The 57,671-nt window shown below is 49.4% G+C and carries 49 protein-coding genes, 2 pseudogenes and 1 CRISPR repeat array (1 of these 52 running past the window's edge); of the genes and pseudogenes, 26 read left to right on the top strand and 25 right to left on the bottom strand.

All coding sequences use genetic code 11. The features are described from left to right. From msbA to ACTHSA_RS06725, 11 genes and pseudogenes are all read left to right on the top strand, one after another. Positions 1-77, top strand: partial view of a lipid A export permease/ATP-binding protein MsbA gene (msbA, locus tag ACTHSA_RS06775; protein WP_004519977.1) — the 3' portion only. It extends 1,690 nt beyond the left edge of the window; only the last 77 of its 1,767 coding nucleotides appear in the window; its start codon lies off the left edge, out of view; it ends in the stop codon at positions 75-77. 85 nt (positions 78-162) lie between these two features. Then, positions 163-939, top strand: a complete 777-nt coding sequence (locus ACTHSA_RS06770) for a ferredoxin--NADP reductase (protein WP_003746329.1) — start codon at positions 163-165, stop codon at positions 937-939. 72 nt (positions 940-1,011) lie between these two features. Continuing rightward, a pseudogene (locus tag ACTHSA_RS06765) lies at positions 1,012-1,650 on the top strand (uroporphyrinogen-III synthase); the annotation flags it as partial. 213 nt (positions 1,651-1,863) lie between these two features. Further along, positions 1,864-3,135, top strand: a complete 1,272-nt coding sequence (locus ACTHSA_RS06760; RefSeq protein ID WP_224783372.1) for a uroporphyrinogen-III C-methyltransferase — start codon at positions 1,864-1,866, stop codon at positions 3,133-3,135. Continuing rightward, on the top strand, positions 3,132-4,355 hold the full coding sequence (locus tag ACTHSA_RS06755; RefSeq protein WP_070695663.1) for a heme biosynthesis protein HemY: 1,224 nt from the start codon (positions 3,132-3,134) through the stop codon (positions 4,353-4,355). The genes ACTHSA_RS06760 and ACTHSA_RS06755 overlap by 4 nt, the downstream gene beginning before the upstream one ends. A 135-nt stretch (positions 4,356-4,490) precedes the next feature. Then, positions 4,491-5,552 (top strand): uroporphyrinogen decarboxylase, encoded by a 1,062-nt coding sequence (gene hemE / locus ACTHSA_RS06750; protein WP_070504695.1) that lies wholly within the window; start codon positions 4,491-4,493, stop codon positions 5,550-5,552. 144 nt (positions 5,553-5,696) lie between these two features. Beyond that, complete coding sequence (cls, locus tag ACTHSA_RS06745) at positions 5,697-7,190, top strand: cardiolipin synthase (protein ID WP_070504698.1); 1,494 nt, start codon at positions 5,697-5,699, stop codon at positions 7,188-7,190. 311 nt (positions 7,191-7,501) lie between these two features. Beyond that, positions 7,502-9,598, top strand: a complete 2,097-nt coding sequence (locus tag ACTHSA_RS06740) for a TonB-dependent receptor plug domain-containing protein (RefSeq protein WP_049344199.1) — start codon at positions 7,502-7,504, stop codon at positions 9,596-9,598. Positions 9,599-10,043: 445 nt separating this feature from the next. Beyond that, positions 10,044-10,238, top strand: a complete 195-nt coding sequence (locus ACTHSA_RS06735) for a YgaP family membrane protein (protein WP_003746314.1) — start codon at positions 10,044-10,046, stop codon at positions 10,236-10,238. 12 nt (positions 10,239-10,250) lie between these two features. Continuing rightward, complete coding sequence (locus ACTHSA_RS06730; RefSeq protein ID WP_049336809.1) at positions 10,251-10,772, top strand: rhodanese-like domain-containing protein; 522 nt, start codon at positions 10,251-10,253, stop codon at positions 10,770-10,772. A gap of 79 nt (positions 10,773-10,851) precedes the next feature. Further along, on the top strand, positions 10,852-11,154 hold the full coding sequence (locus ACTHSA_RS06725; RefSeq protein ID WP_049336810.1) for an ArsR/SmtB family transcription factor: 303 nt from the start codon (positions 10,852-10,854) through the stop codon (positions 11,152-11,154). Between the two features lie 208 nt (positions 11,155-11,362). Here the strand turns inward: ACTHSA_RS06725 and ACTHSA_RS06720 are convergent, their stop codons facing one another. The 3 genes from ACTHSA_RS06720 to ACTHSA_RS06710 form a co-directional block, all read right to left on the bottom strand. Then, complete coding sequence (locus ACTHSA_RS06720; protein ID WP_049336811.1) at positions 11,363-11,827, bottom strand: hypothetical protein; 465 nt, start codon at positions 11,825-11,827, stop codon at positions 11,363-11,365. A gap of 269 nt (positions 11,828-12,096) precedes the next feature. After that, entirely contained in the window at positions 12,097-15,501 is a 3,405-nt protein-coding gene (mfd, locus tag ACTHSA_RS06715; protein WP_440378843.1) for a transcription-repair coupling factor, read from the bottom strand. Positions 15,502-15,632: 131 nt separating this feature from the next. Beyond that, a complete protein-coding gene (locus tag ACTHSA_RS06710; RefSeq protein ID WP_440378842.1) occupies positions 15,633-16,325 on the bottom strand; it encodes a VIT1/CCC1 transporter family protein in 693 nt (230 codons plus the stop codon). A gap of 297 nt (positions 16,326-16,622) precedes the next feature. Here ACTHSA_RS06710 and ACTHSA_RS06705 point away from each other — a divergent pair, with 297 nt between their 5' ends. The 4 genes from ACTHSA_RS06705 (at position 16,623) to ACTHSA_RS06690 (ending at position 19,556) form a co-directional block, all read left to right on the top strand. Then, a complete protein-coding gene (locus tag ACTHSA_RS06705; protein WP_049336812.1) occupies positions 16,623-16,769 on the top strand; it encodes a hypothetical protein in 147 nt (48 codons plus the stop codon). Positions 16,770-16,960: 191 nt separating this feature from the next. Beyond that, entirely contained in the window at positions 16,961-17,161 is a 201-nt protein-coding gene (locus tag ACTHSA_RS06700; protein WP_004519993.1) for a hypothetical protein, read from the top strand. Positions 17,162-17,250: 89 nt separating this feature from the next. Continuing rightward, on the top strand, positions 17,251-18,648 hold the full coding sequence (gene aspA, locus ACTHSA_RS06695; RefSeq protein WP_049336813.1) for an aspartate ammonia-lyase: 1,398 nt from the start codon (positions 17,251-17,253) through the stop codon (positions 18,646-18,648). Between the two features lie 245 nt (positions 18,649-18,893). Next, the gene (locus ACTHSA_RS06690; protein WP_070588404.1) at positions 18,894-19,556 is read left to right on the top strand and encodes an NAD(P)H-dependent oxidoreductase; all 663 of its coding nucleotides are present in this window, start codon (positions 18,894-18,896) and stop codon (positions 19,554-19,556) included. Between the two features lie 177 nt (positions 19,557-19,733). On the opposite strand, the gene ACTHSA_RS06685 is transcribed toward ACTHSA_RS06690, so the two are convergent. Both ACTHSA_RS06685 and ACTHSA_RS06680 read right to left on the bottom strand, forming a co-directional pair. Further along, the gene (locus ACTHSA_RS06685; RefSeq protein WP_049336815.1) at positions 19,734-22,079 is read right to left on the bottom strand and encodes a FepA family TonB-dependent siderophore receptor; all 2,346 of its coding nucleotides are present in this window, start codon (positions 22,077-22,079) and stop codon (positions 19,734-19,736) included. 232 nt (positions 22,080-22,311) lie between these two features. Continuing rightward, entirely contained in the window at positions 22,312-22,530 is a 219-nt protein-coding gene (locus ACTHSA_RS06680; protein ID WP_003746288.1) for a YdcH family protein, read from the bottom strand. Positions 22,531-22,751: 221 nt separating this feature from the next. Here ACTHSA_RS06680 and ACTHSA_RS06675 point away from each other — a divergent pair, with 221 nt between their 5' ends. Together ACTHSA_RS06675 and glyA are read left to right on the top strand one after the other, a co-directional pair. Next, the gene (locus tag ACTHSA_RS06675; RefSeq protein WP_039862199.1) at positions 22,752-23,126 is read left to right on the top strand and encodes a hypothetical protein; all 375 of its coding nucleotides are present in this window, start codon (positions 22,752-22,754) and stop codon (positions 23,124-23,126) included. Between the two features lie 133 nt (positions 23,127-23,259). Beyond that, positions 23,260-24,510, top strand: coding sequence for a serine hydroxymethyltransferase (gene glyA / locus ACTHSA_RS06670; RefSeq protein WP_004520001.1), 1,251 nt, complete (start codon positions 23,260-23,262; stop codon positions 24,508-24,510). A 70-nt stretch (positions 24,511-24,580) separates the two neighbouring features. On the opposite strand, the gene ACTHSA_RS06665 is transcribed toward glyA, so the two are convergent. Together ACTHSA_RS06665 and yddG are read right to left on the bottom strand one after the other, a co-directional pair. Then, positions 24,581-25,891, bottom strand: coding sequence for a sulfate adenylyltransferase subunit 1 (locus tag ACTHSA_RS06665; protein ID WP_049336816.1), 1,311 nt, complete (start codon positions 25,889-25,891; stop codon positions 24,581-24,583). Between the two features lie 129 nt (positions 25,892-26,020). Then, on the bottom strand, positions 26,021-26,935 hold the full coding sequence (gene yddG, locus ACTHSA_RS06660) for an aromatic amino acid DMT transporter YddG (protein ID WP_039862220.1): 915 nt from the start codon (positions 26,933-26,935) through the stop codon (positions 26,021-26,023). A 182-nt stretch (positions 26,936-27,117) separates the two neighbouring features. Between yddG and ACTHSA_RS06655 the strand changes: the two genes are divergently transcribed. The 6 genes from ACTHSA_RS06655 to ACTHSA_RS06630 all read left to right on the top strand — a co-directional run bounded on the left by ACTHSA_RS06655 (position 27,118) and on the right by ACTHSA_RS06630 (position 32,379). Further along, a complete protein-coding gene (locus ACTHSA_RS06655; RefSeq protein WP_070588400.1) occupies positions 27,118-27,543 on the top strand; it encodes a MarR family winged helix-turn-helix transcriptional regulator in 426 nt (141 codons plus the stop codon). Positions 27,544-27,558: 15 nt separating this feature from the next. Further along, positions 27,559-28,428 (top strand): ABC transporter six-transmembrane domain-containing protein, encoded by an 870-nt coding sequence (locus ACTHSA_RS06650; RefSeq protein WP_070588398.1) that lies wholly within the window; start codon positions 27,559-27,561, stop codon positions 28,426-28,428. Between the two features lie 27 nt (positions 28,429-28,455). Next, positions 28,456-28,779, top strand: coding sequence for a DMT family transporter (locus ACTHSA_RS06645; protein ID WP_004520006.1), 324 nt, complete (start codon positions 28,456-28,458; stop codon positions 28,777-28,779). Between the two features lie 190 nt (positions 28,780-28,969). Continuing rightward, a complete protein-coding gene (locus ACTHSA_RS06640) occupies positions 28,970-30,760 on the top strand; it encodes an assimilatory sulfite reductase (NADPH) flavoprotein subunit (RefSeq protein WP_049344187.1) in 1,791 nt (596 codons plus the stop codon). Between the two features lie 449 nt (positions 30,761-31,209). After that, complete coding sequence (locus tag ACTHSA_RS06635; protein WP_003685697.1) at positions 31,210-31,716, top strand: hypothetical protein; 507 nt, start codon at positions 31,210-31,212, stop codon at positions 31,714-31,716. A gap of 90 nt (positions 31,717-31,806) precedes the next feature. Beyond that, positions 31,807-32,379, top strand: a complete 573-nt coding sequence (locus ACTHSA_RS06630; RefSeq protein WP_004520009.1) for a hypothetical protein — start codon at positions 31,807-31,809, stop codon at positions 32,377-32,379. Positions 32,380-32,506: 127 nt separating this feature from the next. On the opposite strand, the gene cysI is transcribed toward ACTHSA_RS06630, so the two are convergent. Continuing rightward, complete coding sequence (gene cysI / locus ACTHSA_RS06625) at positions 32,507-34,264, bottom strand: assimilatory sulfite reductase (NADPH) hemoprotein subunit (protein ID WP_070695666.1); 1,758 nt, start codon at positions 34,262-34,264, stop codon at positions 32,507-32,509. Positions 34,265-34,560: 296 nt separating this feature from the next. Between cysI and ACTHSA_RS06620 the strand changes: the two genes are divergently transcribed. Continuing rightward, positions 34,561-35,187 (top strand): hypothetical protein, encoded by a 627-nt coding sequence (locus ACTHSA_RS06620; RefSeq protein ID WP_004520011.1) that lies wholly within the window; start codon positions 34,561-34,563, stop codon positions 35,185-35,187. 202 nt (positions 35,188-35,389) lie between these two features. Here ACTHSA_RS06620 and ACTHSA_RS06615 read toward each other — a convergent pair whose 3' ends face one another. The 3 genes from ACTHSA_RS06615 to ACTHSA_RS06605 form a co-directional block, all read right to left on the bottom strand. Continuing rightward, positions 35,390-35,923, bottom strand: coding sequence for an inorganic diphosphatase (locus ACTHSA_RS06615; RefSeq protein WP_004520013.1), 534 nt, complete (start codon positions 35,921-35,923; stop codon positions 35,390-35,392). A gap of 84 nt (positions 35,924-36,007) precedes the next feature. After that, positions 36,008-36,472, bottom strand: a complete 465-nt coding sequence (gene nudB / locus ACTHSA_RS06610) for a dihydroneopterin triphosphate diphosphatase (protein ID WP_004520014.1) — start codon at positions 36,470-36,472, stop codon at positions 36,008-36,010. 137 nt (positions 36,473-36,609) lie between these two features. After that, on the bottom strand, positions 36,610-37,263 hold the full coding sequence (locus ACTHSA_RS06605; protein WP_004520016.1) for a metallophosphoesterase: 654 nt from the start codon (positions 37,261-37,263) through the stop codon (positions 36,610-36,612). Positions 37,264-37,349: 86 nt separating this feature from the next. Here ACTHSA_RS06605 and ACTHSA_RS06600 point away from each other — a divergent pair, with 86 nt between their 5' ends. Next, complete coding sequence (locus ACTHSA_RS06600; protein WP_440378841.1) at positions 37,350-37,793, top strand: RpiB/LacA/LacB family sugar-phosphate isomerase; 444 nt, start codon at positions 37,350-37,352, stop codon at positions 37,791-37,793. Between the two features lie 32 nt (positions 37,794-37,825). Here ACTHSA_RS06600 and ACTHSA_RS06595 read toward each other — a convergent pair whose 3' ends face one another. Both ACTHSA_RS06595 and ACTHSA_RS06590 read right to left on the bottom strand, forming a co-directional pair. Further along, a complete protein-coding gene (locus ACTHSA_RS06595; RefSeq protein ID WP_440378840.1) occupies positions 37,826-39,304 on the bottom strand; it encodes an RNA ligase in 1,479 nt (492 codons plus the stop codon). An 89-nt stretch (positions 39,305-39,393) separates the two neighbouring features. Next, positions 39,394-40,968 carry a vWA domain-containing protein gene (locus ACTHSA_RS06590; protein ID WP_440378839.1) on the bottom strand — a complete coding sequence of 525 codons (1,575 nt, stop codon included), beginning with the start codon at positions 40,966-40,968 and terminating at the stop codon, positions 39,394-39,396. Positions 40,969-42,083: 1,115 nt separating this feature from the next. Between ACTHSA_RS06590 and rtcR the strand changes: the two genes are divergently transcribed. Then, complete coding sequence (gene rtcR / locus ACTHSA_RS06585) at positions 42,084-43,712, top strand: RNA repair transcriptional activator RtcR (protein ID WP_004520021.1); 1,629 nt, start codon at positions 42,084-42,086, stop codon at positions 43,710-43,712. A gap of 152 nt (positions 43,713-43,864) precedes the next feature. Here rtcR and fghA read toward each other — a convergent pair whose 3' ends face one another. From fghA to ACTHSA_RS06525, 12 genes and pseudogenes are all read right to left on the bottom strand, one after another. Further along, positions 43,865-44,692 (bottom strand): S-formylglutathione hydrolase, encoded by an 828-nt coding sequence (gene fghA, locus ACTHSA_RS06580; protein ID WP_049336824.1) that lies wholly within the window; start codon positions 44,690-44,692, stop codon positions 43,865-43,867. An 8-nt stretch (positions 44,693-44,700) separates the two neighbouring features. After that, a complete protein-coding gene (locus tag ACTHSA_RS06575; protein WP_004520025.1) occupies positions 44,701-45,837 on the bottom strand; it encodes an S-(hydroxymethyl)glutathione dehydrogenase/class III alcohol dehydrogenase in 1,137 nt (378 codons plus the stop codon). 93 nt (positions 45,838-45,930) lie between these two features. Further along, positions 45,931-46,179, bottom strand: a pseudogene (locus tag ACTHSA_RS06570) (CRISPR-associated helicase/endonuclease Cas3); the annotation flags it as partial. A gap of 260 nt (positions 46,180-46,439) precedes the next feature. Beyond that, positions 46,440-49,752: direct repeats of the CRISPR family, unit length 31 nt; unit sequence GTTTCAACACACAGCCGCCCGAAGGCGGCTG. Positions 49,753-49,941: 189 nt separating this feature from the next. Next, positions 49,942-50,235: a CRISPR-associated endonuclease Cas2 gene (gene cas2, locus ACTHSA_RS06565; protein ID WP_049349119.1), complete on the bottom strand. Its 294-nt coding sequence runs from the start codon at positions 50,233-50,235 to the stop codon at positions 49,942-49,944. A gap of 74 nt (positions 50,236-50,309) precedes the next feature. Continuing rightward, positions 50,310-51,323, bottom strand: coding sequence for a type I-C CRISPR-associated endonuclease Cas1c (gene cas1c, locus ACTHSA_RS06560; RefSeq protein WP_070625731.1), 1,014 nt, complete (start codon positions 51,321-51,323; stop codon positions 50,310-50,312). Between the two features lie 60 nt (positions 51,324-51,383). Further along, entirely contained in the window at positions 51,384-52,007 is a 624-nt protein-coding gene (locus ACTHSA_RS06555; RefSeq protein WP_070625733.1) for a hypothetical protein, read from the bottom strand. 151 nt (positions 52,008-52,158) lie between these two features. Then, positions 52,159-52,518 (bottom strand): hypothetical protein, encoded by a 360-nt coding sequence (locus ACTHSA_RS06550; protein ID WP_070625737.1) that lies wholly within the window; start codon positions 52,516-52,518, stop codon positions 52,159-52,161. A gap of 116 nt (positions 52,519-52,634) precedes the next feature. Continuing rightward, complete coding sequence (gene cas4, locus ACTHSA_RS06545; protein WP_070625740.1) at positions 52,635-53,285, bottom strand: CRISPR-associated protein Cas4; 651 nt, start codon at positions 53,283-53,285, stop codon at positions 52,635-52,637. 15 nt (positions 53,286-53,300) lie between these two features. After that, positions 53,301-54,167, bottom strand: coding sequence for a type I-C CRISPR-associated protein Cas7/Csd2 (gene cas7c, locus ACTHSA_RS06540; RefSeq protein ID WP_070625742.1), 867 nt, complete (start codon positions 54,165-54,167; stop codon positions 53,301-53,303). A gap of 11 nt (positions 54,168-54,178) precedes the next feature. After that, the gene (gene cas8c / locus ACTHSA_RS06535; RefSeq protein WP_150540506.1) at positions 54,179-55,963 is read right to left on the bottom strand and encodes a type I-C CRISPR-associated protein Cas8c/Csd1; all 1,785 of its coding nucleotides are present in this window, start codon (positions 55,961-55,963) and stop codon (positions 54,179-54,181) included. Continuing rightward, entirely contained in the window at positions 55,960-56,637 is a 678-nt protein-coding gene (gene cas5c / locus ACTHSA_RS06530; RefSeq protein ID WP_070625746.1) for a type I-C CRISPR-associated protein Cas5c, read from the bottom strand. The genes cas8c and cas5c overlap by 4 nt, the downstream gene beginning before the upstream one ends. Positions 56,638-56,797: 160 nt before the next feature. Continuing rightward, positions 56,798-57,671: hypothetical protein (locus ACTHSA_RS06525; RefSeq protein ID WP_440378838.1), on the bottom strand; the 874-nt coding region annotated here is incomplete at its 5' end.

Raw genomic sequence — 57,671 nt, 5'->3', positions numbered from 1 at the left:
AATTGATCAACGCAGGCGGACGCTATTCCGACCTGCACAGCCTCAGCGAAAAATCAGCCAAACCGGCAAGTAAGTAGCTGAACAGCATATTCCATTCTTTTTATTAACCTTGGCCGCCCCGACCTATCCTTTTCAGACGGCCTTATCCGACAGGAAATATCAATGGCAGCATTCAACACCCAGAAAGTCTTGTCCGTACACCACTGGACCGACGCTTACTTCACTTTCACCTGCACCCGTGACGAATCTTTGCGCTTTGAAAACGGCCAGTTCGTCATGGTCGGCCTGATGGTTGACGGCAAACCGCTGATGCGCGCATACAGCGTGGCTTCTGCCAACTGGGAAGAGCATCTGGAATTTTTCAGCATTAAAGTACAAGACGGCCCATTGACCAGCCGCCTGCAACACCTTAAAGTCGGTGATGATGTCCTCATCAGTAAAAAACCGACCGGTACATTGGTTGCCGGCGACCTGAATCCGGGCAAACACCTCTACCTCTTGAGCACCGGTACCGGCATCGCACCTTTCTTGAGCATTACCAAAGACCCTGAAATTTACGAGCAATTCGAAAAAATCATCTTGGTTCACGGCGTACGCTACAAAAAAGACTTGGCATACTACGACCGCTTTACCAAAGAATTACCCGAACACGAATACCTGGGCGACTTGGTTAAAGAAAAATTGATTTACTATCCGATTGTTTCACGCGAAGACTATGTACACCATGGCCGTCTGACCGATTTAATGCGCAGCGGCAAACTCTTCGAAGACATCGGCCTGCCTAAAATCAATCCGCAAGACGACCGCGCCATGTTGTGCGGCAGCCCTGCTATGTTGAAAGACACCTGCAACGTCTTGGACGAATTCGGCCTGACCGTTTCTCCGAAAACCGGTGTCCGCGGCGACTACCTGATTGAGCGCGCATTCGTCGATCAATAACGTATCCCCGGCAGCAGGCCGTCTGAAACCCTTCTTTCAGACGGCCTAAACCTTAATAATTTATCCCACATTATGCCTACTCTACTCATCATCCGTCCGTCCAACCGTCCACAGCAAGATATCCAAACCTGCCATGCAGCTGGTTGGCAGGCTCAAGTATTGAGTCCGATCGAAATAGAGGCAGACCGTTCGGCACTAAACAAACTTCCCGAACAATTTAAGCAAGCCGATGTCGTGTTTTGGGTCAGCCCCACCGCTATTGAAACCGCAGCGCCGCATCTGAACTTTTCAGACGGCCCTAAAGCACACATTACCGTCGGCCAAACCAGCCAACATACTTTGGCGCAATTCTCCCCCTATCCCGTATTCTCTCCCGAAGACGGCAACGACAGCGAAGCCGTCTTGAGAATGCCTATTTGGAAAAACCTGCCACCCAACGCCCGAGTTCTAATCATTCGAGGCCATGGAGGCCGTGATTTTTTAGCAGATAAACTGACCGAACTGGGTTTCCAAATCGACATCGCCGAAATCTATTTCAGACGGCCACACGCCATCGATTGGCAGAACTTTAAAACCGAAGACATCGCCGCCGCCTACGTCACATCCGGCGAGCTCGCGCGCGAATTTTTCCATCAGATTCCGCCGCAATTTTCCCGATTCTTCGAATCCTTGCTATACTTCACCCACCATCCGCGTATTGCCGATGCGCTTCGCATCGTCGGCGCCAAACATGTAGAAACCGTCACTTCTTTATCCGCTGCACTTTTATCCATGCCACAAAGGAGCCAAGCAGTGAACCCAGTCGAAGACAATAAAGATACCCAACAAGTTGCCAATACGGCAGCTCCGGCGCCTGAACGTTCTGAAAACACCAGGCCTTCTGAACAAATCAAACCTACCCAACCTCAGCGAGTGGAGGCGAGCATGACCGAGTCCAACAATCTCCCACAAAACAACGCCCCTGTTATCATCAAACAATCTGGCGGCAAAGCCTTGGCTGCAGGTGCAACCGTCTTGGCACTGCTTAGCTTGGGCGCGAGCGGATTCCTGTTTGTACAGGGTCAAAATGTTTTAAAAAACCAAGAGCTCGAATTCAACCAAAAAATCGACAAAGCCGCATTGGGCGAATCTGAAAACGCCAGCCTTTTAAAAGACAACCTCAACCGCCAAACCGCTATTCAGGCCGAGTTAGACCGCCTGAACAACGGTCAAAAAAACAATAGCGATCAAATCCTGCAAACGCAGAAAGCTTATCAAGAGTTACTCAAAGGTCGTATCAACTGGTTGGTCGACGAAGCCGAATCCATGTTGAACACTGCTTCGCAACAATTGATGCTGTCAGGCAACCTTCAAGGCGCGGTCAGCGTATTGGAACACATCGACAGCCGCTTAAGCCGTTTTGAACAGCCTGAGCTTATCCCCATCAAGCAAGCCATCAGCAATGATTTGGCCGCGCTGAAAAACCGTCCTTATGTCGATATTTCCGCCACTGCCTTGCGTATCGACCGTTTGGAAACCGGTATTTCAGGCCTGCCTTTGGTTTTGGACGGCGTATTGAAACCAGGTGCCGCGCCTGTCGAAGCCGCCAATTCAGGAACTTGGTGGGAAAACACATGGGAAAAATCCCTCAATGCCCTCAAAGGCTTGGTTGAAGTCCGTCATCTGGACAGCAACGACGCCATGTTGATTTCACCCGATCAAACCTACTTCATCCGTGAAAACCTGCGCCTGCGCCTTTTGGATGCGCGCATTGCCCTGTTGCAACACAACGGCGAAGTGTATCAAAGCGATTTGAACAACGTTGAAGCAACTGTAAAACAATACTTCGACAGCAAATCCCCTGCTACCCAGTCATGGTTGAAAGAGTTGGCCGAACTCAAAGCCCTTGATGTCCGCATGATCTCAGACGACAGCTTGAAAGCCAGCTTGAGCGCCGTTCGCGCTTATCAAGAAGGTTCGCGTACACAAATGACGACCGAAGAAGCTGCACAAACCCAAGCTACCGAGAAAACCGCTTCCGCTCCGGCTGCAGCTACCGAACAAGCCACAACTGCTGCACCCACTGCCGCTTCTGCACCTCAATCTCTGGAAGCACCTGCTTTGCCGTCTGAAAACAAAAAAGAACCGGCCGCCGAAGCTGCCAAACCACAAAACCAAACCAAGCCTGCTGCCAAAATTAAAGGAGAGCAAGCATGAAAACCGTCGTTTGGATTGTCATTCTGTTTGCAGCCGCCGTTGGTTTAGCGTTGGCTTCCGGCATTTATACAGGTAACGTGTATGTCGTGGTTGAGCAAACCATGCTACGTATCAATCTGCATGCCTTTGTTTTAGGCCTGCTATTGAGCGTATTCGTTTTGTATTTCCTGGTTAAATTCGTGTTCGGCCTCTTGAACCTTCCGGCGCGTATGCAACGCTTCGGCATTGCCCGCAAAGGCCGTCAGGCTTCTGCCTCTTTGAACAGCGCAGGTCTGGCATATTTTGAAGGTCGTTTTGAAAAAGCCGAACAAGAAGCTGCCAAAGTCTTGCAAAACAAAGAAGCCGGCGACAACCGCACCCTGGCTTTGATGTTGGGCGCGCACGCAGCCGACCAAATGGAAAACTTCGAATTGCGCGACCGCTACCTACACGAAATCGAACACCTGCCACAAAAACAACAGCTTTCCCGTCATCTTTTGCTGGCCGAATCTGCACTGAGCCGCCGCGATTATCCGACTGCCGCACAAAACCTTGAAGCCGCAGCAAAAATCAACGGCAACTTGAGCCGCTTGGTGCGTCTGCAATTACGTTATGCCTTTGATCACGGCGATGCTTCAGATGTCTTGGCAAAAGCGGAAAAACTGGTCAAAGCCGGCGCCATCAACGATTACGAAGCCGAACAGTATCAAAACTGGGCATATCGCCGCCTCTTGAGCGAAGTAACCGATGCAGGCCGTCTGAAAGCCTGTTTGAAACAGATTCCCGAAAGTGTGAAGTCTGGCGAATTGTGCGTCGCGATTGCCGAAAAATACGAGCGTTTGGGTTTGTATGCCGATGCAGTCAAATGGGTTAAAACCCATTATCTGCAAACCCGCCAGCCCGAGCTTTTGGAGGCATTTGTCGAATCCGTGCGTTTCCTAAGCGAGCGCGAGCAACAAAAAGCCATCGACTTAGCAGACTCTTGGTTACAGGAACAACCCGACAATGCACTGCTGTTGATGTATCTTGGCCAACTGGCCTACGGCCGAAAACTTTGGGGCAAAGCCCAGGGCTACCTCGAAGCCAGTATCGCCCTGCAACCCAGCGTATCCGCACATTTGGTCTTGGCTCGCGTGTTTGATGAAACCGATCAACCGCAAAAAGCGCAAGAACAACGCAATCTAGTTTTGGAAAGCGTGGCCGAAGAAGAACATCCGGCAGCCCTTCCTCAACCAAATTGATGTGCTGATTTCGCATTAAGCGACAATATGAAATCTACAACAAAACCAACCATTTAATCATTTCAGACAGCCTCTATACATATCTAAGGCCGTCTGAACTTTGTCCAACATACCAAATCAGAAAGCCTATTTATCATGACTGCTCTGAAAAACGACACTTTCCTCCGCGCCCTGCTCAAACAACCTGTCGAATACACTCCCATCTGGATGATGCGCCAAGCTGGACGCTATCTGCCTGAATACAAAGCCACACGCGCACGCGCAGGCAGCTTTCTCGATTTGTGCAAAAACACCGAGCTGGCAACCGAAGTTACCATCCAGCCTTTAGAACGTTTTGATCTGGACGCAGCAATTCTGTTTTCCGATATTCTGACCGTTCCCGATGCCATGGGTTTGGGCCTGTATTTTGCCGAAGGCGAAGGCCCGAAATTTGAACGCGCCTTGCAACACGAAGCCGACATTGCAAAACTGCAAGTTCCCGACATGGAAAAACTGCAATACGTCTTTGATGCCGTAACTTCCATCCGTAAAGCACTGGACGGCCGAGTTCCGCTCATCGGCTTCTCCGGCAGCCCGTTCACACTCGCCTGCTACATGGTTGAAGGCGGCAGCAGCAAAGAATTCCGCACCATTAAAACCATGATGTATTCGCGTCCTGATTTGCTGCATAAAATCCTCGACACCAATGCCCAAGCCGTTACCGCTTATCTCAACGCCCAAATCGATGCCGGCGCACAAGCCGTACAAATTTTCGACACTTGGGGCGGCGTGTTGAGCGATGCAGCGTTTAAAGAGTTTAGCCTGAAATACATCCGACAAATCGTTGCCGGACTCAAACGCGAAAGCGAAGGTCGCCGCGTGCCTGTTATCGTATTTGCCAAAGGCGGCGGCTTATGGCTGGAAAGCATGGCAGAAATCGGTGCAGATGCATTGGGCTTGGACTGGACATACAACATCGGCGAAGCACGCCGTCGCGTCGGCGAACAAGTTGCCCTGCAAGGCAACTTCGACCCGTTTGCCCTCTTCGGCACACCGGAATCTATCCGCACCGAAGTCGCACGCATCCTTGCCGACTACGGCAACGGCAGCGGCCATGTATTTAACCTCGGACACGGCATCAATCAACACGCCGACCCGGAACACGCCAAAATTTTGGTCGATACCGTACACGAACTGTCCCGTCAGTATCACCGTTAATGGAAACAACGCAAAGGCCGTCTGAAAACAAAAACACAATTATCGTGTAAATTTGTTTTCAGACGGTTTTTCTATATACTTAATATCTGAAGCTTATCAGCTGACACCTTCAAACTTAAAACACATCCACTCCCGCTACCGAATATGAATTTTTTAAAAGACATCACCTGGACCGAAATTTTCATCTTCGCCCACACCTGCGCCGCACTCGTCTGCATGCTGCGCGTGTTGTATAAACAAAAAAACATCGGCTCAACCTTCGCCTGGCTGATTATCCTATTCCTTTTCCCCGTATTCGGAACCATCGCCTACATCCTTATCGGCGAGCCTCGTCTCGGCACAGCCCGCGCCAAACGTACCGGCGAAATGAACCGCTTCTACCGCAACTTTGCCGCCACCCATCTAGCCGATATCTATCTCGACATTGCCGACCAAGTCAAATCACGTTACCACGGCATCAGTAAAGTTGCCGAAAAAGGAACGGGGCTGGGCGCAACCAAAGGCAACGCCATGAGCCTGCTCTCGACCACCGATGCAATCATCGACAGCATGCTTGCCGACATACGCGCCGCAGCCCATTCCTGCCTGTTGGCCTTTTACATTATCGAACCCAAAGGCCGCATCGAAGAAATTCTAAATGAAATCCTTGCCGCCAAAGCCAGAGGCGTAGACTGCTCCATATTGGCCGATGCCGTCGGCAGCAGGAGCTTTCTTGAAAGCGATTGGGTAGAGATACTGCGCCAAGCAGGCGTTGAAGTACATACCTCATTGCCTGTCGGCATTTGGCGTACGTTATTCACGCGCACCGACCTGCGCAACCACCGTAAAATCCTCGTTATCGACAGCAAAATCGGTTACACCGGCAGCTTCAACCTCGTCGATCCGCGCTACTTCAAACAAAACTCAGGCGTCGGCGAATGGATAGATGCCATGATGCGTTGCACAGGGCCTATGGTACTGGAGCTGTCAGCCGTCTTCTTCGCCGACCTTGCCGTCGAAACCGATAAAAACCTCCAAAACGTACAAACATACCTCAACCAAGCAAAAAACCTGCTGCCCCAAATCCTTCCCGAAAAAATGCAGCAAGGCAATATTGTTGCCCAAATCATTCCCTCCGCCCCCGAGCAAAGCAGCTTCGTCATCTACGAAACCATCATCAGCGCCATCTATGCCGCTACCAAACAAATCACAATTACCACCCCCTACTTCGTCCCTGACGAGCCGCTTCTCATGGCATTAACCGTCGCCGCCAAACGCGGCGTCAAAGTAACCCTGATACTGCCCGCCAAAGTCGATTCACTGATGGTACGCTACGCCTCACGCGCCTACTACCCTATGCTGCTGGAAGCCGGCGTCAAAATCGCCATGTTTGAAGGTGGTCTTCTACATGCCAAAACCATGACTATTGACGAAGACTACTCCCTCTTCGGTACGGTCAACATGGACATGCGCAGTTTCTTCCTCAACCTAGAAATCAGCCTCGCCATCTACGATCGCGACACCACCAAACAAATCTGCAACCTCCAACGTGACTACCTCAAAAACAGCAGCTACATTGCCATCAAATCATGGCAACAACGCTCCAAACTCCGCGGCCTCGTAGAAAATGCCGTCCGCCTGATGAGTCCTTTGCTGTAAAAAAGAAGTAGTGAGGCCGTCTGAAAGCACTGTTCAGACGGCCTTTTAAAACACCTATACACAATATTGATCATCGATAAATATTCAACTCATCCCTTTTCTTCAGTTTCAAAAAAGTAAGCCTCACTATATTTTCTCTTAAAATAGTTTTACAAAATTTAACCATAAATAAACCGATTGATATTTATAAAAATATTCAAACTACAAATCAAAATGAGACTAATATGTTCTTTTACATTTATTTGTAGTTTGATAATCATTATTAAAATAATTAGAATAAGCGGTCAATTTTTTATTCCTTGGGAAAAATCATGAATAAAACCTCTTTTCCTGTATTCCGCCTTAGTCTCATTACACTCGCACTATCAACAGGCTTCGCCCATGCCGAAAATACGCACCCCGCAGAAACTGCCGAACTGAATGAAATTAAGGTTACCGGTACCGCCGTACCGACCCGCGTTACCCGCAACCAGCTTGACCGCGAGACTTCGACCGATTTGAAACAAGTCATGAAAGACCAAATCGGTATGGATGTCGGCGGTGGCAACGGCGTGGCGCAGTTTTACAGCATCCGCGGCGTCGGCGAGGACAAAATTAATCTGGAAGTGGACGGCACCAGCCAATCCACCAAAATTTTCCACCACCAAAGCCGCTTCCAGCTTGACCCTGCTTTGGTGAAAAGCATCAACGTCGAAAAAGGCACGGGCGCGGCGAGCGCGGGCTTGGGCGCGGTCGGCGGTACCATCCGCGTGACGACGGTTGACGCGAAAGACCTGCTGACCGACGGCAAACCTTTCGGTTTCAAACTCGGCGCGGGCTTGAGCAGCAATAAAGGCTCAACCGGCAACGCGGCGGTTTACGGCTATCAAAACGGCTTCGATGCCCTGTTTGCAGGCAACTTCCTCAACAACCGCGACTACAAAGACGGCAACGGCAATGTCAACCACGGCAGTCGTCTGAAACAGCACAGCTACCTCGCCAAAATCGGCTACGACTTCAACGACGACCACGGCATCCGCCTGACCTACCGTCAGGAATACCAAAAAGGCAACCGCACCGATAAAGCCGAGTTCCAAAACGTTGACAGCTACGTCGGCGTGGACGGCACTTATCAAAAAGAGCAGACCTACAATCTGGAATACCGTGGCCGCAACGTCGGCTTCATCGACAAAATCGACGCCAATGTCTTCCAAATCAACACCGACGACACCAAACCGCCTAAAGGCGCTCCTTCTCCAAAAGCCCAAGCTTCCGGCACGGCGCAAGGCGGCGTTCCCATTGGCCAGCTTGAGTTAAGCAAAATCAAAGCAACCGGCGCGAATCTGAACCTCGCCAGCTCTTTCGGCGACGGACACATGGTGAAATACGGCGTCAACTACCGCCACGAAACCTCCGAGCCGTCCGACAAAGGCGCGTGGCTGAAGATTCTCGGCCTGTATGACCGCGACAAAGAGAAGAAATCCGAATACGGCGTGTACGCGGAAGGTATCTGGAACCTGCACCCCGTTACCCTGACCACCGGCCTGCGTTACGACCATTTCAAATACAACGCCGCCAGCAGACAAAGCGCGTCCCACGGCCAGCTCAACCCCAGCATCGGCGCGATTTGGGACATCAACGACAACTTCTCGCTCTTGGCAAACCTCAATCAGGCAAGCCGCGCGCCCCGCCTGAACGAAGCCCTGTTGGCTAACGAACGCGCAGGCGCCGCCGCCGATTTGGACAGCAACCTCAAAGCCGAAACCGCCCGCCGTGCCGAACTCGGCTTCAAATGGCGCAACGATAACTTCAACGTCAGCGGCAGCGTGTTCCACCAACGCATCAAAGACCTCATCGTCTACCGTTGGGCAAAAATCAACAACAACACCGCCTCCATCACCGAACGCGGCAAGATTTACAACGGCGGCACGCTCAAAACCTACGGCTACGAACTTGACGCATCCTACCGCTGGGGCGGTCTGACCGCGCGCGCCGGCGTGTCCTACGTCAAACCCCGTCTGAACGGCGAAATGTACTACGGCGAAAGCCCGATTCAAGCGGAAGACCACGAAAGCTCGTTCACCTTCTGGAACACCGGCCGCCAATGGCTGACCGGTCTGTCTTATCAGTTTGAAAACCCCAAACTCGAAATCGGCTGGCGCGGCCGCTACGCCCAAAGCGTGAAATACACCGACGTCGCCCGCGGACAAGGCACGATACACGGCAAGAAATCAGGCTACGGCGTACACGACATCTACGCCAACTGGCAGCCGCTGAAAAAAGACAACCTGAACGTCAACTTCGCCGTCAACAACATCGGCAACAAGCAATACCGTTCGCACAGCCAACGCTTCCCTGACGGCAACGGACGCATGCCCTTCTACGAACGCGGCCGCGAGTTTGCCTTGGGCGTGAACTATCGTTTCTGATGATACGAACGACGTTATAAAGAAACCAAAGGCCGTCTGAAATTCAGTTTTCAGACGGCCTTTTATAATTCGTAGACAATTTGATTTTAAAGTATCTCCTCTCCCTTTCTAGTTACACAACGGATTATCCAGTCTTCAAATCTTCTCCATTGGGCTTCTTTTCCAAATCGGTCATGATTTGATTCCTTCTGAAAACTGACTACCAATTCTTCCAATATAAATAAAATATTATATAGATCATCTCCAGTGCCGTCTGAAAATATAAGGCTGTATTTTTACATTTAACCATGACGTTGGAGTTTAAAAATACAATCCAAATATTCATTACACTTTTACTGTAAACCATTTGACAAAGTCATCTTTAAAGCTATAATATTTCTCATATATGATTTTTGTTATATATATTTATTGATAGACAATTCATTCTGAAACAAGGAGCAATAAAATGAAACGAAACTTGGGTACTTTGGATCGCGTAATCCGTATTGTTATCGGCGTAGCGCTGATTGCTGCAGCCGCTACCGGACAAATTGGCTGGTGGGGTTGGCTGGGCATCGTCCCTCTGGGCACAGCACTGATTGGCAACTGCGCACTGTACAGCTTATTGGGCATCAACACCTGCCGCATCAACAAAAAATAACGAAGACAAAACATGAGTACGGTCGGACAACTCCCGCGAATCACGCCTTCCGAAGCTACGGCAAAAATCCGTGAGGACGCGTTGGCAGTCGATATCCGAAGCCAAGCCGAATATCGGGGCGGGCATATTGGCGGTGCATTATCCCTTCCGCCTGAACAGCAGCGAGACAAACTGCCCGATGATACAGCCCCATGCCTGATTTTTTATTGCCTGAGCGGCAAACGTACAACACGGGCAGAAACAATATTGTCAGTGCTTGGCCAAGGTCGAGAATGCTATATTCTAGAAGGCGGCTTACAGGCATGGAAGGCTGCAGGGCTTCCTACTGTTGCCGACCGTGCCGCACCGGACATCATGCGGCAGGTGCAAACCATTGCGGGCAGTTTGATTCTGTTGGGCGTGCTGGCAGGTTGGCTGGTATCGCCTTGGTTTTATCTGATAGACGTAATGGTCGGTGCAGGCCTGTTAACGGCGGGGTTAACCGGATTCTGCGGCATGGCACGCCTGCTGGCCAAAATGCCATGGAATCATTAAGCAAAGGCCGTCTGAAAGTTGCTGCTAAGACTATTATGACTGATAATTCGACCTCCTCATTTGCCGACAAGCGTGAAAAATGACCACTGCCGACAATCAACCACCCTACGAAGAAGCCACCGCTTTTCTCAAACTACTGGCCAATCCCAACCGCCTCGCCGTATTGTGCAAACTACATGAAAGGCCGCACAATGTAACCGAGTTGGCTGAATCATCCGGACTGCCACAAGCGGCAATGTCCAGCCAATTAGCCCTACTGCGTGAAGCCGGTTTGGTATCGTTTGAAGTGAACCATCGGGAACGGCAATATTACATTGCCGACCCGAGGGTAACCAAGATGATACAGTTGCTGTATTCCTTTTTCTGCGCAGAAAAATCTTGAAATATTGCCGGAATAGGAAGGCCGTCTGAAAATTTTTCAGACGGCCTTTATTGTATTTATTTTCAGATGACCTTTTTATACTGCTTCTATATTTACACTTAAAGCTCGCGTGCGTACCGCACACACCCTGCCTACAGGTTTAATGCAGGCTATGGCTTGCTATCGTGTGCCACTTGAAATAAACAACGTAAATATGAGCGTGTGTTGTTTAATGTGGATTGTTAGGGACTAATCTGATTCCTGCTGCTTCCAATCTAATTTCAGGCCTTCCTGTCATAAAATCCCAATCTTTTGGCATGGTGGATTTGAGTTTTAAATTGAAGTCCATAAACTTTGCTTCTTCTTTCGTAATATGTGCCACCTTCCAATTTTTCTGTAATGCATGCGCCAATTCTTCTTGTGTATATTTTTGCTCCTTAATTAACTCTTCAAGCTTTTCAACTATATACGCACAAGGGACAACGTGCTCAATACGACCCTGAACCCCATCTAATAATTTTTCTGATTTCCCTAAAGAAATAAAATACTCTTGTGGGTGTAATAAAGAATCGAATATTCGGCTATGGTAACCTATTCGTACTCCTGTACTCTTTTCGTGTTCAACTAAATTTGTAATATGACGAACCAGCAATAAACAAGTTTGAAAAATTAGCTTATTTTTTTCATCTAGCATTTTATTGTCTCCAAATAATTGTTTGTCTGAATAAATTTAATCTAAATGTTAGATTGTAACCCGATATTATCGTTGAAATAACAATAAATTGCGATGACGGAGCGTTTAAGCAAGTCATAGCCTACATGAAGTCTATTTATAGTGAACGTTTGGGACGCACGCGGTTAAAAGATTTGACAAGATTAATTGCTTTTATATTCCATATCGTCTTTATAAAGGGTCGTCTGAAAGCTGAAAAATCATTTCAGACGACCTTTTTTCACTAGCCTCTACTTTGCTATCGCCCTGTCTTTCAAAGTCTTCAATACGTTCTTCACCGTATTAATCCGCACTTCGATATTTTCCATCTCTGCGGTAAATCGCAGCTTATCGGCTCCGGCAAGGCGGTATTTTTTATCTTTTTGAATCAGCAGGATGATTTCGGTTGGATCGACATTGTTATTTTTACCAAAGGTTACCGTTACCGCTTCGCTGGTCGCATCAATGGCATCAATGCCTAATTCTTTTGCCGCAAGCCGTAAGTGGTGGCTTTCGATGAGGGTTTTGACGGGTTGTTCGGGCAGGCCGAAGCGGTCGACGAGTTCTTCGTGTATGGCGTTGATTTGCTGCACGGTTTCGCAGACGGCAAGGCGTTTGTAGAGGACGAGCCGTTCGTGGATGTCGGGGCAGTAGCTTTCGGGCAGCAGGGCGGGGCTGTGCAGTTTGATTTCGGTGGTGATGCCCAGCGGCGCGTCGAGGTCGGGCTGGCGGCCTTTTTTGAGGTCGCGCACGGCTTGTTTGAGCATTTCGGTATAGAGTGTGAAGCCGACCTGTATCATTTCGCCGGACTGCCCTTCGCCGAGGATTTCGCCGGCGCCGCGGATTTCCAAATCCTGCATGGCGAGGGTGAAACCTGCGCCGAGTTCGTCTGCCGCCGCGATGGCGTCGAGGCGTTTTTCTGCGTCTTTGGTGATGTATTCGGGCGTGAGCAGGTAGGCGTAGGCTTGGTGATGGCTGCGGCCGACGCGCCCGCGAAGCTGATGCAGTTGCGCCAGCCCGAATTTATCGGCGCGGTTGATGATGATGGTGTTGGCGTTGGGGATGTCGATACCGGTTTCGATGATGGTGGAACAGAGTAACACGTTGAATCTTTGCTGCAAAAAGTCGCGCATGACTTGCTCCAGCTCGCGCTCGCGCAGTTGTCCGTGCGCCACGCCGATGCGGGCTTCGGGTAGCAGGGTTTCCAGCCGCTCGCGCATGTTTTCGATGGTATCCACTTCGTTGTGCAGGAAAAACACTTGTCCTCCGCGTTTGAGTTCGCGCAACACGGCTTCGCGCACGCTGCCTTCGCTGAAGGGTTTGACAAAGGTTTTGACGGCGAGGCGGCGGCTGGGTGCGGTGGTAATCAGCGAGAAGTCGCGCAGACCTTCGAGCGCCATGCTGAGGGTGCGCGGAATTGGCGTGGCGGTCATGGTGAGGATATCGACATTGGCGCGCAGGCGTTTGAGCTGCTCTTTTTGGCGCACGCCGAAGCGGTGTTCTTCATCGATAATCACTAAACCTAAATTTTTGAATTTGATGTCGTCCTGCACCAATTTGTGCGTGCCGATAACGATATCGACCGTACCGTCCGCCATGCCTTCCAGCGCGGCTTTGGTGGCTTTGCTGTTGTTGAAACGCGAAAGGCTGGCGACTTTCACGGGGAAATCGGCGAAGCGGTCGGCGAAGTTTTGCGCGTGCTGCTCGACCAGAAGCGTGGTCGGGGCAAGTACGGCGACCTGTTTGCCGCCCATTACCGCCACAAACGCGGCGCGCAGGGCGACCTCGGTTTTGCCGAAGCCGACATCGCCGCACACGAGGCGATCCATAGGTTTCGCCTGCGTCAAATCTTTAATCACGGCGGCAATGGCGGCGGCCTGGTCTTCGGTTTCTTCATAGCCGAAACCGTCGGCAAACGCCTGATAGTCCATCTCGTTGATTTCAAACTTGTATCCCGATTGGGCAGCGCGTTGGGCGTAGAGATTGAGCAACTCGGCGGCGGTATCGCGCGCTTTTTCGGCAGCTTTGCGTTTTGCTTTGTTCCACGCGCCGCTGCCGAGCTTGTGCAAAGTAACGTTTTCATGCGCCTGACCGGAGTAGCGGCTGATTAAATGCAGCTGCGAAACAGGCACATAAAGCTGCGCTTCGCCCGCGTATTCGAGCAACATCATTTCGTTGGTTTCATCGCCCAAGTCCATTGTGACCAAGCCCATATAGCGCCCGATGCCGTGTTCTTCGTGTACAACAGGATCGCCGATATTGATTTCGGCAAGGTCGCGCAACAGGCCGTCTGAAACGGCGGCGTGTTTCTTACGATGATGTTTGCGTGAGCGGGCAACATATTGATAAAGATCGGATTCGGTAATGACCGCGATGTTTTGATCTTCTAATTTAAACCCGTAAGCCAACGGCGCCACTGTAATCATCAGCGGCTCATGTGCCGACAAAAAGCCCTGCCAGTCGGATACACTTTTGACTTTTAAGCCGTTTTGCTGCAAGAAACCGAGCATGGTTTCGCGCCGTCCCAGACTTTCGGCACACAGCAAAATCCGTCCTTCAAAGGCCGTCTGAAAATCCTTCAATGCCTGCAACGGCTCGTCGGATTGGCGGTTGACGGCAAGGTCGGGCAGGGTGTGTTCCTTGCCGGAAACATCGGGCAGCACTTGTCCGTAGTTTTTCAGATGGCCTGCAAAGACATCAGAAGAGAGATACAAATGCTGTGGAAGCAAAGGCGGATATGTTTCATCGCCCTGTGCCATGGCGTAACGCGATTTGACGTCGCTCCAAAAACGGTTTGCCTCGGCATGAACATCGCCCAAAGAGACAAACAGCGCATCTTCGCCGATATAGTCAAACAGCGTTTCCAGCTCGTTTTCAAAAAACAGCGGCAGATAATATTCCACGCCCGCGCCGAAGTGGCCGTTGCTGACGGCTTTGTACACAGCGGCATCGTTCGGATTGCCATCGACTTCCTCACGAAAGCGGCTGCGGAAAATCTTTTGCGCCTCGCTGTCGGTGGGAAACTCGTGCGCCGGTAGCAGGCGGATTTCGGAAACGGGGGAAATGGTGCGTTGCGTTTCAGTATCGAAGGTTTTAATGCTGTCGATTTCATCGTCAAACAAATCGATGCGGTACGGTATTTCGCTGCCCATCGGGAACAAATCGACTATACCGCCGCGCACGGCAAACTCGCCTGCCGCGACAACATGGGAAACATGGTTATAACCTGCATCCACCAAATCACTTTTCAGACGGCCTATATCCAAAGTCTGCCCTGTTTTCAGCCAAAACGTACGCCCTGCCAGAAACGGCACGGGTGGCAGCTTCTGCATCGCCGTGGCAACCGGTACGAACAACACATCCGCAGTGCCGCTTTTAATCTGCCACAATGCTGACAAGCGCTCCGACACCAAATCCTGATGCGGTGAAAAACGCTCGTAAGGCAGCGTTTCCCAGTCCGGCAGGAATACCGCCGTATCGTGCGGACGGAAAAACAGCCAGGCCGTCTGAAGGCGTAGCGCCTGTTCCGCATCTTGGGTCAAGACAACCTTGAGCTGCTTATGCGGCAGATAACGCGCCAAAGCCAAGGGCAGCGAGCCTTGAGACAGATTGAGCCAACGGGATTTTTCACGAGGTTTGGGAATCGGATAGGTCATGACAAAACAGTTTGTAAGTAAGTAAATACAAGCACCATAGGCCGTCTGAAAAATTTTCAGACGGCCTTTAGCGATCAAATAGATTTTCAATTTTACTGGATACAGGTTTAAAAGAATATAAGCCCTTACATTCAGACGGCCACGCCGGCCAGTTTTCCAATAAATCCGGTTATCACCAATGCCGCAACGCCCCATAGGCACACGCGCAAAACGGCGGGAACAACAGGCGCGCCACCGAGTTTGGCGGAGACATAGCCTAGTCCTGCCAGTCCGCACAAAGTGGAAACTGCCAAGGCCGGAACAATGGCGCTAGAAGCTGTCAATGCGACCAGTAACGGCAAAATCGCGCCGGCACAAAATGAAGCGGCAGAAGCCAGCGCAGCCTGCATGGGACGGGCGGAAGAAGCTTCGGTAACGCCGATTTCGTCACGCGCGTGGGCGGCGAGCGCATCGTGTTCCATCAAGGCTTTGGCCACCTCTGCGGCAAGCGCATCGGACAAACCGCGGAGGCGGTAAATTTCCGTCAGCTCTTCCAACTCCGCATCAGGATTATTTGCCAACTCAAAACGCTCTTTGTGTAAATCGGCTTTTTCCGTATCCGATTGGCTGGACACAGAAACGTACTCCCCCGCCGCCATTGATACTGCGCCCCCGATAAGCGCCGAAACGCCCGTCAACAGCAGGGTTTGGAAATCAGGCGCGGCAGCGGCTACGCCCGTCAACAGCGAGGCAGTGGAAATCAGGCCGTCATTGGCACCCAATACGCTTGCCCGAAGCCAGTTGTTGCGGTCGCTGAAATGGCGTTCGCTGTGGTGTGAATACATATATGCTCCGATAAATTGGCTGTTTCCAGATGATGATAACATTGTATTGTTTTTTGAAATCAATGTCAGTTTATCCCTTCAAATCAAGCATTCTTAAATCTTTCTGCTGCCATTTCAAACCATAAAACCAACACTCCTCTTTGGATTTTTTCAGACGGCCTTAACGCTTTTACAAGCAAATTTATTGTTCCAAGTCATGGCATTATCACAAGGCAGTTTTGTGCTGCTTGGTTTATTCGTTTAAAGATGCTATCTTTATGAATCTTTCCACTCCTCAATCCATTGAAAGGATGTATCATGGCCGAAGAAAACAAAATCAAAGTAAACGATTTGCCTGAAGATAAAAAAGAGCAAACCGAAGAAACCGAGCTGCCCGTTATCAACAACGAAGAAAAACGCGGCGGTCATGGCGAAGGCGGTTGCTGCGGCGCATGCGGCGGCTAATCTTCCCGACAAAGCCCCCAAGGCCGTCTGAAAAGTCTTACTTTTCAGACGGCCTTTTCCTTTCTAAACAATTACAGGTAAATCAATGAAAGGATGCGGGAGAAGAATTTAAACCCAACCGCGTTTGTGCTACATTCACATCTTTACAAACCACAACAATCTGCACACGCAGACACACAAGGAAGAAAAAAATGTTTTGGTATATCGTCAGCTTTTTCGCCATTATCGTTTCCCTGCTCGCCCTCTGGGTCAACGCCAGCGCGTTCGGTATGCAGGATGACGGAACGCCACAATCCGAATATGAAAAAATGTTGGGCCTGGGTGCGAAGCTGAAAGACAAAGATACGGTTGCCAAGGAACGCGAAGCAGCGCGCCTTCACCCTGACGATTAAGCCTTACCGACTGGACAATCTTGCCAAACTGGGCTAATGTTCCAAACGCATAACGCACACCAACACAACTATACGAGAAGGTAAGAGAAATGACTGTACGAATCGAACACGATTTATTGGGCGACCGCGAGATCCCTGCTGAAGTATATTGGGGCATCCATACTTTGCGCGCCATTGAAAACTTTAAAATTTCCACGCAAAAAATTTCCGACGTACCGCAATTTGTCCGCAGCATGGTCATGGTTAAAAAAGCCACCGCGCAAGCCAACGGCGCATTGGGTGCCATCAAGCCGGAAATCGCGGCCGCCATCGAAAAAGCCTGCGATGAAGTATTGGTCAAAGGCCGCTGCCTCGACCAATTCCCGTCCGACGTTTATCAAGGCGGCGCCGGTACTTCGGTCAACATGAATACCAACGAAGTCATTGCCAACCTCGCATTAGAAGTCTTGGGTCACGAAAAAGGCCACTACGACATCGTCAATCCGATGGACCATGTTAACGCCAGCCAATCCACCAACGACGCCTACCCTACCGGCTTCCGCCTTGCCGTGTATTACAGCATCGGCGAATTGCTCGACAAACTGGCCATCTTGAAAAACTCTTTTGCCGCAAAAGCCGAAGAGTTTAAAGATGTTTTGAAAATGGGCCGCACCCAGCTTCAAGATGCCGTGCCGATGACTGCCGGACAAGAGTTTCAATCTTTCCAAGTGTTGTTGGAAGAAGAAATCCTCAACCTCGACCGTACCCGCTCCCTACTGCTTGAAGTCAACCTCGGCGCCACAGCCATCGGTACCGGCGTGAATACGCCTAAAGGCTATGCGGCTTTGGTTGTTGAGAAACTCTCCGAAGTCAGCGGCCTGCCTTGCAAACTGACTGAAAACCTGATCGAAGCGACCTCCGACTGCGGCGCATATGTGATGGTACACGGCGCATTGAAACGCACAGCCGTCAAACTGTCTAAAATCTGTAACGACTTGCGCCTGCTCTCTTCCGGTCCGCGCGCTGGTTTGAAAGAAATCAACCTGCCTGAATTGCAGGCCGGTTCTTCCATTATGCCTGCCAAAGTCAATCCCGTGATTCCCGAAGTCGTCAACCAAGTCTGCTTCAAAGTCATCGGCAACGACACCACCATCACTTTCGCAGCCGAAGCAGGTCAGTTGCAGCTGAACGTTATGGAGCCGGTCATCGCCCAATGTATGTTTGAAACTATTTCCCTCTTGGGCAATGCCGCGGTCAACCTGTCCGACAAATGCGTCAAAGGCATTACGGTCAACCGCGAAATCTGCGAACACTACGTCTTCAACTCCATCGGTTTGGTCACTTATCTGAACCCATACATCGGCCACCGCAATGGCGACTTGGTCGGAAAAATCTGCGCCCAAACCGGCAAAGGCGTGCGCGAAGTCGTACTGGAGCGCGGCCTGTTGAGCGAAGAAGAGCTCAACCGCATCCTCTCTCCAGAAAACCTGATTAATCCTCATCTGTAATTAGGATTTGAAATCAAAGGCCGTCTGAAACTTTAACGTTTAAAGTTTCAGACGGCCTTTTCGTATTGATATTGATATTTATCGAATTTTTTTTGCGAAATTCAGAATTAAAAGATAGCCTGACCGTCAGGTTTGATTTAACATGGTGTTGCCCCAGCCTGTTTCCTCCTTAAGGTTATGCCGGTAATGATGCCTCAAAAGGAACCGGATATTGGAATAACATCTTCATTTATTAGGAAAACCAGATGAATCAAATTACACGCGAACAAATGCTGCAAGTATTCGAAAATCGCTGCTCCACCCGTTATTACGATCCCAACAAAAAAATCAGCCAAGAAGATTTTGCAGCGATTCTAGAATTTGCCCGCCTCTCCCCAAGCTCCGTCGGCTCCGAGCCATGGAAATTCTTGGTGATTCAAAACAAAGCCCTGTGTGAGAAAATCAAGCCTTTCAGCTGGGGGATGCAATCGCAACTGGATGACTGCAGCCATCTGGTGATTATCCTTGCCAAGAAAAATGCCCGTTACGATACCCCGTTCTTCCGCAGTGTTGCCGAACGCAGGGGCCTGCAAGGAGAGCAACTGGAAAAAGCATTGGCAAGATACAAAAGCTTCCAAGAAACCGACATTAAAATTGCCGACGACCAACGCGCACTCTTTGACTGGAGCGGCAAGCAGACCTATATTGCTTTGGCCAATATGCTTACAGGTGCAGCGGCCATCGGCATCGATTCCTGCCCAATCGAAGGCTTCAACTACGACAAAATGAACGAAGTATTGGCAGCAGAAGGCCTGTTTGATGCCAACGAATGGGGCGTATCCGTAGCGGCAACATTCGGCTATCGCGCCAAAGAAATCACTAAAAAATCACGCAAGCCGATTGATGAAATGGTGACTTGGGTCGAATAAGTAGTTTGTATTCTCAGGGCGGCAAAACCGCCCTTTTACTTTTCCAAAAAGAGAAGCAAATTCCGTAACAACAAATACTTCTAAATTTAAAATCAGAAGGCCGTCTGAAACCATGTGTCAGAAATCCTAGATTTCATTTCACACCGTTTCAGACGGCCTGATTTAATACGCTTCTACTTAAAACGATACTTTCAAACTGCCGTAGAAGGCACGGCCATGCTCGTTGTAGGTCTGCGCGCCGTTGCCGGTGCGGTACAGTTTTTTGTCGAACAGATTGCTGATGCCGCCGCGCACGGCCACGCGTTTGTTCCAGTTGTAACCGGCGTTGATGCCCCAGATGCTGTATCCGCCCAAAACGGTTTGGTTGCGGGCTGAAGCCAGGGTTTCTCCGCTGCCGCCGCTGCCGCTTTGTTCGATGTTGTTGATGGCGACCGAACGCGGTTTGGTGCGGCCGTATTGGGTGAAGGTCAGGTTGGCGTCAAAGCGTTCGTTCGGCGTCCAGGCCAGCGTGCTGTTGATAGTGAACTTCGGAATCAGCGACAGGGGGTTGCCTTTGTAGTCTTCCGATTTCTGCATGTAGGTGAAGTTGTTGCTCCATTTCAGCGTGTTGTGCAGGGGGATGACGAGGTTGCCCTCCAGGCCGGAAACAGTCGCCCTCGGTGAGTTGTCCCATTGGTAGAGGATGCCTGAGCTGGTGCTGCTGCGGGCTATGATTTCCGTGCCGGTGATGATTTTGTTGCGGTAGGCATTGTGGAAGTAGGTTGCCGAGGCCTGCCAGCCGTTTTTTTCGAATTCGATGCCGATTTCCTTATTGACGCTGGTTTCGGGTTTTAGGTTGGCATTGCCCATAAAGTAGCAGTGTGGGTCGCTGCCCAATTCCACGGGGCAGCCGTTACCGCGCGTGTACAGGATGAATTCGGGGTTGCTTTGGTACAGGTTGGGGGCTTTGTAGGCGCGCGCGATGCCGCCTTTGACCAGCCAGTTTGCGCCGATCTGCTGGGAGAAGTTGAGCGCGGGACTCCAGTTGCCGCCGCTTTTGCTGTTGTGGTCGTAGCGCAGGGACGGTATCAGTTTGGTGGACGGGGTCAGCGAAATATTGTCTTCGACATAGATTGCCTTGTTCTGCTGCGATGTTTTGCCGCCACGTATGGCGGAAACGCCCGGGAAGGTCGATGTTTGGCCTTGGTCGGTAAAGCCTTGGCGGTTGGATGAGGGATCGTCCAGTTTGCTGTCGGTAAATTCCGCACCGACGGTCAGTACGTTTTCTACGCCGAGTTTGAACGGTATGTTGGCCTCGCTGCTGAAACGCAGGTTTTTCAGACGGCTTTGGACGTATTCCGTGCCGACATAGCTGCCCTCAGGCCCGCCTGCCAAACCTTCGGGCAGGTGGCTGTTGGTGGTGCGTTCGTAGCTCAATACGTTTTTGGTGTCGCCCCAGTCCCACGCGCCGTCATGGGTCAGGGCGTAGGAGGAACGGTAGAGGCGAGCGGTTTCCTTAATGCCGCTCCGGTAAATTTCGCGCAGGGTCGAATCGGTGTCGGAAATCACCACGCCTGTGGCAGTATCTGTAATGACGGTCCGTGTATTGGCAGCATTGGAATTTTGCGAATCGCCGTTGTAGATATTGCCCTGACGGCTGTAGCTGCTGTCTAAAATCAGGGTTTGTGACGGACTGATTTTCCATTGTAGGCGGCCGGCTATGTCTTTATTCTTCACACCTTCCACCCCTGCCGCTCCATAGGTGGTGTTGGTAACAGTGCGGGTTTGTCCGGCAGGCACAACGACACGTCCGCGTTCCCGTATCGGGCCGTTTTTCGTAGTAACAGTGGTGATAGAATCGCGGTTAATGTCTGTGGAATCGGCATCGGTTTTGTTGAAATTGCCGTAGATACGGAAGCCCAATACGTCTTGGATAATCGGCCCGCCAAGGTTGAAGCCGACACGGTTGGTTGCCCCTTCCTTGCTGTCTTGCGGCTGGTTAGTGTAATAGTTCACTGATCCTTTGAATTCTTTCGGTACTTTTTTGGTGACAATGTTGACCACGCCGCCCATCGCACCCGAGCCATAACGCGTTGCCGCCGGACCGCGCAAAACGGTGATGGATTCAATTTCTTCAACCGGCACCCAGTTGCTGTCGCCGCGCGTATTGCGTTCGCCGCGCATACTGATACGCTCGGATTGGCGCGAGTTCACAGGCTTGCCGTCAATCAGAATCAATGTGTTTTCAGGGCCCATACCGCGCAAGTCGATTTGGCGTTTGTTGCCACGCTGACCCGTCGCTGTATTGCCGGTCAGGTTGACGCCCGGCATGGTGCGGACAAATTCGGAAATATCGTTGACGGCCGGACGCTTGTCAATGTCGTCTTTCGAAATACGCGATACGCCGAGCGATTGCTGCAACTGCTTCTCGGCAGTAACGTAAACGGTATCGACTTCAGCCTGCTCAACTGCTTTCTCTTCAGCTGCGTGTGAGAATGCACTAATTAACGCCAAAGGCAAAATGGCGAGTGTGAATGTTTTCATTGCATCGTTTCTCTTTAACTTTGTTTGTTAAAAATCAAAATAAAAATTATTCGAGATTTTAAATAAACTTAACAGAGTTTTCAATGCAATTAAGAGTGATTTACAATTATTCGTTAAATTAAGCCAATAAAAATAACCAAATGCCTAATAATTAAAAAGGCCGTCTAAACCGGCATGAAAGGGAATCTGAGATTTCCATCATACCGTTCAGACGGCCTTATTCAAATTTTAATTATTTGCCTGCTGCTTTTTGCAAAAGGGCATACAATTCGTCTTTGAGTTTGAGTTTGGCTTTTTTCAGCTCCTCGATTTCTTCGGCGCCGCTGGTTACCACGTTATTCACCAAACCGGTAATTTTATCGTCCAGCTCGTTGTGCTCCTCAAACAAACGGGCAAAGTGTGCATCCTCTTGTTTCAGTTTAGAAATCAGATCGCGATATTCTGGAAACATTTTGTTTTCCTCTCTTGTTAATTAAATAAAAAAGTACTGCTGCCAAAAACTAGGACGAATTAATCTTTAGCTTCATTATAACAAACACGGGCGTTTTATCCAGTCTTTTTTAAGCCGAAACTGTTTTATGTCAAAATTAATAATATCACCATTAGCCATCGTCCCAATGGAAAGAAACAGGTTTCTAGACGGTTTGCCGACTTGGGCATACAATCGGGCTTATGCGTTTACACAATGGCCGAACCACCCTATTCCGTCATATCAACGGCATGGACGGACAATTTATCCTGCTTGAAAACCATCCTTCATGGATGCCGGTCAATGATGCCGATTTCAACCATGCTGCCCCCTTGCCTGACGGTTTGGCCGTGCACGAAGAATCATTTTATCCATTTGAAAAAATAGATGCCGCCGAATCGGCAGACAATATCAAAATCTTCAGCGAAGAAGCTCTACGGTTGGAGAAAGAACGATTAAATGCAGTAGCCTTGGTAGAACTGGCAAAAAATCTTAAAGCCGCCCAAGCCGAATCCGATTTGGTCGCACTTCTGGAAAAAATGGATTTTCATTTAAAACAAGATGATATTTTCAAATAAACCCTTCAATCTCAGGCCGTCTGAAACCAAACACCCGACACAATTGTTGACAATGCAAGAAAAATAGTTCATCTTGAACCAATCCGCAGCACTCCATCCCATATTTTCAGCCCATCACAAAGGAATCGAGAACATGTTTTCAAAAAGCGTTACCCTCGCACAATATGACCCCGATTTGGCAGCAGCCATCGCCCAAGAAGACAAGCGCCAGCAAGACCACGTCGAGCTAATCGCCTCTGAAAACTACGTCAGCTGTGCCGTTATGGAAGCCCAAGGTTCGCAATTGACCAACAAATACGCCGAAGGCTATCCTGGCAAACGCTACTACGGTGGCTGCGAATACGTTGATATTGTCGAACAATTGGCGATTGACCGCGCTAAAGAGTTGTTTGGCGCAGAATATGTCAATGTCCAACCGCACTCCGGCTCGCAAGCCAACCAAGCCGTATATGCTTCAGTTTTGAAACCGGGCGACACCATTTTGGGCATGTCTCTGGCACACGGCGGCCACTTGACCCATGGCGCAAGCGTTAACATCTCCGGCAAACTCTACAACGCCATTACTTATGGTTTGGATGAAAACGAAGTTCTCGATTATGCCGAAGTAGAACGCTTGGCGCTTGAACACAAACCTAAAATGATTGTGGCCGGCGCATCTGCCTATGCGCTACAAATCGATTGGGCAAAATTCCGCGAAATCGCCGATAAAGTCGGCGCATACCTCTTTGTCGACATGGCGCACTATGCCGGCCTGATTGCCGGCGGCGAATATCCTAACCCCGTACCATTCTGCGACTTCGTAACCACCACCACCCACAAAACCCTGCGCGGCCCTCGCGGCGGTGTGATTTTGTGCCGTGACAATACCCACGAAAAAGCGCTGAACTCTTCTATCTTCCCAAGCCTGCAAGGTGGTCCGTTGATGCACGTTATCGCTGCCAAAGCCGTGGCGTTTAAAGAAGCGTTGCAACCTGAGTTCAAACAATACGCAAAACAAGTGAAAATCAATGCTGCCGCTATGGCGGAAGAGTTGGTTAAACGCGGTTTGCGCATCGTTTCCGGCCGTACTGAAAGCCACGTTTTCCTCGTTGACCTGCAACCGATGAAAATCACCGGCAAAGCCGCCGAAGCCGCTTTGGGCAAAGCTCATATCACCGTCAACAAAAACGCCATCCCGAACGATCCGGAAAAACCATTCGTTACCTCCGGCATCCGCATCGGCTCCGCCGCCATGACCACACGCGGCTTTAACGAAGCCGACGCGCGCGTATTGGCAAACTTGGTTGCCGACGTATTGGCCAACCCTGAAGACGAAGCCAACCTCGCCAAAGTCCGCGAACAAGTGACTGCTTTGTGCAATAAATATCCGGTTTACGGCGCATAAGCATTTCGCCTTGGATAAAATAACAGGCCGTCTGAAACTTCAGACGGCCTTTTTTTATTGCAACTTTCTTTTAAATTTCAAAACTGTTTGTTTCACTGACTTTGCGTATCATGCCTGCTGCGACAGTATGGTTGGTGGCTTCGTCAATCAAAATAAACGCGCCTTGTGCATGGTTGTCTTCGTATGCGGCAGCAGAAAGCGGCTGCTGGGTTTTGAGGCTGACGCTGCCGATGTCGTTGAGCTTGAGCGTTTCGGCGGATTCGACGCGGCTGAGGGTGTTCACGTCCCAAACATAGGCAATTTCGCTGATTTTTACGGGCGTGGTTTGGGTAGTGTGCTTCAGCAAATATTTGCGGCGCAGATTGAGCGGAATATCGTCAAACCAGCAAAGCGCGGCTTGAAATTGTTGTTCGGGAACAATGGCGCTGTCGGCTGAAACAATACTGTTGCCGCGTGAAATATCGATATCGGTATCCAAAACGACAGTCAACACTTCCCCTGCCTCGGCAGATTCGGTTTTGCCGTTTGGATTGTAGATTTCGGCGATTTTGGCGGTGTGTCCGCTAGGCAGGACTTTGATTTCGTCTCCGGTTTTCAGACGACCTGCTTCCAGCCTGCCTTGATAGCCGCGGAAGTCGTCGCTGCTGCTGCCGTCTTGCCGTGCGACGCGCTGTACGGGGAAGTGGGTGGCTTGGTCGGCGGCGTTTTGGCGGTTGACGGGCAGGCTTTCGAGCAGGGGTAAAAGCGGCAAACCTTGATACCACGGGGTTTGGCTGCTGGCGTTGACGATGTTGTCGCCTTTTAACGCGCTGATGGGCAGGAAGTGGATTTGGGCTTGGAGACCGATTTGTTCAGCCAGTTTGCGGTAGGCTGCGGTAATGGCCTGATATTTGGTTTCGTCGAAGTCGAGCAGGTCGAGTTTGTTGACGGCGACGATGACGTTGGGGCAGCCCAAGAGTTTCAGAATCGCGCTGTGGCGTTTGGTTTGCGGCAGAAGGACGGGTTCGCTGCCGGAAAAATCGACGCGCGTTGCGTCTATCAGGACGATGGCGGCATCGGCGGTCGATGCACCCGTTACCATGTTGCGGGTGTATTGCTCGTGTCCCGGCGTGTCGGCAATAATGAATTTGCGTTTGGGCGTGGCGAAATAACGATAGGCCACGTCAATGGTAATGCCTTGTTCGCGCTCGGCGGCAAGGCCGTCTGTCAAACTGGCAAAATCAGGCGTTTCGCCGTTTTCAGTGGCACGGTTGAGCTTGTCAATCTGGTCGGTCAGTAAGGTTTTGCTGTCGTAGAGCAGGCGGCCGATGAGGGTGGATTTGCCGTCATCGACACTGCCAGCGGTAATGAAGCGTAAAAGCGGAGCGGAAGCTACGGTCATGATTCTTTCCCATTTCTCGTGATTTCTCAAACTGACTGCTACTTTAAACAGGCCGTCTGAAAATGGGAAAGAATGTTTGGTTGTTAAAAAAGCTGTTTTCGTTATATCGCAAAACTATGGGATATTACCTCACACCATCCGTTTTCTCCGGGTCGCCAACCAACATACAATCGACCCTAAGCACACCATTCCCGCACCCTGCCAAAATGTCATGGACAAAGGCGCGCTAATCAAAAATGATGACACTACCGCAGACAATACCGGAATGAAATAAGATGCGCCTGCCAATACGGTCAGGTTGCCGCGCGAAATACCGATATTCCACACTGCATAGCCCAAGCCCATACAAGACGCGGCGGCAACGGCATAGCCGAGCGATACGGAATCAAAACTCAACGTATCCGCGCCGCTGAGAAAATACTCTATCCACAACAATATCGACACCAGCGCAAAGAAAAAGCCGACGCTGCTGCCTTCCGCTTTCACGCGCGCCGTCAGCGTACAATATGCCGCCCAAAACACCGCATCCGCAAATGCCATGATGTAGCCGCCGGGATTGGTGCGGACATTGTGGTAGATGCCGGAAATTGACAAGCCGACATCGCCGCCCAATACAGTGGCAATCCCTAAAAACGACAGCACAAAGCCGATGACTATCCACCATTTTGACGGCTGTTTGTTGAAATATACCGCTCCGACGATGGTAAACGTCGGCCACAAATAATTGACCATGCCGATTTCCACCGCCTGTCTCGCGTTTTGCGCAAAACCGACCGAGAGCGACAAACACAGTTCGCAGCCGACAAAAAACACACTCGCCCAAAACAGATAGCTGCGGTTGTAATTGCGTAAATGCGGCCGGCCGAAAATCAGCCAAATCAATACGGTGGACAGGGTGTACATCATTGCCGCTCCGCCCACTGCCCCCATATGCAGGCTCAAAGAGCGTATCAGAGAAATGACAAAGCTCCACAAAGCAACGGCAAGCAGCCCGATGGCAGTGGCTTGTTTAGAGGAGATGTTTTGAGATAAGAAATGAATCATGGCGTATGTGCTGAAGATGGTTTTATTAGGTTTATCGTAGTTTGAATATATCGTTTCTACATTAATTATTTTAACGGTTTCAAGGCCGTCTGAAAATGATTGTTTCAGACGGCCCTCCATTTGCAATTAGTCCTAAACATGACTATAATCCGCATCCAATTAGTCAATATTGAGACCAATTTATGAATCAGCTCGACCAACTCGGCATGCGTATCAGCCACATAGACAGCGCATTTGACCAATGGATTAAACAGCAAAACACCAACTACAATACCTTCGCCGTTCTCTACACCTTGGCCACCGAAGGCAGCCGCACTCAAAAACACATAGGCGAAGAATGGAGCCTGCCCAAGCAAACCGTTTCCGGCACATGCAAAACGCTGGCGGAACAAGGCTTGCTGACATTTCACGAAAGCGAACAAGACAAACGCGAACGCTTATTGTCGCTGACCGAGCAAGGCAAAGAATCCGCCGCACCATTGGTGCAAAACATGCAGGAATTCAGCAAACGAATTTTTACCGCCTTCGGTGAAAAACGTGCAGCCCGACTGTTTGCCGATTTGGACGCGTTGGCCGAATTAATGGCGCAAACCCTCAATACTAAATAAGGAAGGAGGGCAACCATGTGGAAAATGTTGAAACACATCGGTCAAACACACCGCCGCAAACTCATCACAACCTTCTCTCTCGTCGGCTTGGATAATCTGCTCTTGCTGGTATATCCCGTGTTTGGAGGCTGGGCGATTAATGCCGTTATGGAAGGCAACGTCTGGCAGGCAATGTTGTATGGTGTGGTGGTCTTATTAATGTGGATAATCGGCGCCGCCCGAAGGATAGCCGATACGCGTACATTTACCAAAATCTATACTGAAATAGCCGTCCCGGTCGTTTTGGAACAGCGCAAGCGAGAAGTACCGCATTCCGCCATTACCGCACGCGTTGCCCTATCGCGCGAGTTTGTCAGTTTTTTTGAAGAACACCTGCCCATCGCTGCTACTTCGCTGGTCTCCATCTTCGGTGCATGTATGATGTTGCTGATATTGGAATTTTGGGTGGGCGTATTGGCTGTCGCGATACTTGCCCTGTTTTTATGGTTGCTGCCGCGTTTTGCCGCCATCAGCGAAAACCTATATTTCCATTTAAACAATCGGTTTGAACGCGACAACCACCTTATCCGCGACGGCAACGAGCATCAGCTCTACCGCCACTATGGCTGGTTTGCCAAACTACGCGTGCTGATTTCCAACCGCGAAGCCTTAGGCTATCTCAGTATCGGCATGGCGATGAGCGTATTGTTCGGCTTCGCCTTTATACACATGACGCTTAAAGGCTACGGAAGCGCCGGCCATATCTATTCCGTCAGCACTTATTTATGGATGTTTGCAATGAGCTTGGACGATGTACCGCGCTTGGTCGAACAATACTCCAATCTAAAAGATATCGGACAACGCGTTGAACTCTCGGAAGAAAACAATCTTTCTAAGGCCGTCTGAAACCTTAACACACTATCAGGACATATTATGAGTTGGTTTTATTTAATCTTAGCCGGTATGCTGGAAATCGGCTGGCCATTGGGCTTGAAGCTGGCACAACAGGAAGGCTACCGCTGGCATGGCTTTGCCGCCGCGCTTGCCTGCATCGTCGGCAGCGGATACTTCCTTTACCTTGCCCAAAAAAGTATTCCGATGGGTACAGCCTACGCCGTCTGGACAGGCATAGGCGCGGCAGGGGCTTTTTTGGTAGGCGTTGTATTTTTCAACGATGCTGCCAACTTCGGCCGCTGGCTTGGCGCATTTCTCATCATCTCCGGCGTCGTAGTGATGAAACTCTCCAGCGGAAACTGAAAATCTCGTTTCTATCCAATCCAAGGCCGTCTGAACAGGTATGCTCAGACGGCCTAATACCTTCCCGAATATAACGAAATCATCTTAAATTAAAACCAAGCATTCTTTCCTTTTTTCAGACGGCCTGTTTAAAGTGGCGACTGTCCATTATTCAAACAATCGGTTATAGCCGTCCAATAAAGGAATCCAAATGAGCCAAGCCAATCCGCTTCCCCCCGAACTCTCCGTCCAACTCTCCACACTATCCCCCACCCAACTTGCCTGGCTCTCCGGCTATTGCTGGGCGCAAAGCCAAGGCGTATCCGGTATAGTAGCCGAACCATCTGCCCTGCAAACGGCCGCTTCGGCAGTCAGCCGCCGCGTGTTAGTCCTCTCCGCCTCCCAAACCGGCAATGCCCGCAGCGTTGCCGAATCCCTACACGCCAAACTTCAAGCCGCCGGCGTAGAAGCCCGCCTCAGCAGCGCAGGCGATTTCAAAAGCAAAACCCTGCCCGACGAAGACATCGTCCTTTTGGTTACCTCCACCCAAGGCGAAGGCGAACCGCCCGAAGAAGCCCTACCCTTGTACAAATTCATCTACGGCAAAAAGAAACCTGATCTCAGCAAACTCACCTTTGCCGTCTTGGGCCTTGGCGATTCCTCCTATCCCAACTTCTGCCAAGCAGGCAAAGACTTTGATGCCAAATTTGCCGAACTGGGTGCAGGCCGTCTGAACGACTTGGGCATTTGCGACTTAGAATTCCAGGCCGATGCCGACGCATGGATTGCCGCCGTCGTACCCAAAGTGGCTGAGTTAACCGCCCAAGCAACAAGTCCAAGTACAACCGCTGCACCAAACAGCTCAGCCACACCAAGCAACGATGCCATCTACACCAAAGAAAACCCCTACATAGCCACCCTATCCGTGCGCCAAAAAATCACCTCGCGCGACGCGGAAAAAGACGTCGAACACATCGAAATCGATCTCAGCGGCTCAGGTTTGTATTATCAGGCAGGCGACGCGCTCGGCGTATGGCCGCTTAATTCCGCCGACCTCGTTCAAGAAATCCTCGACCTCAACCAACTGAACGGCAACGAAACCGTCCAACTTTCAGACGGCCGCGAAACCGACATCCGCACCGCCCTGACCGAATCCGCAGACATCACCCAAAACACACCGGCATTCGTCCAACAATACGCCGAATTAACAAACAACGAGGAACTCAAAACCATAGTTGCAGATAAAGCCCAACTGGATGCCTACCTCGCCGCCACACCGCCCGTAGGCGTACTTGCCGCCTATCCGCACCCACTGGACGCACAAACCCTATACAGCCTCTTCCGTCCACAAACCCCTCGCCTTTACTCCATCGCCTCCGCACAAGATGAAGTCGGCGAAGAAGTCCACCTCACCATCGGCGTCGTCCGTTTCGACCACCACGACCACACCTACACCGGTGCAGCTTCCGGCTACTTGGGCGAACGCCTCGAAGAAGGCAGCGAAATCCGTGTCTTTGTCGAACCCAACCCCAACTTCTGCCTGCCCCAAAAGGGCGATACACCCATCATCATGATCGGCGCAGGCACAGGTGTTGCCCCCTTCCGCTCCTTCATGCAACAACGCGCCGCCAATGGCGACAGCGGCAAAAACTGGCTCTTCTTCGGCAACCAACGCCTAGCCGACGACTTCCTCTACCAACTCGAATGGAGCGATTGGCGCAAAGACGGCCTCCTCACCCGCGCCGACCTCGCATGGAGCCGACAAGGCGAACACAAAGTCTATGTCCAACACAAAATCACCGAACGCGCCGCCGAAGTTTGGAACTGGCTGCAACAAGGCGCACACATCTACGTCTGCGGCGACGCTACACGCATGGCACGCGATGTCGAAAACGCCCTGATCGAAGTCATCGAAACCCAAGGCAAACTCAGCCGTGACGAAGCCGAAGACTACCTCAACGACCTGCGCGAAGACAAACGCTACCAACGCGACATTTATTGATTGGATAAACAAAAATAAAGGCCGTCTGAAATTCAGTTTTCAGACGGCCTTTTTAAAGAGCCTGCTCGGATTGTTATCAATTCACCCGGTTTTGCATTATAATTGTGCAAATTTGACTCACTCGAAAGAAAATAAATTGGAAGGATTACAACAACTTGTAGATTTATTGGTGGGTTTTGTCGATTGGATATTGAAATTACTGGCATTCTTGTTTTAAACTACGTTCCATTCTTTTATACATTAAAGACGTATTTTCATCATGCAAACCGCGCAACGCTCTGCTACTTTCTTCTATTGGTACCACACAAACGTGCGGTACTTTTTTGCGCTTGTCTAAAACAGACCAAATTGAAAATACGCAAATTAGAGCCGCCTCATTTGAGCGGCTTTTTTTATACCCACCATGGCCGCTTAAATCCACCCATTTTTAAGAAATAAGGAATACAGCCATGACTGCCTCAACTAAAATCCACAGCCAAACACAAATGTTACACACCTGCCGCATGGTCGTTGACAGCAACAGCCACCACAGCATGCTCAACATGCACACTTTGCCTGATTCGCCTGACAGCCTCATCAGCGAAGCCCTGATTCCGCAAGTACGCACCATCGCGACCTTGATTGCCGCAGAGCGCCACGACTTCAATCAAAGCAGCCCCAACGTTTTTACTGATGAAGCGGATTTCTTCGCAGCGCGTATTTTGGTTTTGGGCGTACGCCGTTTCCATTTGGATATTACCCTGTTGCCCATGCTCAAAACCGCCAACAAACGCGCCGAAGCTTTCGCCAAACGCCATCACATGCCCTTCTCTCCCGCTGAAATGCAAATGTCCCTGCACACCCGCCGCCCTGCCAACCTGCTGATTATCGAAACCGAACACGAAATGCCCGCACTGGGCAATCTGGCTGCCAACAGCCGTGCATTTGCAGCGCAACTTTCCAATATTATTTTGTAAAACTACTTGAAAAACAGGGAAATGGTTTAATATTAGGCGAACACACTCCGCCGAAATCTCGGCAAAGACAAACTTCTCTCAGGAAAAACAATGAAAAAACTGATTGCCTTAGCCGCCCTTTCCACTTTTGCCCTTGCTGCCTGCAAAGACAATACCCAAGCGCAGCTTGAGCAGCAACAAAAACAAATCGAAGCATTACAACAACAGTTGGCACAACAAAACGGCCAACAAGAAGACAATACGGTTTACCAGCTCACGCCTGAAGCCGTGAAAGACACCATTCCTGCCGAGGCACAAGCTAACGGCAACAACGGCCAACCGGTAACCGGTACAGACGGCCAACAATATATCTACGACCAATCCACCGGCAGCTGGCTGCTGCAAAGCTTGGTGGGCGCGGCAGCCGGTGCATTTATCGGCAACGCATTGGCCAACAAATTCACACAGGCAAGCAATCAAAACAGCCCGATTGCACGTCAAGCCCGTGCCAACTATTATCAAACCGCACGTCCAAACAGACGCACCAGCCAACAGCTGAATACGCGCACCCTGCGTGCCCAGCAACAAAACGCTCAACAGCAACAGCGTTACCGCGAAACCGCGCGTCAGCCTTCCAACTACCGCCGCCCAAGTATGGGTCGGGGCTTTGGCCGCCGTCGCTGATTCGGTTTATATTCCATCTTTAATATAAATACGCACAATATAAAAGGCCGTCTGAAAATCTGATTTTCAGACGGCCTTTGGTTTTCTCTATTTTCTTATTGTAGACTTGCGGATCTGGTTGTATGCATTATGCCCAGAAGTCTCGCGGAGCGTCCAATACAGGTTTGACGATGCCGGTACGGATGGCAAAATCGCCAAAACCTTCATCATCTAAACGGTTTCGAGACCAATCTGCCACCCAGCCTTCGACAATTTCAAGGATTTCAGGTTCGGTAATGTTTTCTTTAAACAAACGAGGAATGCGGGTGCCTTCACGGTTGCCGCCTGCGTAAAGGTTGTAGCGGCCGACCGCTTTACCGACCAAACCGATTTCTGCCAGCATGGCGCGGCCGCAACCGTTGGGGCAACCGGTTACGCGCAAAACGATGTATTCGTCTTCCAAACCATATTTGGCGAACATTTCGTCAATTTTATCGGAGAATGTTGGTAGGAAACGCTCAGCCTCCGCCATTGCCAACGGACAGGTCGGCAAGGCAACGCAGGCCATCGAGTTCTCACGCTGGATGGTAATCGATTTGCTGATAAGGCCATGGTCTTTGGCGATTTTATCAATCGTGTCTTTCAATTCGGGCGGTACATTGGCAACCACCAGATTTTGGTTTGCCGTCAGACGGAAGTCGCCGGGATGGATTTTAGCAATTTCGCGGATACCTGTTTTCAACGGCCTACCGGGATAATCGAGCAGACGGCCGTTTTCAATAAACAAAGTCAAATGCCAGTTGCCTTCATGCCCTTGTACCCAGCCGATGTGGTCGCCGCGATGCGTAAATTCGTAAGGGCGGATAGGTTCAAATTTAATGCCCATGCGCCTTTCGACTTCTTCTTTGAACACATCTACGCCGACGCGTTGCAGCGTATAGCGTGTACGCGCTGCTTTGCGGTCGCTGCGGTTGCCCCAGTCGCGCTGGGTGCTGACAACAGCTTCAGCGGCGTTGAGGGTGTATTCGAGCGGAACGAAACCAAATTCGTAAGAAATGTTCGGATAAGTTTTGGTATTACCGTGTTCGCTGGATAAGCCGCCACCGACCAATACATTGAAGCCCACCAACTTGCCGTTTTCTGCAATCGCCACAAAACCCAAATCGTTGGAATGAATGTCCACATCGTTGTCGGGCGGAATTACGACGGCAGTTTTAAATTTGCGCGGCAAATAGGTTTTACCCAAAATCGGCTCGACCTCATCAGCAATTTCTTTATTACGCGGCTCGGTCGGCTCGGTTGTAAACACTTTTTCACCGTCCAGCCAGACATCGGCATATGCCATGGTACGCGGCAGAAGGTGCATACTGATGCGCGCCGCCCATTCATAGGCTTCTTGATGCAACGTGCTTTGCACCGGATTGCTGGTACACAACACATTGCGGTTGACATCGCTGGCTGTGGCAATGGAATCCAAACCAAGTTTGTGCAATGCCTGATGTGCCTGTTTTAAATCGGTTTTCAAAATGCCGTGGTATTGAAAGGTTTGACGGTTGGTCAGGCGGATAGAGCCGTAAATCGTATTTTCACCGGCAAATTTGTCAATACCCAGCCACTGCTTCGGCGTAATGATGCCGCCGGGCAAACGGCAACGCAACATCATGTTTTTTAAGGGTTCAAGTTTTTGTTCGGTACGCTCGGCACGGATATCGCGGTTGTCCTGTTCGTACATGCCATGGAAACGGATAAGTTGAAAGTTGTCGGCAGTAAAGCCGCCGGTAAAATTGTCTTTCAACTCCTCCTTAATCGTACCGTGCAGATAATCGCTGCGCTCTTTCAAGGCTTCGTTGCCGGACAAAGGCGTCTCAGGCAGCTTGGCTCGTGGATCGGTTGTGGTAGCAGTCATTGAAGCACTCCTTATTTTTGGTATAGGCGTTACTTTAATGAGGCCGTCTGAAAATGAGAAAGAATGGTTTGTTTGTTTTAAAGACGATTTTGTTATATTGGCAAAATATCGCACTAACTTATAGACAATTTGAATTTACTATATTTATGTTCTGACTGATGAACGTTGGCAGATCAAAAATAAACTAAATCGATGGCTTACATCATTAGCCTGCGTCAAGCCCGATTTTAATTAAATCCACTATAATCCATTATCTTCCACGGACTTAAACCGTAAAAATACAGCAAGCAAACTTTATGCCTCACTCCCTTATACGCACCTTCGCACAAACCTTTGGTTTTCCCTATACAGAAACGTTGCAGAAACTGCCCCCACTGGAAGGTAACCGTCATCTACATTTGGGTGCATTAGCCGACTTCTACCGCCATATGGACGGCATATGGCATTCCGACAATCTACTTGCCAATTATTGGCTGGAGATGGAAACTCTGTTTTTACAATGGGTGACTTATCCCAAATTGCCCAACAGTTGGCACGATTGGGCCTTCGGCTGGGATAGGAAGACCAAGCAATATCTGCCTACACAAGGCTGGCGTGAAGAATGGGCGATATTTGGCATAATGTTTGACGATTCAATTCTTTTTGCTGATACCACCGCTCCCGGCAGTCCTGTTTATTGGTTGATAATAGGTTACGGTACAATAGAAAAACGCCGCCTTATCGCCCCTTCCGTAGCAATACTAATGCAAACCTTATTGGCAATTTATGATTTTGAGCGCGAATGGCGGAAAGCAGGCGGGGAGTTCTACGATGAAGAAAGCTGCGACATACCTCCAGAATTATATTCTGCTCTGCATGATTTACTACAACGGGAACTGCCACCAGAATGCGCGGCAGGATTTGAAAAAGCGTTTTGGGGCTGATGCTGTAATTGCAATCTAGAAAACCTATTCTCTAGCCGTCTGAAATTTCGGCTTTAGGGAACAATTATTTAAAATAATATGATTGATTCGTTTGAAATATCAGTTTGAAAATGCTTGAAGGATTGATAGGCTGCTGAGATATGAAAAGGCCGTCTGAAAATCTGATTTTCAGACGGCCTTGATATTGGATGGGGCAAACCGATTAGGCTTGTTTGTTCCAACGTTCGATAGATTCTTTGATGACTTGTTTCGCTTCTTCTACATCGCCCCAATATTCAACTTTAGTGGTACCTGCTTTTTTCAGGTCTTTGTAGTGGTTGAAGTGGAACTCGATTTGTTTGATCAGTTGTTGCGGCAAATCGGCCAAAGTTTTGTAGGCGTTGCCGTTGTTACGGTCGTCGGCCGGAACGCAGACGATTTTGTCATCCACTTCGCCGTCGTCAACGAATTTCATCACACCGATAACGCGTGCTTCCAGGAAAATACCGGTTGCCAAAGGCTGCTCGGTCACCAGCAATACATCCAATTCGTCGCCGTCTTCGTCCAAAGTTTGCGGAATGAAGCCGTAGTTGGTCGGTTTGGCGAAAATTGCCGGTTCAACGCGGTCGAGTTGGAAAGCGGCCAGTTTGCGGTTCCATTCGATTTTGTGGTTGCTGCCCGCAGGGATTTCGTTGACAACGTTGATGATGCCGCCGTCCACATCGCCCGGGGTCAGGATTTTATTGAAGTCTGCCATGATGGTTTCCTTTGATTTTAAATAGAGTCAAACGGCGAAAGTATAGCAAACCCAAGGCCGTCTGAAAATGTGAAACTGTCGTATTCAGACGGCCTTTTTGGCATTCAGCCTTTTGACCAGTTCTAAAATTGCGCGTTTATTGGAAGGCGAAAACACTTTTTCTGCCGCTTCTTCCGCACTAAACCAACCGTAGGCAACGTGTTCGTCCGGTTGCAGGACGATAGGCGTATCGCGCGGAATTTGGGCGGAGAAGATGTGTTCGCGGTTTTCAAAAACGCCTTTGGGATAGCGATGGCGCCAGTGATGATAGATTTCATAAACGGTGCTGTCGTGCCAGTTTTCCAGCTGTCCGTCTGCAAGGCGGATACCGGTTTCTTCCCACACTTCGCGCCATGCGGTTTCTTCGATACGCTCGCCCTCTTCCAAGCTGCCGGTAACCGACTGCCAAAAACCTTGCGGCGCCGTGCGTTCAATCAGCAGGATATTGCCGTCTTTATCATACAAAACAACCAAAGCGGAAACGGGATACTTCAAAGGCTTACTGCTCATGACTTGTCCTTGCCGGTTTGGTTGGGGAGGCTGATTTTTTGTAGTAAGTAAGCCAAAAGGTTTTCCATGTATCACTCAAAAATGGGAAATTGATATTCAGACGGCCTTTGCCGGAAATCCGCAAAGGCCGTCTGAAATTATACCTGATTTAACTGCGCCAGTTTCCGAGACACCAGCTCTGCCGCTTCTTCCGGCGAGTTGGCTTTAAATCCTGCTTCACCAAAATACGAAATTTTAGGCAAATCACACAAAAACTTATCGACGTCTTGCGCCGTCAAAAAACGGCCGTGCAAATCGAATCCGACATTTAAAGCACGCCCTTTGATTTCCGCCACCCTGTCATGCAAATGGCCGTACAAGTGATACCAGCCCTGATAGCAGCCGTCCCATTCCTGAATCGGATAGTGAAAGAGAACCAGTGTATTCTTAATTTCCGGCAATTTGAGTTTCAAATACGGCAGTATGGACGACAGCAGCGGATGGCCGTCATGCTTGGTTTGGCTGCGGAAAAAATCGGCATACTGCCGAATCACATGATCATGATTGCCGTAAATCAAGTGATGTTGCCCGTTTAACCGCGACAAAACGCGCTCTATCTGCTTATGGTCTTGGGCAAAGGAAAAATCGCCCAAGTTGTACACCGTATCTTCAGGCGTAACGGTTTCATTCCATATCCGGATTAAAAATTCATCCATCTGCTCCACGTTATCGAACGGTCGAAATTGGGGGCAGAATTTAGCGATGTTTTTATGTGAGAAATGTAGGTCTGATGTGAAGTAGGTTTTGCTCATACCGTGCTTTCTGCGTTGCAGGCTTGAATCGTATCACGCGCGGGCGTATGCTGAGTAATGTTTATTGTGTGCTTCAAGGAGTTTTTATGCGTTTGGTTATTGCCGCGCCGGCCAACGGCGCAATATTGAAAGACGCGCTCAAAGCGCATCTGCAAAACGACCCGCGCGTCAGCAGCTTGGTCGATTTATCCTCGCCCGAAGGGACCTATCCGCAACTCTCGTTTGCCGCGGCCGAAGAAGTCGCGGCAGGACGCGCCGACCGTGCGCTGTTGATTTGCGGCACCGGCGTGGGTACGGCAATCGCCGCCAATAAGGTGCGCGGCATACGGGCGGCAACGGCGCATGATTTACTCACGCTCCACGGCTCGGTGGAAAACTATGATGCGCAGGTTTTATGTATGGGGCAAAACGTGATTGCCGCTCCGGCTGCTTGGGCATTGGTCGATATCTGGTTGGACTTGCGTCACGACACAAACAGCGGCTATGCACCTAAAGTCGGTGAAATTGAAGCATACGAGCGCAGAAAATAAATACATGTTGCTCCATATATTTTCAGACGGCCTTACAGTTGCCGCAAGAATGCTTGGATAAACGCAATCTTATCCAATTCCGGTATGGCGTTGAACGCTTCGCGATGTTCGCGGATGTGGTCGATTAAAGGGTAAAACTCTTCGTCGACGTGGCGTTTGTCGAGCTTGCGTCCGATGTTGCCTTCGTTGCTTCGTCCCAGAAACTTGGAAATCAAGTAATACGGCGATTTGAGTTTGAACAGCATTTCGCCGGTTTGGGCATCAAACACCATAAAACCTTCGTGCTCCACATTTTTCAGACGGCCTTTCAGCTCGCCGAACGTGATGTTTTTCAGCGTTTCAGGACGGCGAACTCCGTATTGTTTGCCGATTTCGTCCAATTCCGCTTCAGTAAACTGACGGCCGGTCGCCACGTCGATGCAGCCGATTAGGGTTTCACCCAATTCTTCGCGGATGATGTGTACGTCTTTCGCATCTGTGATTTCGAACAAAAAAGTATGGTTCGGATATGCACGGAACAATGTTTCGTATTGTGCGCAATGTGCGGCGGTCATGTCGGCAAACGCGCTATCAAGCGAACCTGTAGTCGAATACAGCACTTTGCCGTCAAACGCTGCGCCGTGAGACGGATGGCCGTCTGAAAGCGAGACGAAAGTGCAGCAACCGAGGAAGCCGTTTACTTTCACCACCGCGTCCACCAGTCTCTCGTCACCGATTCTGATCGGATAGCGGCTGCCTTTGGCAATACGTTCCGAATAATTGAATACTTTTTTAAACGGACGCACGATAATTCGATTATGCGCATCGATAATCAAACCGCGCATTTCCAGCAAAGCATCATCAAAGCGGTTGTTATAGAACACGCTGCGTGCGTATTTCAACACGCGCAATTCAGGATAACGCTTGGATGCTTTGCCGGTAAAGTTGCGGCTGCCGTGTTGCAGATAGTGATCGGTCACAAAGGTTTGCTGCGCCTCATCAAACACCAGCGGCTTATGCTCGATAGCCTGCATCTGTTTGATTTTTTCTAACTGCTCCGCATTTGCCGGTTGCACGGCCTCGATATGGATTTCGTTTGCCACACGGTTTTGGTTCAACTTGATATACGCCGCCAACACATCATGCTCTTTCACGCCGTGCAGATTGGGATAGAAATTGTGCAGTCGATAAATTTCTGTTTCAAAACCGCTTTTCTCCGCCTGATCCAATAAATGACGGCAACGCGAAGCTTTTTGGTTGGTATTGGAATTAATGATCAAAATATTTCGATTCGGATTTTGGCGTCCAAGTCTCAAGGTTTCAGTCATCAAGGCATTGCCGCATTTCTGCGCCTTATCCACCGCTTCGCCCGACCAACGATATTCACCGTATTCATCGGTAATAAACAAATCGTTTTCAATACGGACAACTTCCGCATCCTGATACTGCGCTTTAAATTCGGCGGCTTTTTGTTCGGCAAAAGTCGATTTTCCCGAACCCTGATGACCGCGTATTAAGATAAATTTTTGCATTTTGTTTCCTTATTCTTTTTCTCAGCTTGTCCTGAATAAATAGGCCGTCTGAAAAAATATTTCTACCCTTTTTTCAGACGGCCTTAGCTTCAGTTCACAGCTGCCAACGGCGTTTTCTCAATCTCTTCTACCCAGAAATCTGTACCCATACCTCGTTCGGCAAAGGAACCAATCAGGGCAAACACTTGGTCGGAGAAGCCGCCGATGTTCAAGATATCGTGACGGTTTCGTGCTTGAGCCTTGGTGTAAGGCTGGATATCCAGGCAAACGAGTTTGGCTTCGGGACAGCGTTTTTTCAGGATGTCCCATTCTTTCATCAGACTGGTTTTACCACCCCATCGTTGGCTGTCATCTGCCCAACTTTCGTTGTCTGACACGATGACGACCAAATCCACTTCAGCTTTTTCACGGTTCAACATGGCAAGCGGTGCGCTACATGCTGTTCCGCCTCCACCGATATTGGCGAGTTTTTCGGCGTTGGTCATGATGCTGTCGCGTGGGTTGAGCTTCACGTTTACCGTGATTTGCTCAAACGGTATCACGCGGGCTTGCGGATTAGTACGCAACATGGCAGCGGACACAAGTGCGGCAATGTCGATGCAGCGGGTTTTGGTGGACGCACTGCCGCGATAGCCGGTAACCGGGCTGTGCATGGAGCCGGATACATCCGGGCAAACCACGACTTTGCCTTGGATTGCCGGTACGTTTTGTACGGCAGTTTCCATCGCATCTTGCAGGGCTTCGCGGATTTCAAACGGCATTTGGTCAGATGTTGCCTGATACGCGGTCAGCAATTGGTAAGGCAGGACGCGGGCGCGGGCAATGGCGGTTTCGTCACGCAGTTTTTCTGCCACCATTTTGATGTTTTTGCTTTTGGCAAATACTTCATGGCGCAGGAAAGTGTTCAGGTTTTGGCGAACCTGCTGCCATGAGCCGTTGCGGGCGATTTGCGCCCAGTCACCGCAGTTCAAGTCTAAAGCTGTAAGCATTTGGAAAGGAACGTTGGGCAATTCGCCTTCTCGGCTTTGTTTGTAATCTTCAAAAGCACGGGTAATGGGCGACAATGCTTCGCGATCGTACGGTTTGCCGATCAGCCATGCAAACCATGCGGCACGCCATGCTTCACGCGGTTTGGGGTGCACCATTTTGACCACGTCTGCCAGCGACGGCGAATTTCCGACAGCGGCGTTCAACAGTTGTTTTTCGGTGGCGGTCAAAAGCCAAGTCTGCATCAGTTTTTTCGGACGGTTGCCGAAGGATTTTCTGCCGACTGCGCCGCTGCGGATAATTTGTGCGAAGTTACGCAACATTTTACCGTTGTCCACCACTTGGTCGAATACACGAGCGAGCATGTTCACGTCTTTTTGCGCCAACACGGCAAGCAACAGCGCAGGCATATCTTTCATAAAACCTTTTTGACGGGCATATACGGCAGTTTTGGCAATAAACTCGGCATCCAGGCTTTCTGCCAATTTCAACACTTGGTCAAGCTGGCTTTGGGCATCGGCATAGTAGGTATTGTTCAGACAACCGGTAGCGGCAAGCTGTGCCAGCTGTTGTTTGGACGTCAGCGTATAGGCGATGCCGCCGGCTTCATTATAGGTATCGGTTTTAGTAAAACGGTTTTTAATCGATTGAAACAAGGTAGTATTAGCCATTTTCATTTTCTTTCATATTGTTAGTTTGAGGCCGTCTGAACTTGTTTTAGCTTTGTTTTTCAGACGGCCTTGAATGGGTGGCAGCGTGGCGGCTAAAGATGAAGAGAAGCGTTTTTAACTGAAAGCTAATGTATTCTCTTCCGGGCATCCGCCTACTGCCGTAGGGCGACTAGTTTTATTAGGATCATTCAGGTTTTTAGCAGAAAAGGAATGTAATCCTAATGGCATTCGCCCATAAGGGGGGCACATTGGACAACAAAGAGTGGAGAAATTTTTACGCGCTCTATCCACTGAGCTACTCTGCCATAGTTGGCGGCAGAGACGGGATTCGAACCCGCGACCTCGCGCTTAGCAGGCTGTAATTCCTCCGGCATTTGCCGAATGCACCGAAAACGGTTTTTATATCAGCTCGTCCGAATATTTCAGACGGCCTCGAATGGATGGCAGCGTAGCGGATAAACATGAAGAGAAACGGTTTTAACGTGAAAGGTTAATGTACCCTCTCCGAGCATCCGCCTGCTGCCGTAAAAGTAATATGGCACGCAACAAGTTTTTAAGGGAAACATGCCTTTACTCTACCAACTGAGCTACTCTGCTATTTTGGATAACAGAGACAGGACTCGAACCTGCGACACAAGGATATCCATGTTGTAGTTTCCCCAGGCATTTGCCTGCCATATTGAAAAGGGTGAGCGACTAAATAAACAAGACGTTCAACGTCTATCAGACGAGACAGGATTCGAACCTGTTAATCCAAATGTAGTCTTGTTGGCATTCGCCCTGTAACCACACAGCAACTAAATTTACGGAAAATTTTTCTCCGGTAACTGTATTTCCCGAAGCATCTGCTGTATCGTTACATTCACAACATAGCCAACAGCGTGCCAAGAATAAAATTTTTATAAAAATAATTTTTAATTAATTGAATATAAAGAAAATATATTTTAAAGTGGCTTTTATCGCCAAATAGCGTATAATACTAAAAAATATATTTATAGATAGTTATATAGAAAATAAAATATACAAGGATATATGATGCGATTCGATGATTTGGACAAACACTTGCGGCTAAGTAAACGGAAAATTTGTCCTGGAAAAATAATTTAAAGACCCTCTGAAACATGAATACCATCCCCAAAAAACAAGTCGCCGTCAGCTTTCTTGGTACAGTGCTGGACAAAGGTTTCGGTCAGGGCCGTTGGTTGAAATGGCGGCCAAACGTCGCCATGAATCAGCGTCAAGATTTTCATCTCGACCGTATGGAGCTGTTTTATGCGGAGAAATACCGCGAACTGGCGGATCATGTAAAAGCCGATATTCAGCAAGTATCGCCGCACACAGTCGTCAATCTCGTGCCTATGGAGCTGGCAAACCCGTGGGATTTCTCCGAGGTTTATACCAAACTGCACGATTGGGCAGCAAACTATCCATTTGATACAGAAGAAGAAACCTATCTCACCCACATCACGACAGGTACACACGTTGCCCAAATCTGCCTGTTTTTATTGGTGGAATCACGTCAAATCCCCGGCGTACTGTTGCAAACCGCTCCGCCCAAAAATCAAAGACGCAGTATGGAGGACGGCAATGTCGGTAGTTATGAAATCATCGATTTGGACTTGGCGCGTTACGACGTGCTGGCCGAACGCCTCGCCGCCGTGCGCGATGACGCAGTGCGCTACCTGAAAAGCGGCATTTCTACCCAAAACGCCGCCTTCAACCGCATGATTGCCGAAATTGAACAAGTCGCACTCAACTCTCCTTCCCCCATTCTGCTTTCCGGCCCGACAGGCGCAGGTAAATCCATGCTGGCACGCAGGATTTTTGAATTGAAAAAAGCGCGCCATCTGATTAAAGGCACATTTGTCGATGTAAACTGCGCCACCCTTCGCGGCGACGGCGCAGCATCTGCCCTGTTCGGCCACAAAAAAGGCGCCTTTACCGGTGCTGCAGAAAAGCGTGAAGGCTATTTGAAAACCGCCGACGGCGGTGTATTGTTTTTAGATGAAATTGGCGAATTGGGCTTGGACGAGCAAGCTATGTTGCTCAAAGCCATTGAAGAAAAACACTTTTATCCCGTCGGCAGCGACAGCGAAGTCAAAAGCGACTTCCAACTTATCGCCGGCACCAACCGCGACCTACGCCACGAAATCCGCGCCGGACGCTTCCGCGAAGACCTGTTCGCCCGCATTAATATCTGGAATTACCCACTACCTGCACTCGCCAACCGTCGCGAAGACATCGAGCCCAACGTCGAACACCAGCTCGCCTTAGCCTCGCAAGAACTCGGCCGAACCACCCGCTTCAACAAAGAAGCCCTGGCCACCTACCTCGACTTCGCCCACTCCAACCAAGCACCATGGCGCGGCAACTTCCGCGACCTCGCCGCCAGCATCATGCGCCTGGCCACACTCGCGCCGCAAGGCAGGATACAAGTAGAACAAGTCCAAGCCGAAATCGAACGCCTCAAATGGTTATGGTCGGAAGAACCCTTTTCAGACGGCCTCCTACATAACAGGCCGTCTGAAAAAGCACAAGACTACCCCGATAAAATCGATTGGGACACATTGGATTTATTCGACAAACTACAACTGCAACACGTTATCGACGAATGCCGCAAACATCCCAACATGGCCGCCGCCGGCCGTGCATTGTTCAACGTCTCCCGAACAGAAAGGGCAAAAGTCAATGACAGCGATCGACTGAGAAAGTATTTGCAACGGTTTGGACTGGAATGGGGGGATATTTAAATAGAGTGGGCAGACTAGTTCATTTTGAGAGCATTATTTTTTATCATTTATAAAAAACAAAAGGCATCAATCTGATGCCTTTTTATTTTCGTTAACATAAAAAATTAACGTTCATACCAACGTTTGGTCGATTCACGAATCACTTCTTTGGTTTACTTCAAAAATGCCGCATGATAGGCAATATGCTCGCCAACAAAACTGGCGATGAAGTAATAGCTATGATCATAGCCTTTGTGGAAGCGCACATCGACTGGTTGATTTGCCGCACGACAGGTTTCAATAAAATCTTCGGTACGTAATTGTGTTGGCAAAAACTCATCTTCCAAGCCCTGATCAATGCGCATACCTTGTACTTTATAGCCTTGTTGAATGAGTGAGCTGGCATCATATTGCTGCCATTTTTCGCGATCTTTTCCTAAATAGGCAGAAAAGGCTTTTTCTCCCCAAGGCACGAGGCTAGGCGATAAAATGGGCGAAAAGGCAGAAACACTTTGATAACGTTCTTGGTTTCGCAGCGCCAATACCAATGCGCCATGTCCGCCCATTGAATGTCCCATAATCGAACGTTTGCCGTTGGTAGGGAAATTTTCCTCAATCAGACTAGGCAACTCATTCAAAATATAATCATACATTTGATAATTCGTCGCCCAAGGCTGCTCGGTCGCATTAAGATAAAAGCCCGCACCCTGCCCTAAATCGTAAGCATTATCGTTCGGCACTTGCTCTCCGCGAGGGCTGGTATCGGGAGCAACCACAATTACTTGATGTTCTGCCGCGTAACGCTGAAAGCCTGATTTGGTAATGAAATTTTGTTCCGTACACGTTAAGCCGGAAAGCCAATAAATCACACCAAGCGGTCGATTCTCCGGATTATCCGGCAAATAGACGGCAAATTTCATTTCGCATTGCAGCGTTTGGGCATGGTGTGCCCACACTTGTTGCGAACCACCAAAAATTTGATGTTGTTCAATCAGTTTCATCGCGTACCTTAGTAATGAATAACAGCGCGGATCGATTTACCTTCATGCATTAACTCAAAGGCTTCATTAATTTGATCGAGCGTCATTGTGTGGGTCACAAACGGTTCTAACTCGATATCGCCTTTCATTGAATCTTCCACCATTTTCGGCAGTTCAGAGCGGCCTTTCACGCCACCAAACGCCGTGCCTTTCCAAACACGACCGGTTACCAACTGGAACGGGCGAGTTGAAATTTCTTGCCCTGCACCCGCTACGCCGATGATAATGGATTGTCCCCAACCACGGTGTGCGCTTTCTAATGCTTGACGCATCACGTTTACATTGCCGATACATTCAAAGGTATGGTCAATACCCCATTTATTGATGTCTAACAACACATCTTTGATTGGTTTATCGTAATCGTTAGGATTTAAACAATCCGTTGCACCAAATTGTTTTGCCAGCTCGAATTTTGCAGGATTGGTATCAATAGCAATAATACGACCCGCTTTAGCTTGACGTGCACCTTGCACCACAGCTAAACCAATCGCCCCTAAACCAAACACTGCAACAGAGTCGCCTTCTTGCACTTTTGCCGTATTATGTACCGCACCAATACCTGTGGTAACGCCGCAGCCGAGTAAACATACTTGTTCGTGGTTTGCTTCCGGGTTGATTTTCGCCAGTGAAACTTCGGCAACAACTGAGTATTCACTGAAAGTCGAACAGCCCATATAGTGATAGATCGGCTGACCTTGATAAGAAAAACGCGTCGTGCCATCTGGCATTAAGCCTTTACCTTGTGTATCACGCACTGAAACGCATAAGTTGGTTTTACCTGAACGACAAAACTCACATTCGCCACATTCAGCGGTGTAAAGAGGAATGACGTGATCACCTGGTTTTACGCTTGACACACCTTCGCCCACAGCAACGACCACACCCGCACCTTCGTGTCCAAGCACCACAGGGAATACGCCTTCAGGATCGCTTCCTGACAACGTAAACGCATCAGTATGGCACACACCAGTGTGAGTGTTACGAATTAACACCTCGCCTTTGCGTGGCATTTCTACGTCGATTTCCACAATTTGTAAGGGTTGATTTGGGGAGAATGCCACCGCCGCACGAGATTTGATGGTTGGATTGGTTTGTTTAATTTCCATTATTTTTGCCTTTTAATTCATTAATAAAGTTATCTAGCCTACGAAAGATAACCACAGTTTATACTTTGGAACCCACCCTGAAGCAAGCATTTTTGCAATTTTGGCTCCGGCGATAGCTTGATCGACTAAAGGGCTGCCATGTAATTGGCGGTTAAAGGCTTCCGAATATTTCCCTTAGTCATGAAGCTGTCCAGTATGGCAGGCACCGAATACCCGAGCAAACTCCACCGCCATTTCCCCAACATTGACCAAATGGCTTTGTAAGGTTTGCCAATGTTCGTAAGGCAAGAGATTACCGAGTTTGTCTTGGGCAGAATGGGCGTAGTAAATTAGGGTTTTCATATTGAAATTCTAAAAAATTTAAACTGATATTATGCAATGATAATATGATATTAAATTTAATATGCAAATAGAAAAAATGCTGTCTGAAACTTTTTCAGACGGCATTGTTATTGATTACCCTTTATGACTTGCTTCTAATATCCTTCACAGCTTTCACTAAAGCTTCGGAAAGCGAAGGATCAAAAGAAGAGCGGTCTGCTTGGACAATATTTGAACATACAGCCCCTCTTCCTTACTTAGACATGAGATACGGTGGCAGAGTTTCAACACACAGCCGCCCGAAGGCGGCTGGGGCCGGTAAAGGCGGCGAGTAGAGGGTTTTGCTGGTTTCAACACACAGCCGCCCGAAGGCGGCTGGAGCCGCGATAGTGATTGCTGACACGGCCAAAACACTGCGTTTCAACACACAGCCGCCCGAAGGCGGCTGAAGACCAAGACACCGTCTACGACGACAGCGACCTGTTTCAACACACAGCCGCCCGAAGGCGGCTGCTTTTTAGCCAAAATGGGCGAATCCATCGCGCCTGTTTCAACACACAGCCGCCCGAAGGCGGCTGATTGAAAAATGCGGATATTTCAATGGATCGCATAAGTTTCAACACACAGCCGCCCGAAGGCGGCTGGATTTGGGTCAACAGGCCGTCAAATTCCAAGATAGTTTCAACACACAGCCGCCCGAAGGCGGCTGCATCGTAGTTATCGGCAAGGGCGCGTAATTGCGTGTTTCAACACACAGCCGCCCGAAGGCGGCTGCCACCACCGCCACCGGCAGGCGCGTGAGCTTTGGCAGTTTCAACACACAGCCGCCCGAAGGCGGCTGTTAACCATTCCGTCAATATTAATTACTCTTTCGATGTTTCAACACACAGCCGCCCGAAGGCGGCTGCATTGTAAAGGCGGCCTCTATCAATACATAGGCGTTTCAACACACAGCCGCCCGAAGGCGGCTGAATTAACAATCCATGCTTGCTTGCTTTTAATCCGTGTTTCAACACACAGCCGCCCGAAGGCGGCTGGAAAACATTAGGCCGTCTTCGTCCAAAAGGTTGAGTTTCAACACACAGCCGCCCGAAGGCGGCTGACATTGATGCCGGTTCTGCGCAGTCGGCGTTTGCCGTTTCAACACACAGCCGCCCGAAGGCGGCTGCTCTTGTATTTTTTGTGTGATTTCTTGAGTTTGCGCGGTTTCAACACACAGCCGCCCGAAGGCGGCTGGTCGTTGGTGCAGGTGCGGTTGCCCCAAACGCGGTTTCAACACACAGCCGCCCGAAGGCGGCTGAGCCGCATTTTATGGCTCAGCAGTCCGGTTTAGTGTTTCAACACACAGCCGCCCGAAGGCGGCTGCTTTATCGTCTTCAGCGGTCAGCCACTGCTTGCCGGTTTCAACACACAGCCGCCCGAAGGCGGCTGTTTTCTAATTTCTCGACTTTTTCGGCCAGCTCTTGTTTCAACACACAGCCGCCCGAAGGCGGCTGAATCAACGCCTGCCCTGTTTATGACACAGATGTACTTGTTTCAACACACAGCCGCCCGAAGGCGGCTGTCCCCTTTAATCAATACAGCCGCAGCCAGGCATGGTTTCAACACACAGCCGCCCGAAGGCGGCTGCATCATATCTTCCGCGCTGACGGCTTTGATATTGAGTTTCAACACACAGCCGCCCGAAGGCGGCTGGAGTTTAATATGCTCCGACTTATCGCGTCCCTCATTGTTTCAACACACAGCCGCCCGAAGGCGGCTGTTCAGAGGCCGTATGCTGATAAACAAAATTGACAGTTTCAACACACAGCCGCCCGAAGGCGGCTGGAGCGGGTACAACGCTCAATGCTGAACAGGTCAAGGTTTCAACACACAGCCGCCCGAAGGCGGCTGAATAAATCCAAGCGCGCCGTTTCTAGGCCGTCTGTTTCAACACACAGCCGCCCGAAGGCGGCTGATCGGCAGCCTGCGCGGCCAATAAATCGTTAAGCGTTTCAACACACAGCCGCCCGAAGGCGGCTGACTTTGGACTGGCAGTAGATACCATCGGGGGCGTAGTTTCAACACACAGCCGCCCGAAGGCGGCTGCCCAACACTAAAAAGGCAATCGGAATAATATATAGTTTCAACACACAGCCGCCCGAAGGCGGCTGAGAGTTATTTTACCTGAAAGCTACATTTTTTAAAGTTTCAACACACAGCCGCCCGAAGGCGGCTGTAATAAAGTGCCTGTTATTAAATGCCCTCTTATATGTTTCAACACACAGCCGCCCGAAGGCGGCTGATATCAAAGACTTGCATTTCCTGTTTTTTACCCTTTGTTTCAACACACAGCCGCCCGAAGGCGGCTGCTCCGACTTTTGCAGTATCGGCAAATGACGGAACAGGTTTCAACACACAGCCGCCCGAAGGCGGCTGCCATTCTACAATCTCTGGAGTTTTTGAACCGGCGGTTTCAACACACAGCCGCCCGAAGGCGGCTGTTGTCAATTTCCTTAATTGCCGACCCTTGCGATGTTTCAACACACAGCCGCCCGAAGGCGGCTGTGATGACCATGCTGATCCGTCAAGGCATGAGCGCGTTTCAACACACAGCCGCCCGAAGGCGGCTGATTTTTCGACGGCCATACAGACATAAGACATCGGTTTCAACACACAGCCGCCCGAAGGCGGCTGCCTGCGAACAGCTCGACATAACACTCATGTGTCGGTTTCAACACACAGCCGCCCGAAGGCGGCTGCTCTTGCTATTCCTCGCAAGGGTCGGCAATTAAGGTTTCAACACACAGCCGCCCGAAGGCGGCTGCACCATAAGAAACAGGAATCGCAACACCCGCTAGTTTCAACACACAGCCGCCCGAAGGCGGCTGCTCCTTGATTGCAGAACCCTGCGAAGAATAGCAAGTTTCAACACACAGCCGCCCGAAGGCGGCTGCATTTAAAAATTCCTCTATTTAATAAATTTCAAAGTTTCAACACACAGCCGCCCGAAGGCGGCTGAAAAACGCTTCTGCGACTGCTAGGAATCGAATTTGTTTCAACACACAGCCGCCCGAAGGCGGCTGCAGCGAGAAATGCAGGCATTTTTTATCCTTTCATAGTTTCAACACACAGCCGCCCGAAGGCGGCTGATACGTCACCGATACCTTCCGCCATAGTCAAAGCAGTTTCAACACACAGCCGCCCGAAGGCGGCTGCACCACCGCCCCCGGCGCTTGAGCCATTAGGGCTGTTTCAACACACAGCCGCCCGAAGGCGGCTGGAGCTTGTACCAGTTGAACTATTTGGCGATGTTGCTGTTTCAACACACAGCCGCCCGAAGGCGGCTGGTAGTTAGTCTGACATTTCCTTTATGTGATAGCCAGGTTTCAACACACAGCCGCCCGAAGGCGGCTGCGGCGGAATCAACGTCCGACACGCGATAAAAATTGTTTCAACACACAGCCGCCCGAAGGCGGCTGCCTCGATACCCTCAATATCAAGGGCGAGGCCGCCATGTTTCAACACACAGCCGCCCGAAGGCGGCTGTGTAAATGGTGCTAAAATAGGGCGTATCCATATCGGTTTCAACACACAGCCGCCCGAAGGCGGCTGAGCCTCTCTTAAAAGCCTTGTTCCATCAGGTTTCGCAGCCCCGATTTCGCTAAGCTCCTAAGAAAAGCGTGAACGCGAGTATAACACAGCCTTTTCCGTTACGCCCGCATTCGCAATATCCTGATTATTAAAGAACAATCCCAATTCGCCAACCCTGCCGCATTTTCATGAGAACCGCAGGTTGGCGATTTACACAATCAACGTATCCTTAAACACATCCACCGCCGGTTTTGCGCCGTGATGTTCTACTTTCCGCCGCCATTTGCTGCCCAGATGGTAAAAGCGCAGGCTGTCAGTTTCAGGGTTGTAGGTTTTCAAAAGTTTGTCCTTTAAAACAACCCACTGATCGGGCGCGATATCGCATTCGAACACCGAATACTGCACGCGCACGCCGTAGTCCAAACACAATTTCGCCACGCGCCGTAGCCTTGCCTGTCCGTCCGCGTCTTCCAACGAAATATCGTAAGTAATCAGCATTAGCATTTTGTATTCCCATATACAGGCTGCTTTAAAGGCCGTCTGAAAATATCCGATCCGTTTTCAGACGGCCTGCAAACCTATCTCATCAAAAACGGCGGGTATTCCGCCAAATCTCCGCGTAAGTGCCGTGCCAACAACATTGCCTGAATATACGGCAGCAGCCCAATTTCCACTTCCTCGCCTAAAAACGGATGAACTATTTTCTCCTGCTTTTTCGCCTGCAAGGCTTGGAACAGCAGCTTACGCGCCTCCGCTTTCAAGCTCACCGCGCCGCTTGCCTCGGTAACAAAATCCTGCGGTTTGATTTGCCCGCGGTTAATCAGCGACAACACCAGCCTGTCTGCCCACCACGCGCGGAATTCTTCCAAAATATCCTGCGCCAAACTGTCGCGCCCCGGGCGGTCGGCGTGCAAAAAGCCCACCTGCGGATCCAGCCCCACACCTTGCAGCGCGCCGCTGATGTCCTTGCCCAACAGACTGTACACAAACGACAACAGCGCATTCACCCCGTCTCTAGGCGGACGGCGGTTGCGTCCGTCAAAAGAAAAACCGCTTTTTTCGCTCAAAAGCTGCCCAAATACGCCGAAATAACGCGCCGCCGCATCGCCCTCAATACCGCGCACCACGTCCAGCTCCGCCACGCCCTTCAACTGCCACAGCGAAATGTTCAAAGCATCGACCGCACTTTGAATCGCCGCATTCTCGCCGTAATTGCGAATCTGCCGCTGAAGCACCCGCTTGCTCGCCTGAATCTTCGCCGCAATGATATTGCGCGCAATCGGCACAGGATTTTGCTCCGACCCCCGATACTGCGCCCGACGCAGTAGCACATTGCCGCTTTGCCGCCCCTGAAGCCGCCCCAAATAACGTCCGTTTTCGGTAAAAAACGCCAAATTCACATTATTTTCACCGCAAAACCCTAACAAAAACGGCGATACCAGCACATTGCCAAAACAGAAAATATGCCCAATAGAATGCACCGGCAACTGCGCCACCTTCTTACGCTCCTGCGCCACCACCAGCGTCTCCCGCTCCTTATGCAGATAGCTGCCTTGGGTGGTGATATACAGCGTGTTTTGCAGTTTGCGCATGGGAAAACTCCTTAGGTTTTGACCGTGCTTTTGGGGTTAAACGGGGGGGCTAGCTAAAAATTAGATTTTATCTTCTGCCGGATCAACTTTATACCAATGCTCACAATTTCTTTTACACTCTAATGCTGGCGTAGTTCTTGTTACCCTTCTTTTCTTGCTACCATCAGAATAACGTATATTCTCCCACTCGATTGGCTTATTATAATATTTCATTTCTCCACCGCACTGTGGACATTGAGAAATACTAATTTTCTCTAGACTTAAACGATGCCCCATACCGCTAATAGCATAATTAAAAACTAATGGGTATCTAGTTTGATACTTAGTAATTCTGCGTAATGTAATGGTGATAAGAAATAATACAGCAATAGCTATTAAAATAAATATATAAGTATTATTTATTTCACTTTGTATTATAGTTTTACCATTTACTAAATATAATATGGGTTTAACTATACAATTATAAATAGGTAATAGCCCTGCTAAAGAAATCAGAAAACTAGCCCATGTCAGCCAAGCCATCGTAATGGGACTTCTCCAAATTGGTTCTGGGGTGTATGTAGCTATTTTCTTTTCATTTATTAAATCTGGTGCATCTTGAGTATGTACATTATGAACATCACCATTAACTATTTGTGTATTCCCATAAAAATTAGCATTTTTAAAATCATTTTTTTGTGTCATGTTTTTCCTTAGATATCTTGGATATCTTGAAACTTCAATAGAATATTATTCAGAATTAAATAATATTAAATATGCCCTGAGGTTAGCAGGTTGGGTAAAACAGCATAACCCAACCTGTATGTATTGAATCTATTCTATAACAACAAGTATACTAATCGTCTTCTAAACCCAGTCTTTCTCTTTCTTCTCGTATTTCCTCTAAATCATCTTCACTAAGCTCTCGTTCAAGGTGATAAAATATTATATTTGCATTATCCAGTATTTCATCAATTTCATCTGAATATCTATCTGCAAAATCACCTTCTTCAAGCTCGTCGATATGTTTCGACAATAAGTCTTGTGGCAAACCGCTTTTTAACCCGAGAAAGTCATCATGAAAAGTATAAACTCGGTCATCATGTCCAATATCCACTAAAATATCTACGACATTCTCTACAGTAGGATTTTCTAACTCTAGTTTTTCACCAACATCAGATAGATTGCTAAATTGATGTTCTATATTTCTTGTCATTTACGACTCCTTAAAATGTGTAATTACAATTGAGCATGATTACTCGTCTTCAGAAATTGCGATTAATTTAGAAGATTCAAGTTAATTAACGTAATAATTTTTTTTCAAATAAAATATTACTCCCCAAACAACCTCTCCACATACCCCACGCTCCTATCCCGTTTCCCCAATAACTCCGGCTGGCAAATCTCCACCAGCGAGCAGGCTTTGCAGCGTTTGCCGTAGTCGGGTGGCGGGGTTTGTCCGCTGTTTAGAAGTTCACGCACGGCAGCGATGGTGGCGAGTGTTTGGGCGCGTAGGTCATCTGAAAACGCGACAGGGACGCGGTGGCGGGTTTGCATATACCACAATGCGCCCTCAGAGACGGTTTGCCCCGTCATTTCTTCTAGGCACAAGCCTTGGGCGCAAAGCTGGATTTCATCCATCGGGTCGGGTTTTGGCTTGCCGCGTTTGTATTCCACGGGTTTCAGACGGCCTGTTTTCGTATCCACTTCCACCAAATCCAATACGCCGCTGATGCCCAGTTTCTCCGCCGACACATGCACCGTCCGCTCAAAGCGTACGCCCTTGCGCGTTTCCGGCTCGCCCGAATCCACCCGCTCATGCAACGCCTTGCCCTGCGCGGTCAAATAATTCTCCGCCCACGCCTGCTCGTTGTGAATCAACGCACATTGACGCGGGCAGAAGGCATAGTGTTGCAAGGCAGAAAGGGGAATCAGGCTAGTGTCCTGATTTTCCCCTTGGGTTTTGGTTAAAAGTGCGGTCATTTTTTTGAACGTTTTTTAAAGCAACTCTTCCACACTCACGCCATTTAAGCCGTCTGAAAGCACGCTGATTTTGTAATCGCCAAAACCGCTCGCTGGCGTACCTGATTCGCCGTTCACGCGTTCGACTTTCACGGCGTCAAACAGTTTATGTGCAGGCTGGCTGCCGAGTGCACTGTCGTGTTTAAAAACAATCAGTTTGCGCGCCGCCATTTCACCACGAGCGGCGGAGCGGTCGTGTTCAAACATCAGCGTCAGGGCTTGCCAGAGTTTGGCTAAGTCGTCGTCTGAAAAACCGGTTTTGGCGGCAAGGTTGGCGGAGATAAAGCCGTGCACGCGGTAGAGCGCGTAAGGGACGATGTATTTGCGCCCCATGGTGCGTTCTTTTTCCAAGTCTTTTTCGTTGGTTACCGCCATGCGGGTGATGGAAACTTCCAGCGGCACAATCGGGTCGATGGATTGGGCGAACGCCAGTTGTACAGGGCCGCGCACTTGTCCGCTGTTGACTTCGGTGGTCATCACGGCGCCGAAGGTGCGGATATCGAAGAAGTTTTTGCACATCCACGCGGTAATGTCGCGGGCTTTGGCTTCGTCTTTGGGCAGTTTTTTGGGTTCAGATTCAATGCCTAGTGCTTCATAAGCGCGTTTGTTTTGCAGGTTTAACACGCTTTTTTCTTTCACGTAGATTTCGTAACCGGCTTCGTTTTCGCTGCTGATTTCGACAAAATTACGGATTTTTCGTTTCAGGCAGACATCGGTTACCAAGCCTTTACTGGATTCGGGATCAAGGCGCGGCATATTGCCCGCATCGGGATCGCCGTTGGGGTTGCCGTTGGTAACATCAAAAAAGTAAACAAATTCATAGCGGTTTTGAATGGCAGACATTTTCTGGCTCCTTAGTTTTCAATGGTTTCAGCGGTTTCTTTTTTAGCAAAATAGCTTTGTTTTTGATGGTAATAGCCGATGGCGAAGCGGCCTTGCTCGTCAATGCTCAAATGGCGCGGAAAGGTTTCGGGCAGTTTGGCAATGATTTTGCCCAAATCTTTATCCAAATTCACCGCCATGCCGGCTTTGTCTTTACGCAAGCGCGATAAATGGTGTTTTGCACCCGACAAAAGGCGCGGAAAAACCGAAAACGGCACGGCAGATGCAGAGCCGTAATAGCGGTCGGCGATACCGGCGTTTAATTCGCCCAACGCCTGATATTGAATGCGCTCCAACACGGCAAACAGCCGCCCTAAAAGATAGGCGCGATTCGGACTTTCATTGTTCAAACTCATAGGAACTCCTTCTTCGATAAAACTTTTTCTAAAACGCCGCTCCAATACGGCTTTCATCATTGCCACGCGCAGGCCGTTCACGTCGCCGTCGGCACGGATTCGGGTAATCAGTTGCGACAGTAAACTCAAAGGGTACGGCGTGCCGCAAATCACGGCGCGAGTCATTTCTCCTGCTAAAACGGGTGAGATATTTTCGCTTTTGCCTAGCACGGCAGTTTGCAATAAGAGTCGCCAAATAGACGGCGGCGTTTTCCATGCGCAAGGCTCAATGGCTAAATCTTGCCAATGCTGCGCCAAATTTTCCGCCAACTGCCCAAAGGTCGTATCCAGCCAAAACCGAACAGAAATCCGCGCGGCATTAGGGGCAAGCCCTAAGATATAAAAACGGGTATTGGGAGAGAGTTCGGGCGCAATTTCTTGCAGCGGGCGACCTTTGTTACTTATTTGTTTCAATACGTTGAAAACTTTGGCGCTTTCTTGTTCATCATCCGGCGGCGTGAACACGTGCGCGAAAAAGCCTTCGGCAGCCTGCGCCGTAGCGCTATCGTCCGCTTCCGCCCAAAAAACCGTGCTGGCGTCGCCGATGGTCAGGCAGTGATTATTTTCGCGGCGCAACAGATAGTTCAGCGCGGTGGTGTAGGCAAAGGCGGATTGTTCGGAAACGGGCGCATTTGCGCCTTGCTCCTTGCCAAAAGAGGCAAAGGCTTCTTTGTTAAACGAGATAATCGAACCGCCGGAGCTTTGCCCGCCAAATACGCCTTTAATCGCCGGATGCAGCCGCGCAATCGGGGCAGTGTCGCCGCTAATCAGGCACAAGCCCTCAAGCGCTTCGTCACTTTTCAGGCAGCCTGCCCACAAGGTTTGCGCAGCTTCACGTTTATGGATAAGTGTGGTCGGTTTTTCAAGAGAAAATGCGATGTTGGCATCGAGCATTTCGGCAGGCAGATTTTCGGTAGCAAAATGTGCAGGCTGCCAGTTTTGCAGAAAACGGCACAAGGCTTGCAAGCCTTCATCTTCGCTGTTTTGCAGTAAATCGAGATGGTATTGCTTAAAGGCATCAAAGGTTTTTTCAGACGACGTAAACGGTTTTTCTTTCGCTTCGGCTTTGTTTTTATTAGCTTCAACGCCAAGCGCATAAGAAGTTTTATCCCACAGAAAAAATGGCTTGGGTGTAGTACCTGGGCGTTTGAAGGATTGAGGCACGCTCATCAGCTTCGGTTGCGGCTTTTTATCAGCTGTCAGATTCGGCACAACGGTTTTCAGACGGCCTTCTTTGTCCAATACCAAAATCCAGCCGATTTTTTCCTCGCTAAAGCCATAAGGCGGCACTTTCGGGTTGCCCATTTCATCGGTTTCCGCTGCCAAACGGCGGTAATAGCGGGCAAGGGACGCAAGAATCATGCTTTCACCTCCTCGGCGTAAAACGGCGGCACATCAATCACGCCGTCTTTCATTTGTGCGCGGAAAAAATGTGGTGTGTTGCCGTGGTCAAAATCAATATCGTGCAGCATCCAGCCCAAATCGCGGCTTGCCTCGCTTTCCAATAATGCCGACGGCGGCAGCGACTCGCCCTCGTCAATCAACGCAAAATCGGCAGGGAATTCACGCACGCCCAAACAAGGCTGCTGAAAGCATTGCCCTTTTTTCGCACGGCGTTTGAACATCTCAATATGCTTGGTAACAGTCTCATCCGCCCCCGCTTTTGCCGTCAGCACCGCATGAGCTTCAATCACATAAGCCACGTCTTTGAGCACCGTCGCCGCGCGCTGCTGGCGGTCGTCTTCAATCAGCGTATATAAATCGGCAACGCTCTTACGCTTCATCGCGCCGCTGACCTTGCCCGCCGAAATCTTGCCACCTAACTCATTGCGCCGCACCGACTCAAACCGAATCGGCTTCAACACATAAATCTTGTCTATCACCCACCGAATCGCCGGCTTCCAATGCACCGCCGCCAAAATCCCGCGCGCCGCCGACGGTGTGATGACATCATAAGACACCCGCTCCACCTTCATCTCCGGACGGGTAAAACAGGCATAATCGCCCCAAATGTGTAGGCGGATTTGGTTTGCCATACAAACTCCTTAACACACAGCCGCCCGAAGGCGGCTGATTTTTTTAATACTGATAACCTATCAGCTTTAGTTTCAATACACGTATTTTAAGAATACGATACTATAAATTATTTTCGATAAACCATATTTAAATGTTAAAAAATAGAAGATTATAATTTAGTTATGTTCTTTCACTTAATATCTTCTGATATTCAGTTTTAATCATTGTTCTAATTTTCTCTGATATATCATTTTCAATATTCTTTCTGCTCGAAGCAGTTGGCTGATTTTCATAGTTAGATCCTGCTATCACAAAAGTAAGTTCAGCATCTTTATCAAATGATAATTTTTTTCTTGACGACGAACTAAAGAAAAAACATATTTTCAAGGTTCCTGAGTTTGAAGCACCAGAATACTTATAGGTTACAAGCATATTATGAATATAGTAATACTTATAATATATTTCATCTGACATTAAAAAGATATCATGTAGCCTATTTCCATCAATTTTCATTAATGTAACTGTGTTATTCATCCAAGAGACTTTAGGATCATTAGGTAGTAGGGTTTTCGAACCTTCCCTACTAATAACTATTTCATTCACATTATCTAATTTTAAATATTCTCCTAATCCACCTGTTAATCTTTTGAAAAACTTAACTCTTTCTATATCTTTAAAACTATCAAAAGTAATTCTCTCTTCTACATCACTGTTAGTAACACCTGATTGTCTTAGTTCTTTCGCGATCGCAATACCAAGCCTACGGTTTATGAGTTCGGTCTCACTAGATGTATGAGTATAAATAGATTCTAAGCTAATTCCATCATTTTGCTTTTCAATAATAATTTCTCCAGAAAAATCAAGCTCTCTATTCAAAAAATCTTTACTAAAATCTTTTCTCTTTATCTCGTATTGAATTTTAGCTTTATTAGCTCCAATAAATGTAAGTTTTGGTTTAGTATTTATTTCAATATTAGGAATATCTTGAAAAATATCAAAATCAGAAGAAAATAAATTTTTTAAAGGTTCTTTCCAATTTGCATCTTCATTAGAC

The organism is Neisseria sp. P0008.S002, assembly GCF_051962805.1.
Classification (GTDB): domain Bacteria; phylum Pseudomonadota; class Gammaproteobacteria; order Burkholderiales; family Neisseriaceae; genus Neisseria; species Neisseria perflava.
Note: the sequence above shows the minus strand (reverse complement) of the source record. Positions and strands in the feature narration are given on the sequence as shown.

Coding starts and splice junctions, on each gene's coding strand:
- ACTHSA_RS06770 (WP_003746329.1), top strand. CDS start 163: ATGGCAGCATTCAACACCCAGAAAGTCTTGTCCGTACACCACTGGACC.
- ACTHSA_RS06760 (WP_224783372.1), top strand. CDS start 1,864: ATGACCGAGTCCAACAATCTCCCACAAAACAACGCCCCTGTTATCATC.
- ACTHSA_RS06755 (WP_070695663.1), top strand. CDS start 3,132: ATGAAAACCGTCGTTTGGATTGTCATTCTGTTTGCAGCCGCCGTTGGT.
- hemE (WP_070504695.1), top strand. CDS start 4,491: ATGACTGCTCTGAAAAACGACACTTTCCTCCGCGCCCTGCTCAAACAA.
- cls (WP_070504698.1), top strand. CDS start 5,697: ATGAATTTTTTAAAAGACATCACCTGGACCGAAATTTTCATCTTCGCC.
- ACTHSA_RS06740 (WP_049344199.1), top strand. CDS start 7,502: ATGAATAAAACCTCTTTTCCTGTATTCCGCCTTAGTCTCATTACACTC.
- ACTHSA_RS06735 (WP_003746314.1), top strand. CDS start 10,044: ATGAAACGAAACTTGGGTACTTTGGATCGCGTAATCCGTATTGTTATC.
- ACTHSA_RS06730 (WP_049336809.1), top strand. CDS start 10,251: ATGAGTACGGTCGGACAACTCCCGCGAATCACGCCTTCCGAAGCTACG.
- ACTHSA_RS06725 (WP_049336810.1), top strand. CDS start 10,852: ATGACCACTGCCGACAATCAACCACCCTACGAAGAAGCCACCGCTTTT.
- ACTHSA_RS06720 (WP_049336811.1), bottom strand. CDS start 11,827: ATGCTAGATGAAAAAAATAAGCTAATTTTTCAAACTTGTTTATTGCTG.
- mfd (WP_440378843.1), bottom strand. CDS start 15,501: ATGACCTATCCGATTCCCAAACCTCGTGAAAAATCCCGTTGGCTCAAT.
- ACTHSA_RS06710 (WP_440378842.1), bottom strand. CDS start 16,325: ATGTATTCACACCACAGCGAACGCCATTTCAGCGACCGCAACAACTGG.
- ACTHSA_RS06705 (WP_049336812.1), top strand. CDS start 16,623: ATGGCCGAAGAAAACAAAATCAAAGTAAACGATTTGCCTGAAGATAAA.
- ACTHSA_RS06700 (WP_004519993.1), top strand. CDS start 16,961: ATGTTTTGGTATATCGTCAGCTTTTTCGCCATTATCGTTTCCCTGCTC.
- aspA (WP_049336813.1), top strand. CDS start 17,251: ATGACTGTACGAATCGAACACGATTTATTGGGCGACCGCGAGATCCCT.
- ACTHSA_RS06690 (WP_070588404.1), top strand. CDS start 18,894: ATGAATCAAATTACACGCGAACAAATGCTGCAAGTATTCGAAAATCGC.
- ACTHSA_RS06685 (WP_049336815.1), bottom strand. CDS start 22,079: ATGAAAACATTCACACTCGCCATTTTGCCTTTGGCGTTAATTAGTGCA.
- ACTHSA_RS06680 (WP_003746288.1), bottom strand. CDS start 22,530: ATGTTTCCAGAATATCGCGATCTGATTTCTAAACTGAAACAAGAGGAT.
- ACTHSA_RS06675 (WP_039862199.1), top strand. CDS start 22,752: ATGCGTTTACACAATGGCCGAACCACCCTATTCCGTCATATCAACGGC.
- glyA (WP_004520001.1), top strand. CDS start 23,260: ATGTTTTCAAAAAGCGTTACCCTCGCACAATATGACCCCGATTTGGCA.
- ACTHSA_RS06665 (WP_049336816.1), bottom strand. CDS start 25,891: ATGACCGTAGCTTCCGCTCCGCTTTTACGCTTCATTACCGCTGGCAGT.
- yddG (WP_039862220.1), bottom strand. CDS start 26,935: ATGATTCATTTCTTATCTCAAAACATCTCCTCTAAACAAGCCACTGCC.
- ACTHSA_RS06655 (WP_070588400.1), top strand. CDS start 27,118: ATGAATCAGCTCGACCAACTCGGCATGCGTATCAGCCACATAGACAGC.
- ACTHSA_RS06650 (WP_070588398.1), top strand. CDS start 27,559: ATGTGGAAAATGTTGAAACACATCGGTCAAACACACCGCCGCAAACTC.
- ACTHSA_RS06645 (WP_004520006.1), top strand. CDS start 28,456: ATGAGTTGGTTTTATTTAATCTTAGCCGGTATGCTGGAAATCGGCTGG.
- ACTHSA_RS06640 (WP_049344187.1), top strand. CDS start 28,970: ATGAGCCAAGCCAATCCGCTTCCCCCCGAACTCTCCGTCCAACTCTCC.
- ACTHSA_RS06635 (WP_003685697.1), top strand. CDS start 31,210: ATGACTGCCTCAACTAAAATCCACAGCCAAACACAAATGTTACACACC.
- ACTHSA_RS06630 (WP_004520009.1), top strand. CDS start 31,807: ATGAAAAAACTGATTGCCTTAGCCGCCCTTTCCACTTTTGCCCTTGCT.
- cysI (WP_070695666.1), bottom strand. CDS start 34,264: ATGACTGCTACCACAACCGATCCACGAGCCAAGCTGCCTGAGACGCCT.
- ACTHSA_RS06620 (WP_004520011.1), top strand. CDS start 34,561: ATGCCTCACTCCCTTATACGCACCTTCGCACAAACCTTTGGTTTTCCC.
- ACTHSA_RS06615 (WP_004520013.1), bottom strand. CDS start 35,923: ATGGCAGACTTCAATAAAATCCTGACCCCGGGCGATGTGGACGGCGGC.
- nudB (WP_004520014.1), bottom strand. CDS start 36,472: ATGAGCAGTAAGCCTTTGAAGTATCCCGTTTCCGCTTTGGTTGTTTTG.
- ACTHSA_RS06605 (WP_004520016.1), bottom strand. CDS start 37,263: ATGAGCAAAACCTACTTCACATCAGACCTACATTTCTCACATAAAAAC.
- ACTHSA_RS06600 (WP_440378841.1), top strand. CDS start 37,350: ATGCGTTTGGTTATTGCCGCGCCGGCCAACGGCGCAATATTGAAAGAC.
- ACTHSA_RS06595 (WP_440378840.1), bottom strand. CDS start 39,304: ATGCAAAAATTTATCTTAATACGCGGTCATCAGGGTTCGGGAAAATCG.
- ACTHSA_RS06590 (WP_440378839.1), bottom strand. CDS start 40,968: ATGAAAATGGCTAATACTACCTTGTTTCAATCGATTAAAAACCGTTTT.
- rtcR (WP_004520021.1), top strand. CDS start 42,084: ATGAATACCATCCCCAAAAAACAAGTCGCCGTCAGCTTTCTTGGTACA.
- fghA (WP_049336824.1), bottom strand. CDS start 44,692: ATGAAACTGATTGAACAACATCAAATTTTTGGTGGTTCGCAACAAGTG.
- ACTHSA_RS06575 (WP_004520025.1), bottom strand. CDS start 45,837: ATGGAAATTAAACAAACCAATCCAACCATCAAATCTCGTGCGGCGGTG.
- cas2 (WP_049349119.1), bottom strand. CDS start 50,235: ATGCTAATGCTGATTACTTACGATATTTCGTTGGAAGACGCGGACGGA.
- cas1c (WP_070625731.1), bottom strand. CDS start 51,323: ATGCGCAAACTGCAAAACACGCTGTATATCACCACCCAAGGCAGCTAT.
- ACTHSA_RS06555 (WP_070625733.1), bottom strand. CDS start 52,007: ATGACACAAAAAAATGATTTTAAAAATGCTAATTTTTATGGGAATACA.
- ACTHSA_RS06550 (WP_070625737.1), bottom strand. CDS start 52,518: ATGACAAGAAATATAGAACATCAATTTAGCAATCTATCTGATGTTGGT.
- cas4 (WP_070625740.1), bottom strand. CDS start 53,285: ATGACCGCACTTTTAACCAAAACCCAAGGGGAAAATCAGGACACTAGC.
- cas7c (WP_070625742.1), bottom strand. CDS start 54,167: ATGTCTGCCATTCAAAACCGCTATGAATTTGTTTACTTTTTTGATGTT.
- cas8c (WP_150540506.1), bottom strand. CDS start 55,963: ATGATTCTTGCGTCCCTTGCCCGCTATTACCGCCGTTTGGCAGCGGAA.
- cas5c (WP_070625746.1), bottom strand. CDS start 56,637: ATGGCAAACCAAATCCGCCTACACATTTGGGGCGATTATGCCTGTTTT.